Origin of the sequence: Sphingomonas ginkgonis (assembly GCF_003970925.1) — a bacterium.
GTDB lineage: Bacteria > Pseudomonadota > Alphaproteobacteria > Sphingomonadales > Sphingomonadaceae > Sphingomicrobium > Sphingomicrobium ginkgonis.
In genome coordinates, this window is the sequence record NZ_RWJF01000001.1 from 2,419,599 (window position 1) to 2,477,269 (window position 57,671).

41 protein-coding genes, 1 tRNA gene and 1 pseudogene (2 of these 43 cut by a window edge) are annotated in these 57,671 nt (G+C 68.6%); 22 read left to right on the top strand and 21 right to left on the bottom strand.

Annotation, left to right across the window (positions count from 1 at the left end; all coding sequences use genetic code 11):
- From hrpB to HMF7854_RS11680, 4 genes are all read left to right on the top strand, one after another.
- Positions 1-1,591: the 3' portion of an ATP-dependent helicase HrpB gene (gene hrpB / locus HMF7854_RS11665; RefSeq protein WP_126719251.1), read on the top strand. It extends 881 nt beyond the left edge of the window; only the last 1,591 of its 2,472 coding nucleotides appear in the window; its start codon lies off the left edge, out of view; its stop codon occupies positions 1,589-1,591.
- A gap of 47 nt (positions 1,592-1,638) precedes the next feature.
- The gene (locus HMF7854_RS11670) at positions 1,639-1,920 is read left to right on the top strand and encodes an NADH dehydrogenase ubiquinone Fe-S protein 4 (RefSeq protein ID WP_126719252.1); all 282 of its coding nucleotides are present in this window, start codon (positions 1,639-1,641) and stop codon (positions 1,918-1,920) included.
- A 68-nt stretch (positions 1,921-1,988) separates the two neighbouring features.
- Positions 1,989-3,089 carry a non-hydrolyzing UDP-N-acetylglucosamine 2-epimerase gene (gene wecB, locus HMF7854_RS11675; RefSeq protein ID WP_126719253.1) on the top strand — a complete coding sequence of 367 codons (1,101 nt, stop codon included), beginning with the start codon at positions 1,989-1,991 and terminating at the stop codon, positions 3,087-3,089.
- A gap of 48 nt (positions 3,090-3,137) precedes the next feature.
- A tRNA-Glu gene (locus tag HMF7854_RS11680) sits at positions 3,138-3,213 on the top strand.
- Positions 3,214-3,240: 27 nt separating this feature from the next.
- Here the strand turns inward: HMF7854_RS11680 and HMF7854_RS11685 are convergent.
- The 7 genes and pseudogenes from HMF7854_RS11685 to HMF7854_RS11715 form a co-directional block, all read right to left on the bottom strand.
- Positions 3,241-5,280 (bottom strand): MGH1-like glycoside hydrolase domain-containing protein, encoded by a 2,040-nt coding sequence (locus HMF7854_RS11685; RefSeq protein ID WP_221766444.1) that lies wholly within the window; start codon positions 5,278-5,280, stop codon positions 3,241-3,243.
- Positions 5,280-8,264, bottom strand: a complete 2,985-nt coding sequence (locus tag HMF7854_RS11690) for a TonB-dependent receptor (protein ID WP_126719254.1) — start codon at positions 8,262-8,264, stop codon at positions 5,280-5,282. The genes HMF7854_RS11685 and HMF7854_RS11690 overlap by 1 nt, the downstream gene beginning before the upstream one ends.
- Before the next feature lie 164 nt (positions 8,265-8,428).
- Positions 8,429-9,457 (bottom strand): annotated as a pseudogene (locus HMF7854_RS11695) (glycoside hydrolase family 43 protein); the annotation flags it as partial.
- Between the two features lie 2 nt (positions 9,458-9,459).
- Positions 9,460-10,491 (bottom strand): arabinan endo-1,5-alpha-L-arabinosidase, encoded by a 1,032-nt coding sequence (locus HMF7854_RS11700; protein ID WP_126719256.1) that lies wholly within the window; start codon positions 10,489-10,491, stop codon positions 9,460-9,462.
- Positions 10,488-12,086: an alpha-N-arabinofuranosidase gene (locus tag HMF7854_RS11705; protein ID WP_420822363.1), complete on the bottom strand. Its 1,599-nt coding sequence runs from the start codon at positions 12,084-12,086 to the stop codon at positions 10,488-10,490. Before HMF7854_RS11705 ends, HMF7854_RS11700 begins: the two co-directional genes overlap by 4 nt.
- 38 nt (positions 12,087-12,124) lie before the next feature.
- Positions 12,125-13,126 carry an AraD1 family protein gene (gene araD1 / locus HMF7854_RS11710; RefSeq protein WP_126719257.1) on the bottom strand — a complete coding sequence of 334 codons (1,002 nt, stop codon included), beginning with the start codon at positions 13,124-13,126 and terminating at the stop codon, positions 12,125-12,127.
- A gap of 57 nt (positions 13,127-13,183) precedes the next feature.
- Complete coding sequence (locus tag HMF7854_RS11715; protein WP_126719258.1) at positions 13,184-14,731, bottom strand: aldehyde dehydrogenase (NADP(+)); 1,548 nt, start codon at positions 14,729-14,731, stop codon at positions 13,184-13,186.
- A gap of 106 nt (positions 14,732-14,837) precedes the next feature.
- Between HMF7854_RS11715 and HMF7854_RS11720 the strand changes: the two genes are divergently transcribed.
- Positions 14,838-15,602: a FadR/GntR family transcriptional regulator gene (locus HMF7854_RS11720; RefSeq protein WP_126719259.1), complete on the top strand. Its 765-nt coding sequence runs from the start codon at positions 14,838-14,840 to the stop codon at positions 15,600-15,602.
- A gap of 4 nt (positions 15,603-15,606) precedes the next feature.
- Here the strand turns inward: HMF7854_RS11720 and HMF7854_RS11725 are convergent, their stop codons facing one another.
- Entirely contained in the window at positions 15,607-16,914 is a 1,308-nt protein-coding gene (locus HMF7854_RS11725; RefSeq protein ID WP_126719260.1) for a sugar MFS transporter, read from the bottom strand.
- 136 nt (positions 16,915-17,050) lie between these two features.
- Between HMF7854_RS11725 and HMF7854_RS11730 the strand changes: the two genes are divergently transcribed.
- The 5 genes from HMF7854_RS11730 (at position 17,051) to HMF7854_RS11750 (ending at position 23,780) form a co-directional block, all read left to right on the top strand.
- A complete protein-coding gene (locus tag HMF7854_RS11730) occupies positions 17,051-18,190 on the top strand; it encodes an aldose epimerase family protein (protein ID WP_126719261.1) in 1,140 nt (379 codons plus the stop codon).
- Positions 18,191-18,225: 35 nt separating this feature from the next.
- Entirely contained in the window at positions 18,226-20,022 is a 1,797-nt protein-coding gene (locus tag HMF7854_RS11735; protein WP_126719262.1) for an IlvD/Edd family dehydratase, read from the top strand.
- Positions 20,023-20,110: 88 nt separating this feature from the next.
- Positions 20,111-21,175 (top strand): hypothetical protein, encoded by a 1,065-nt coding sequence (locus HMF7854_RS11740; protein ID WP_126719263.1) that lies wholly within the window; start codon positions 20,111-20,113, stop codon positions 21,173-21,175.
- A 193-nt stretch (positions 21,176-21,368) separates the two neighbouring features.
- Positions 21,369-22,106 (top strand): LuxR C-terminal-related transcriptional regulator, encoded by a 738-nt coding sequence (locus HMF7854_RS11745; protein WP_126719264.1) that lies wholly within the window; start codon positions 21,369-21,371, stop codon positions 22,104-22,106.
- A 231-nt stretch (positions 22,107-22,337) separates the two neighbouring features.
- Positions 22,338-23,780, top strand: a complete 1,443-nt coding sequence (locus HMF7854_RS11750) for a calcium-binding protein (RefSeq protein WP_126719265.1) — start codon at positions 22,338-22,340, stop codon at positions 23,778-23,780.
- A gap of 37 nt (positions 23,781-23,817) precedes the next feature.
- On the opposite strand, the gene HMF7854_RS11755 is transcribed toward HMF7854_RS11750, so the two are convergent.
- Positions 23,818-25,362 (bottom strand): ATP-binding cassette domain-containing protein, encoded by a 1,545-nt coding sequence (locus HMF7854_RS11755; protein WP_126719266.1) that lies wholly within the window; start codon positions 25,360-25,362, stop codon positions 23,818-23,820.
- A gap of 208 nt (positions 25,363-25,570) precedes the next feature.
- Here HMF7854_RS11755 and HMF7854_RS11760 point away from each other — a divergent pair, with 208 nt between their 5' ends.
- Both HMF7854_RS11760 and HMF7854_RS11765 read left to right on the top strand, forming a co-directional pair.
- Complete coding sequence (locus HMF7854_RS11760) at positions 25,571-28,633, top strand: Ig-like domain-containing protein (RefSeq protein WP_126719267.1); 3,063 nt, start codon at positions 25,571-25,573, stop codon at positions 28,631-28,633.
- A gap of 100 nt (positions 28,634-28,733) precedes the next feature.
- Positions 28,734-29,405 (top strand): class I SAM-dependent methyltransferase, encoded by a 672-nt coding sequence (locus HMF7854_RS11765; RefSeq protein WP_126719268.1) that lies wholly within the window; start codon positions 28,734-28,736, stop codon positions 29,403-29,405.
- Between the two features lie 8 nt (positions 29,406-29,413).
- Here HMF7854_RS11765 and HMF7854_RS11770 read toward each other — a convergent pair whose 3' ends face one another.
- Positions 29,414-29,941, bottom strand: coding sequence for a response regulator transcription factor (locus tag HMF7854_RS11770; RefSeq protein ID WP_185829264.1), 528 nt, complete (start codon positions 29,939-29,941; stop codon positions 29,414-29,416).
- Between the two features lie 404 nt (positions 29,942-30,345).
- Here HMF7854_RS11770 and HMF7854_RS11775 point away from each other — a divergent pair, with 404 nt between their 5' ends.
- Complete coding sequence (locus tag HMF7854_RS11775; protein ID WP_126719270.1) at positions 30,346-31,011, top strand: LuxR C-terminal-related transcriptional regulator; 666 nt, start codon at positions 30,346-30,348, stop codon at positions 31,009-31,011.
- A gap of 27 nt (positions 31,012-31,038) precedes the next feature.
- Positions 31,039-33,018: a glycosyltransferase gene (locus HMF7854_RS11780; RefSeq protein WP_126719271.1), complete on the top strand. Its 1,980-nt coding sequence runs from the start codon at positions 31,039-31,041 to the stop codon at positions 33,016-33,018.
- A gap of 18 nt (positions 33,019-33,036) precedes the next feature.
- On the opposite strand, the gene HMF7854_RS11785 is transcribed toward HMF7854_RS11780, so the two are convergent.
- The 3 genes from HMF7854_RS11785 to HMF7854_RS11795 all read right to left on the bottom strand — a co-directional run bounded on the left by HMF7854_RS11785 (position 33,037) and on the right by HMF7854_RS11795 (position 37,372).
- On the bottom strand, positions 33,037-34,311 hold the full coding sequence (locus HMF7854_RS11785) for an O-antigen ligase family protein (RefSeq protein ID WP_126719272.1): 1,275 nt from the start codon (positions 34,309-34,311) through the stop codon (positions 33,037-33,039).
- A 97-nt stretch (positions 34,312-34,408) separates the two neighbouring features.
- Entirely contained in the window at positions 34,409-36,658 is a 2,250-nt protein-coding gene (locus tag HMF7854_RS11790) for a GumC family protein (RefSeq protein ID WP_126719273.1), read from the bottom strand.
- A 15-nt stretch (positions 36,659-36,673) separates the two neighbouring features.
- Positions 36,674-37,372, bottom strand: coding sequence for a polysaccharide biosynthesis/export family protein (locus HMF7854_RS11795; protein ID WP_126719274.1), 699 nt, complete (start codon positions 37,370-37,372; stop codon positions 36,674-36,676).
- A gap of 319 nt (positions 37,373-37,691) precedes the next feature.
- Here HMF7854_RS11795 and HMF7854_RS11800 point away from each other — a divergent pair, with 319 nt between their 5' ends.
- The 4 genes from HMF7854_RS11800 (at position 37,692) to HMF7854_RS11815 (ending at position 43,235) form a co-directional block, all read left to right on the top strand.
- Positions 37,692-38,471, top strand: coding sequence for a sugar transferase (locus HMF7854_RS11800; protein ID WP_239016954.1), 780 nt, complete (start codon positions 37,692-37,694; stop codon positions 38,469-38,471).
- Complete coding sequence (locus HMF7854_RS11805; protein ID WP_126719275.1) at positions 38,468-39,988, top strand: lipopolysaccharide biosynthesis protein; 1,521 nt, start codon at positions 38,468-38,470, stop codon at positions 39,986-39,988. Before HMF7854_RS11800 ends, HMF7854_RS11805 begins: the two co-directional genes overlap by 4 nt.
- 98 nt (positions 39,989-40,086) lie before the next feature.
- A complete protein-coding gene (locus HMF7854_RS11810; RefSeq protein WP_239016955.1) occupies positions 40,087-41,868 on the top strand; it encodes a type I secretion system permease/ATPase in 1,782 nt (593 codons plus the stop codon).
- Positions 41,865-43,235, top strand: coding sequence for an HlyD family type I secretion periplasmic adaptor subunit (locus HMF7854_RS11815; protein ID WP_239016956.1), 1,371 nt, complete (start codon positions 41,865-41,867; stop codon positions 43,233-43,235). The genes HMF7854_RS11810 and HMF7854_RS11815 overlap by 4 nt, the downstream gene beginning before the upstream one ends.
- A 2-nt stretch (positions 43,236-43,237) precedes the next feature.
- Here the strand turns inward: HMF7854_RS11815 and HMF7854_RS11820 are convergent, their stop codons facing one another.
- Positions 43,238-46,153: a TonB-dependent receptor plug domain-containing protein gene (locus HMF7854_RS11820; RefSeq protein ID WP_239016957.1), complete on the bottom strand. Its 2,916-nt coding sequence runs from the start codon at positions 46,151-46,153 to the stop codon at positions 43,238-43,240.
- 149 nt (positions 46,154-46,302) lie between these two features.
- Here HMF7854_RS11820 and HMF7854_RS11825 point away from each other — a divergent pair, with 149 nt between their 5' ends.
- Genes HMF7854_RS11825 through HMF7854_RS11835 form a run of 3 tightly spaced genes read left to right on the top strand, consistent with a single transcriptional unit; the run spans position 46,303 to position 49,294 of the window.
- The gene (locus HMF7854_RS11825) at positions 46,303-47,562 is read left to right on the top strand and encodes an extracellular solute-binding protein (protein WP_126719277.1); all 1,260 of its coding nucleotides are present in this window, start codon (positions 46,303-46,305) and stop codon (positions 47,560-47,562) included.
- Complete coding sequence (locus HMF7854_RS11830; protein WP_126719278.1) at positions 47,559-48,440, top strand: carbohydrate ABC transporter permease; 882 nt, start codon at positions 47,559-47,561, stop codon at positions 48,438-48,440. The genes HMF7854_RS11825 and HMF7854_RS11830 overlap by 4 nt, the downstream gene beginning before the upstream one ends.
- Positions 48,440-49,294: a carbohydrate ABC transporter permease gene (locus HMF7854_RS11835; protein ID WP_239016958.1), complete on the top strand. Its 855-nt coding sequence runs from the start codon at positions 48,440-48,442 to the stop codon at positions 49,292-49,294. The genes HMF7854_RS11830 and HMF7854_RS11835 overlap by 1 nt, the downstream gene beginning before the upstream one ends.
- Here HMF7854_RS11835 and HMF7854_RS11840 read toward each other — a convergent pair.
- The 5 genes from HMF7854_RS11840 to HMF7854_RS11860 form a co-directional block, all read right to left on the bottom strand.
- On the bottom strand, positions 49,291-50,397 hold the full coding sequence (locus HMF7854_RS11840; RefSeq protein WP_239016959.1) for an ABC transporter ATP-binding protein: 1,107 nt from the start codon (positions 50,395-50,397) through the stop codon (positions 49,291-49,293). The two genes, HMF7854_RS11835 and HMF7854_RS11840, sit on opposite strands and share 4 nt — an antisense overlap.
- A gap of 89 nt (positions 50,398-50,486) precedes the next feature.
- Positions 50,487-52,349 (bottom strand): ABC-F family ATP-binding cassette domain-containing protein, encoded by a 1,863-nt coding sequence (locus HMF7854_RS11845; protein ID WP_126719279.1) that lies wholly within the window; start codon positions 52,347-52,349, stop codon positions 50,487-50,489.
- Positions 52,350-52,407: 58 nt separating this feature from the next.
- Positions 52,408-54,318 carry a sulfate adenylyltransferase subunit CysN gene (gene cysN, locus HMF7854_RS11850; RefSeq protein ID WP_126720200.1) on the bottom strand — a complete coding sequence of 637 codons (1,911 nt, stop codon included), beginning with the start codon at positions 54,316-54,318 and terminating at the stop codon, positions 52,408-52,410.
- Between the two features lie 112 nt (positions 54,319-54,430).
- Complete coding sequence (cysD, locus tag HMF7854_RS11855) at positions 54,431-55,369, bottom strand: sulfate adenylyltransferase subunit CysD (RefSeq protein ID WP_126719280.1); 939 nt, start codon at positions 55,367-55,369, stop codon at positions 54,431-54,433.
- Between the two features lie 33 nt (positions 55,370-55,402).
- Entirely contained in the window at positions 55,403-56,170 is a 768-nt protein-coding gene (locus HMF7854_RS11860; RefSeq protein WP_126719281.1) for a hypothetical protein, read from the bottom strand.
- A gap of 101 nt (positions 56,171-56,271) precedes the next feature.
- Between HMF7854_RS11860 and HMF7854_RS11865 the strand changes: the two genes are divergently transcribed.
- Positions 56,272-56,526, top strand: a complete 255-nt coding sequence (locus tag HMF7854_RS11865; protein ID WP_126719282.1) for an XrtV sorting system accessory protein — start codon at positions 56,272-56,274, stop codon at positions 56,524-56,526.
- Here the strand turns inward: HMF7854_RS11865 and HMF7854_RS11870 are convergent.
- Together HMF7854_RS11870 and xrt are read right to left on the bottom strand one after the other, a co-directional pair.
- Entirely contained in the window at positions 56,523-57,221 is a 699-nt protein-coding gene (locus HMF7854_RS11870) for an exosortase C-terminal domain/associated protein EpsI (RefSeq protein ID WP_126719283.1), read from the bottom strand. The genes HMF7854_RS11865 and HMF7854_RS11870 overlap by 4 nt on opposite strands.
- On the bottom strand, positions 57,218-57,671 hold the 3' portion of the coding sequence (xrt, locus tag HMF7854_RS11875; RefSeq protein WP_185829265.1) for an exosortase. 434 nt of this gene lie beyond the right edge of the window; only the last 454 of its 888 coding nucleotides appear in the window; its start codon lies beyond the right edge, outside the window — the gene reads right to left on this strand; it ends in the stop codon at positions 57,218-57,220. The genes HMF7854_RS11870 and xrt overlap by 4 nt, the downstream gene beginning before the upstream one ends.

Genomic DNA, 57,671 nt, shown 5'->3' on the forward strand with positions numbered 1-57,671 from the left:
ACGACCGCGCTACGATCGCGGCGCGGGGCTGACCCGGCTGGTGACCGAGCGCGCGAGCCAGGCCTCGGTCACCCAGCGCGCCGGCCGGGCCGCGCGGCAGGCGCCGGGTGTCGCGATCCGTCTGTGGGAAGAAGCCGCAACCAGTGCACTTCCCGCGCACGAGCCCCCCGAGATCCTCGAAGCGGACCTGTCCGGGATGGTGCTCGTCACCCTGTTGTGGGGCGAGGCCGAGCCCCAGCGTCTCCCCTTCCTCGACCCGCCACCCGCACCCGCGCTGGCCGAGGCGCGCCAGCGTCTCACGTCGCTCGGCGCCATCGACGAGGACGGACGCCTGACCTCACATGGCAGGGCCATTGCCGCCCTCCCGCTCGAGCCGCGGCTCGCGCACATGCTGATCGAAGCGGGTCGACGCGGCTTCGCGAACGCGGCGGCCGATACCGCGGTTCTGCTGACCGAGCGCGGGCTCGGCGGCAACGAGCCCGACCTCGACCTTCGCCATCGACGCTGGCGGGGCGATCGCTCCCCTCGGGCCGACGCCGCGCGCGGGCTGGCACGACGCTGGGCACGGCTGGTCGCGCAATCGGAGCCGGAGCAAGGATCAGGAACAAGGCTGGAGGATGGTCTCGCCGCGTCGTTGGCCCTCGCCTTCCCCGATCGACTGTCGCGGCGCCGCGATGCCTCGGGTGAACATTGGCAGAGCGTCGGGGGCCGCGGCTTCCAGCTCGACCCGGCATCTCCGCTGGCGCGAAGCGAGTGGCTTGCCGTCGCCGCGGTCGCTGGCCGTGCCGCCGGCGCACGGATCCTGGCCGCGGCCCCGATCACGCAAGACGAGGTCCTCGCCCTGTTCGCCTCCACGGTTGAAATTCGCCACGAGGCCGACTTCGACCCGGCCAGCGGCGCCGTTGTCCCCACCCACAGTCGCCGGCTTGGCTCAATCCGCCTGTCGGCCGGTCCTGATCCGAAGCCAGATGCCGCCCTCGTTGAGCAGGCCCTGCTCGAAGGCGTGCGCCGTCATGGGGTCGGTCTGCTGCCCTGGAGCGAGGGAGCAATTGCGGTACGCGCGCGTGCCGAATTCGCGCGCAACATCGACGAGAGCATCCCTGCCCTCGACGACGAGTACCTCCTTGCGCGGCTCGACGACTGGTTGCCGCCTCTGCTCGATGGCCGTCGACGCCTCGGCGACGTGGCGCCCGGCGCGCTGCGCTCGGCACTGGACGATCTTCTCGGCTTCGAAGCAGGACGCAACCTCGCCCGACTGGCGCCCGCCGATTTCGCCTCCCCCGCCGGCACCCGCCACCCGATCGACTATGCCGCGCCCGGCGGTCCGACGGTCGAAGTTCGCGCCCAGGCACTGTTCGGCCTCGATCGCCACCCCATGGTGGGGGGTGGCCGGGTACCGCTAACGCTCGCGATTACTTCTCCCGCAGGTCGCCCGATCCAGACCAGCCGCGACCTACCCGGCTTTTGGGCAGGCAGCTGGCGCGAGGTCGCGAAGGAGATGCGCGGGCGCTATCCGCGCCACAACTGGCCGGACGACCCGGCGGCCGCGACCGCATCCCTCAAGACCAAGCGCGCTCAGGCCCGTTCCTGATCCGCGACAGACTTGATTCGCTGCGCCGCTTGCGCCACTCGCCATCCATGTCCGTCGCCCGCATCATCGAGCTCGATCGCAAGACCACCCAGTCCGGCAAGGCCAAGAACGGGCGCTGGATGCTGGAGTTCGAGCGGCAGGAAGCATTGAAGCCTGATCCGCTCACCGGCTGGAACGGCTCCGGCGACACCAATACTCAGGTGCGCCTTTACTTTGGCAGCAAGGAAGAGGCGGTTGCCTACGCGGACCGCAAGGGCCTCGCTTACCACCTCGTGGTCGCGCCGCCGGTGAGACTGAAGATCCAGGCCTACGCCGACAACTTCCGCTAGGGCTTGAACCGGCTCCGTAATGGAGTCAGACTGCGCCGGCCGGATCGCCTCACTCATGAGGTGCGGCCGTGCTTTCTCCCATCAGCGTCGTGGTCGGCACGCGTCCCGAAGCGATCAAGCTCGCGCCGGTTGTTGCAGCGTTGCGTAACCGTCGCCACCCGCTGCAGCTGGTCTTCACCGGCCAGCATCCGCTGCGCGACGGTGACTTCGGGCTCGGCGGTGCCGCTTGCCATCTCGGCATGCCGAGCTTCGGCCACCCGCGACGCTACGCGGATGCCCTTGCCCTCCGCCTGGCGCCCATTGTCCGGGCCGCCTCGCTGGTGATCGTCCAATTCGATACGTCGAGCGCGCTGGCCGGCGCACTGGCGGCGGAGGCGGCGGGCGTCCCGCTCGCCCATGTCGAAGCCGGTCTGCGAAGCTTCGACCGCACCATGCCCTGGCCGGAGGAGGAATTCCGGATCGAGATCGACGAGCGGGCGGACCTCCTGTTCGCGCCGACCCAGACCAGCGCGACCAACCTCCGGCGCGAGCGCGTCGCCGGCACCATCCACGTCACCGGCAACACCGCCATCGACGCGCTGCTGCAACGCGTTGCGGACCTCCCGCCGGCGTCCCCGCCGGCCCTGCCCTACATCCTCGTCACCTGCCACCGTCGCGAAAGCTGGGGCGGTGCCCAGGCCGCGATCGCGCTTGCGCTCGCCGCGCTGGCGCGTCGCGGCGACGTCGAGGTGCGGCTCGTCCTCCACCCCAACCCGCGTGTCCGCTCGACCATGATCGACCTGCTCGGGAAGGAAGCCAACCTCAGGCTGCTCGACCCACTCGACCACGCCGCCATGCTCCAGCAGATGCGCAACGCCCGCCTGCTGCTGAGCGATTCCGGCGGGATCCAGGAGGAAGCGCCGGCGCTCGGCATCCCGCTCCTGGTGCTGCGCGACCGCACCGAGCGCCCGGAGGCGATCGCGACCGGCAACATGCTGCTCGTCGGCACCGACGTCGCCCGGATCCTCGGTGCGGCGACCCGCGTGCTCAGCGACCCGGCGGTCCATGAGACGATGAGCCGACCGTCATTCCCCTATGGCGACGGCCGCTCGGGCGAGCGCATCGCCGACCTCCTCGTTACCTGGCTCGCAGCGCGTGACAGCAAGGCGCAAGAACGTCGCCGTGCCTGATTGACTAGCGGCTCGCCTTCCCCCATAGGCCCGGCCTCCCCGCTATTTGGCCCCTTCGTCTAGCGGTCTAGGACGTCGCCCTCTCACGGCGAAAACACGGGTTCGAGTCCCGTAGGGGTCACCAGCGTGCGCTGTTCCCGGCGCCCGCGGGTCAGTCGAACAGCTTCAGTTCCACCAGCCTGACGGGCTTTCCGATCGGCTTCGCCATAACCAGCCGGACCTTGTTCGTGCGGACGGGTGAGAAGCGGAGTTGGGTGATGCCGTTCGCCAGGACCGTGCGTGCGGTCGCGACGGCCACCCACTGCCCCGCGGCCCATCGTTCGAGCCGAACCTCGTCTGGCGCAACGATGCCGCCGTTGGCAAAGAACGCCAGCGCCGCACTGCCGATCCGCTGCTCGCGGCCGAGCTCCAGCGCGTACCATTGCTCTTGGCCGTTCGCCGCCGAGGTCCAGCCGTTCGCTAGCTCTGGGAAGAACCAGATCCGGCCGTCGACCGCATCGTGGAGCGCTTCCGGCGCCGCGTTGCTCGACGCGCTCGGGAGCGGATAGGCGTTGCGGACGAGCTGGACGGCAAGGTCGACTGGGCGGGCAATCGCGGGCAGCGGACGCGGCATGATCCCGACTTCCAGACGGCCCAACTCCCCGCGCCGCGCGACCGGCCGGCCGTCGAGCCAAACTCTCAGGCCCGCGCCGCGCTGGTAGTGCCTTCCGTCCTGATCCCAGACGATGCTGACCAGCCGCCCCTTGTAGGGGAGGTTCTGAAGCGCGAACCAACGCAGCCGACCGGATCCAGCCGAGGGCACCAGCGGATCGACCACCAGCTTGTTGCCGGATTGTGGGACCAGCCCCGCTACGGTGGTGATCAGCAGGTCGTCGAACCCGCTGTGGAAATAGTGATGGCTCCTCTCGAGCCCGACGATTGGCCGGCCGGTATCGGGATCATAATCCTCCTCGAGGTCGAGCCTGCCGTCCTGGTAGTGGAGCGCGGCATATTGCCGAAACAGCCGGAACCAGTCGTCCGCGCTTGCCACCCTTCCATGCCGATCCTGCCGGAGATAGTTGGCCAGTCCCTGCAGCACCTGGGTGGTCTGGAATGGCCAGGCCGGACCGTTCCACTGGCATTCGGGCCGCCCCGTCGCCTTGTCGTAGCGGAACTGGCGCATGTAGAAGGGATAGCTTGGCTCGACCGTCCGAAGCCCGGCTGCACCCGCCAGCTCGCGCCTGTCGAGCAGATGCGCCCAGGCATCTCGATAGTCGCTGCCGCTAACCAGCCCGAAGGTCCACGGCAGATAGCCGACCAGTTCGCGCCCGCGGATCGGCGCCCAGTAGTGCACGAACGCGTTGTCTACCTTGAAGCGATCGACGAAGTGGCCGAGCGACGGGCTCCACAGCGCCGCCAGCATGGGCCGCCGCAGCGCCTCGCTTCGTGCCTCATAGTCCGCGGCAACCGCGCCGTCTCCAGCCAGCGCGGCGATGGCTGCGATGGCACGGGCGTTCGCCGCCATGTAGCTGTTGATCGACGGTCGGAAGGACTGGCCTCCGGTGAAGCCATCCTTGCCGCCCGACGCATCGATCGAGCTGATCGTATACTCGGTCGCGTCGAGCAGCGGCTCGATCCAGTACAGGCCCTTGCTGAAGTCGAAATGGTCGTCCCACGCCCCATAGAGATGCCGCATCGCGGACAGGTGGCGGATGGCGGCGGCACGATCGCCGTCCACGAGGTAGCGGGCCCACACGGCGTCCGCGATGGCCTCGCTGAAGTGACGGTCGTTGCCGCCGTCCTCGTAGAGGTAGTTGATGTAGTCGTCGGCATAGCGCCGATCACGCAGCCAGCGCGCCTCGTAGAGGTGGAAGCCCGTCGCATCGTTGAGGCTGGCGTAGGGCTCCCGCTGCCAGCCCACGTCGTCGAGGAACTCGGTGGTGATGAAGCCCTTGGGTCCAAGGTCACGCTGGTGCGCCCGGACGATCTTCCAGCGGTAGTAATAAACCTCGTCGAGCCGCGGGTCGGAGGAGTCCCAGAAAGGAATATTGTCGACGTACCAGTTGCCGTCGTTGCCGAACCGCTCGGCCGCGATCCGGTGAGTATCGAGCGGCAGCGCCGATATACGGGCGGACGCCGGCTCTGCCGAGGCAAGGGACAGGCCGGCGGCGAGGCGAAAGGCCCAGCGGCCGGCCCTCGACCGCCCGACCATCAATCGAACGCGTAGCGAACGCCGAGCGCGAAGGTACGCGGGATCAGCACGGTGCCGAGATTGTACATCTCGAACCCGCCCTTGTCGCCGAACTTGTAATATTCCTGCTGCTTGGCCTTGGTGAGGTTGGTCGCGTCCAGGGTCAGGCCGAGCTGCTTGCTGAGGTTGTAGGTGAGCTGGAAGTCGAGGCTCTTGTCCGGTCGCCGCCAGACCCCGATCGGGTTGGCGAACAGCCGCGCCTCGTTGCGCTGGAGGAAGGCCTGGCGCCAGACGTAGGACAGGCGAGCGCCGATCGGCCCACGATCGTAGGCCGCGGTGACATTGTAGGAGAAGTTGGACACGCCGAAGAAGGAGGTCCGACTCTGCCCCGTGATGTTGCCGTTGATGTCCACTTCCGGGATGTTCTGCGACGAGCGCAGCAGCGTGAAGCTGCCCTGCGCGCCGAGCCCCTTGAACACGCCGGGAAGCCAGCGCGGGAAGAAGACGAAGCCGAACTCGCCGCCCTTGAGCACGCCGTTGGACGCGTTTTCGGGCTGGGTGATCACGAAATTGTTGGTGTTGAGCCCGGTGCCCGGGATCACCTGGAGCGAGGTGATCGGCACCACCAGCCCTTGGATGTTGCGCTTGAACAGCGTGCCGTAGATCGCGCTGTCACGATCGAAATACCATTCCGCCGACAGGTCGAGGTTCTTGGACCGCGTCGGTTGCAGGGTCGGGTTGCCACGCGAGCCCGAACCGCGCCCGACCTGGGTCAGGTCACCCGTCAACGTGTAGTTCGGGTTGAGATCCCCGAAGCCCGGACGGCGCAGCGTCTCGCCATAGTTGAAGCGCAGTCGCACGTTGCGGATCGGTTCGTACCGGACGGTGACCGACGGCAGCAGCCGATGCGCATTCGCCGACCCCGGTGTTGCGATGCCGGTGAACCGGTCGGTGAAGTTCACGTTGGTCTTCACGTCGACATAGCGGACGCCGGCCTGGGCCTGCAGCGGGCGCCCGAACAGCGGCACCTCCACGTCCGCTTGGACATAGGCGGCCTTGTTCACTTCCCGCACCCGGAACACGGGGATGAAGTTGAAGTCGCTGCTCAGCCGGATGTTGTTGGTCGTGCCGAGTGTCGACAGGTAGAGCTGGCGCACCGCGTCCGCGTTGGCGGCATTGTAGTAGCCGTTCGGCGCGATCCAGAAGGTCGGGACATCGGCCTCCCCGTCGAAGAAGTTGTGGTTCAGATAATAAGCGTCGGGACCGAGCGTCGAGAGATTGACTCCGAGCGCCCCGGCGTCGGCCGCGCGGGACAGGGCGCGCGCCGTGCGGTTGTCGTAGCGAACGCCGGCCTTGATCTGGCGGAGGAACCCGCTGTCCCACTTATACTCGCCGTCCAGGTGCAGCGTGTAGGCGCCGCCCTTGTTGATGTCGCCATTGTCGTACAGCTCGCCGACATTCCACGAGGTCGGCTGCGCCAGCAGGCGGTCGTCGGCAAAATGGTATGACGGGATGCCGTTGCCGGTGTTGAAGTTGACGTCAATCTCGCTGGCCACGCGGTTGAGCCGCTGCGCAAAGAAGGTGGTCTCGTTCTTGCTGTTCTGGCGCGACAGGTCCGCGGTGATCTTGCCGTTCTGACCGACGTCCCACTTGCCGTTCAGCGCATAGACGAAGTCGTCAGTCTTGTTCGTCGCATAGTCGCCGCTCTGGAAGCCGAACACGTTGAACGCGTTGCGCGCCTGGACGATGTTGGTGCCGTCGTAGAGCTGCACGTTGGTCGGCTGCGGCAGCCAGAAGTCAACGAAGCTGAACTGGAGGCTGTTGAAGGTGTTGCCCCGGAAGCCCGAGTAGAACATTTCGGCGGTGTAGACCGAGCGGCTGTTGGGCGACCATTGCAGCGCCGCGTTGACCGAGGGTCGCTCGCGCCGGCCGTAGAGGTCCGAGGAGAAGACCGCGTCGCGCGACAGAAGGTAGGGCGTGGCGACGCCGTTGACGAGCATGGTCGAGCCGGCCGCGTCCGGCAGGCCCGCGTCGGTGCCCGGCTGCCACTCGCCCGCGCCCGGGCCACGAATATAGGCGCCGGTGATCGGGTCGGTCGCAGCGGGGAAGATCCGCTGGTAGGGCGTGAGCCCCGTTCCGGGGGTCGGATTGCCGTCCGCGAACGGCACTTGAGCTCCGGCCGTCACCGCTTGGGTCCGATAGTTGTAGCGGGTGTAGCTGGCGTTCACGAGCACGCCGATGTCGCCGATGCCGGTTTCCCAGCGATCGCTGATCAGCCCCGAGACGATCGGATTTATCCGGCGCGATTGCTCGTCGTAGATGCCGCGGGCCACCGCCGAGATGGCGAAGCCCTTGAAGTCGAACGGGCGGCGGGTGAACACGTCGATCTGCCCGGCGATGCCGGTCTCGATCTGCTCGGCGGCGCGGGTCTTGTAGACGTCGACCCGCTTGACGAGAGTCGCGGGGATATCCTGAAGCGCGAACGCCTGGCCGGACGCGGTGAAGATGTTGCGCCCGTTGAGCGTGGTCAGCGCATCGGGCAGGCCGCGGATCGAAATGGCGCCGGCCTCGCCGGCACCGCGGTCGGTAACCTGCACGCCGGTCACCCGCTGCAGCGCCTCGATGACATTGTTGTCCGGCAGCTTGCCGACGTCCTCGGCGACGATCGAGTCCACCACCTGGGTGGCGTTGCGCTTGACGTTCAGCGCCCCGACGATCGACGCGCGGACACCGGTGACGACGATCTCGTCGCCGGACGCGGGCGCCTGGCCGGGAGCTGCGGCTGTCGTCGGCGCTGCCGCGTCGCTCGCGGCCGCATCGCTCGTGTTCGGCGCCGGCGGAGGAACGGCCGGCCCGACCGAGCGGGCGGGTGTGCCGTCGGAAGGCGTCTCCGGCGCGTCGGTCGGAACTCCACCGGTCTTCGGCGGAGTCTGCGCCAGAACAGGAGCGCTCGTCACCAGGGCCAACGCCGACACGGAACCCAGCACCACGGGCTTGAAAGCCATTGTCACTCTCCCAGAAACCGTCTGATGCGGCATTACTCCGACAAGAGATAACTATCGCCGGGTGAGTCTGGCAAGCAGATAAGTCTGGGTTTGCGCAGATATGCCTGTATTGCCGCGAGCGTGTGAAGCCGGCCACACCTAGCGATTAGTCCTACTACTCAGACGAGCGGGCCATTGGCCCGAGGTTCGCCGAAATTCGGGCTGCCGTCCGCATGGTAGCCGAATGGCTGCACCCGCGTATGGCGGTTGGGGTCGAACAGCGGATCGCCCTTGATCTTCTCATAGTCGCGACCGTGATAGACGAGCATGTCGCGGCCGCGTTCGTCTACGGTGAAGCTGTTGTGTCCCGGGCCGAACACCTTGTTGCGCGGCGACGACTGGAACACCGGCACCGGAGACTTGGTCCACGCCGCAGGGTCCATGATATCGTGGTCGGCGCGCGCGGTCAGCATCCCCATGCAGTAGCGCGCGTCGGTGGCACTGGCCGAGTAGGTGATGAACAGCTTGCCATGGCGCTGCAGGCAAGCCGGCGCCTCGGCAACCTTGAAGCCGCGCGTCTCCCACGGCAGCGTCGGCACGGTCAGCCGGGTGGCCTTAGCGGCGAGCGTCAGCGGCGTGGCCAGCGGCGCTAAATAGAGGTTGGAGTTGGTGTCGATCCCCGGCTCACGCTGCGCCCAGGCGAAGTAGCGCTGGCCCTTGTGGACGAAGCTCGTGCTGTCGAGGGTGAAGCTGTCCCAGCCGGTATCGACCTTGCCCAGCACCGACCAGCGTCCCGTCATCGGGTCCGGTCCGTCGCAGGCTACCGCATAGGTGCGGATCCGGAACACGTCCTCGCCGCCGCCGCTCGGACCGGCAGCGAAATACATGATCCAGCGCCCGCCAATCAGGTGCATTTCGGGCGCCCAGATAAAGCCCGACATCGGCCCGCTCGCCTGATGCCGCCACAACACCTTCTCGGTCGCGGTCGACAGCCCGGCGATGGTGCGCGAGCGTCGCAGCACCAACCGGTCATATTCCGGCACCGAGCCGGTCATGTAGTACCAGCCGTCGCTGTGCCGGAAGACCTGCGCATCGGCGCGATTGCGTACCAGCGGGTTGACGATCCGGGCCGCCGCGGGCCGGGCCAGCGCGGGGGCCGCGGCGAGCGCCGCACCGGCGGCAACGAAATGGCGGCGGGTGAGGTCAGATGTCATGGTCACTGCTCCGCTGTCGGCCAGCCGTCTGCGCCCCACCGCAAGGGTGCGATGCGCAGCGTCGGGGCGCCTTTGTTCTGCCGGTCGTAGGCGTGGTACACGACATAGTCGGTGCCATCCCGGTCGTGCAGGAAGCCAGCATGGCCCGGCCCGCGCCAGCGCTGCTGTTCCTGCAGGTCGGCGCGAAGGAGGACGGTGCCGCCGCCCTCCAGCATCGAGCTGCCGTCCTTGCCGAGATAGGGTCCGGTGACCGATTTCGATCGCCCGATCACCGTGTAATAGGTGCTGTTCACGCCCTTGCAGCAATAATCATAGGACGCGAGCAGCCAGTAGGCGCCGCCGTGAAGGATGATGAAGGGTGCCTCGACCGTGTCCGGCGCGCCGACCGGCACCGGCCGCCGGGCGATCGCGATCGGCCTCGTACCGCGCGCCGGCTTGCCGGTCGCCGGATCGAGCCGGAACAGCTTCAATCCACTCCAGAAGCTGCCGAGCGCAAGCCACTGACCGCCTGCAGCGTCGATCACCAGGTTGGGGTCGATCGCGTTGAAGTCGTCGCGCTCGGTCGACTGCACCACCAGCCCCTCGTCGCGCCACCCGTAGCCCGGCGCGGCGGGGTCGAGCGTCGGACTGGTGAACAGCCCAACCGCCGAGCGGTTCGAGCCGAAGGTCGAGACCGCATAGTAGAGCCGGTACCGACCGTTCACGAATGAAATGTCGGGAGCCCACATCCCCTTGGTCCCCGGCACCGCTGCTTCCGCCCAGGCAGGAATCCGATCGATCAGCGAGGCAGCCTTGGTCCAGTTCACCAGGTCGGGTGAGGACCGGCTGGTGATGAACCGCCCGCCCTCGTTCGGCATGCTGGTCCCGAAGACGTAGTAGCGATCCTTCTCGCGAATGATCACCGGGTCGTGGACCGGCGTAAGGTCGCCAGCGAGACGGAGGTTGAGCGTGCCCACCAATCCGGTCGGCGCCGGCGCCGCGCCGAGCAGCGCTCCGGCGGCGACCAGCGGAAGCAGGCCTCGCGCGATCCTCATCGCAGCTCCAGCACGACCACCGACTTCGGCGGTAGGGTGACGCTCAGCGTGCCGCCTGTGATCCGCGCGCCCTCGAATGCCGCGGGGTGGACCGTGTTCGGTGCGTCGAAGCTGTTGAGCGCGGTCATCGCCGGCGCGGTCAGGATCTGGCCGCTGGCCATGGTTGCACTGACCCCGGTGAGGCTGGTGGTCACCGGTGCCGGCCGGTTCGGATCGGCGTTCGCCAGCGCGATGTGCACCACTCCCGCCTTGTCCCGAACGGCGGAGGCGGAGACCTGCGGCATGACCCACTGATCCTTGCTGTACCAGCGTGAGTTGACCTCGATCGGCAGCACCGTCGCATCCATCCACGGCTTGTACATGGCGAACACATGATAGGTCGGCGTCAGCACCATTCGCGGTCCATCGGTGAGGATCTGCGCCTGGAGCACGTTCACCATCTGCGCGATCGCGGTCAGCTTCACCCGGTCGGCATGCCGCGCGAAGATGTTGAGGTTGATCGCGGCGACCAGCGCGTCGCGTAGCGTGTTCTGCTGGCGAAGGAAGCCGGGGTTGGTACCGGGATCGCCCGCGTACCAGGTCCCCCACTCGTCGACCGCCAGCCAGATCCGCTTCTGCGGATCATATTTGTCCATGATCGCGCTGTGGCGGGTAATGAGATCATCGATCTTCCACGCGCCCGCCAGCGTCTCGGCCCAGCCGGCCTCGTCGAACTGGGTGGCGGAGGCTCGCGGCGGCCAGCCGCCCGGGACGGTGTAGTAGTGGAGCGACAGCGCGTCGATCTGCCCGGCCGCGTTGCGGATGATCGTCTCGGTCCAGTTGTAGTCGTCGGTGTTGGCGCCCGAAGCGACCTTGGCGATCTGGGTGTTGGCCGGCGCCTTGATGAAGGTCGCGTAGCGACGGGTGACGTCGGCCGCATATTCGGCGCGCATGTTGCCGCCGCAGCCCCACAGCTCGTTGCCGACCCCGAACAAGGGCACCGCCCAGGGCTGCTTGTGACCGTTCTTCGCACGCTCGTTGGCGAGCGATCCGGCGGGCGAGGTCATATACTCGACCCACTCCGCCATCTCCTGCGGCGTGCCGTTGCCGACGTTGCCGGCGATATAGGGCTCGGCGCCGATCTGCTCGACCAGGTCCATGAACTCGTGCGTGCCGACCGCATTGGGCTCGGTCACCCCGCCCCAGTGGGTGTTGATCTTGACGGGCCGCTTGGCGCGCGGGCCGATCCCTTCGCGCCAGTGGTATTCGTCGGCGAAGCAGCCGCCCGGCCAGCGCACCACCGGCACGCCGAGGTTGCGGAGCGCCCCGACCACGTCGCGGCGGAAGCCCCGGGTGTTGGGGATCTTGGAGTTGGGCCCGACCCACAGGCCGCCGTAGATTCCGTTGCCCAGATGCTCGGCGAACTGGGTGAAGATGCGGCGGCTGTAGACCGGACCCGGCCGGTCGCCATGGAGTGTCAGCGAGGCCCCCTCGGCGGGCGGAACGATCCGCTCGAGCGGACGCGGGACGTCCTGCGCAACCGCGGCCCCGCCCAGCAGCAGCATGGCCGTCACGGCGCCCAACAGCTTCCCCTTCACGCGCACTCTCCTCGCCATTGTCGACGGGTCCGCCGCAGGGCAGCCCGCATTGTTGTTCAAAGCGCCTTCACCAGCACCGGCCGGTCGACCGCCTCTCTCGCCCGTGTCAGCGGGTTGCGCAGCGGCAGGGCGAAGGGCTCGGCCTCGATCTCGAACTGGTCGCCGACTTCGGTCCGCACGCCGTCCGAAAAGGACAGGGTCGCCGTTCCGAAGAAATGGACATGGACGTCGCCGGGACGGCGGAACTGGGCATATTTGAAGTGGTGGTGCTCGAGGTTTGCCAGCGTGTGCGACATGTTCGCCTCGCCCGACAGGAACGGCTTTTCCCACAGGATCTTGCCGTCACGGACGATCCGGCTGACTCCCTCGACATGGGCGGGCGGGTCGCCGACCAGGATCTCGGGTCCGAGCGCCGCCTGCCGCAGCTTGGAATGGGCGAGCCACAGATAGTTGTGCCGCTCGGTGACATGGTCGCTGAACTCGTTGGCGAGCGCGAGCCCGATCCGGTGCGGCGTACCGTCCGGCCCGATCAGGTAGATGCCGGCCAGCTCCGGCTCCTCGCCGCCATCCTGCGCATGCGCCGGCATCTCGAGCGGAGCGCCGGGGCCGACCAGCTGCGAGCCGTCGCCCTTGAAGAACCACTCGGGTTGCTGCCCGATCGCGCCGGCCGCAGGCTTGCCGCCCTCCAGCCCCTCGAGGAACATGCGCATCGAGTCGGTCTGGACCGCCGCGTCGGCTGCGGCGCGGTGCATCTTGTCGCGGCCCTCGGCCGAGCCGAGGTGCGTCAGCCCGGTCCCGGCCAGCAGCATGCGGGAGGGTTCCGGATGGTCGATGGGGGCGAGCAGCCGACCGGCCGCCAGCTCCTTGCCGAGATCGACGGTCGCGCCCTGCCCCGCACGCTCGACCCACTCGGCGATGCCCACGCCATCGTCGATCGCTCGTCCGGCAAGCTCGAACACGCTGGACACGCCCGGAACGGTCGACGCTCCGGAAGAAGTGGCGGCGATGACCCCCCGCGTGCCGTCTTCGGAACGATGCTGAAGCAGGCGCAGGCTCATCGACGTCACTCTCCTCCGCGGGACAAGACGACCGGCCCCGCGTGTCGTCTGTTCAGGTCAGGCCGGCTTGCCGTCGACAAGGCGGGGAGCGCCGTTGCCATCGCCACGCAGCTCCGGCGGCAGCAACGCCTCGGCAAGGTTCTGGTAGGCGACCGGCCGCAGGAAGCGGTCGATCGCCAGACTTCCGACGGACGTGGTCCGTGCGTCGGAGGTCGCCGGAAAGGGGCCGCCATGAACCATCGCATGGGTCACCTCGACCCCGGTCGGCCAGCCGTTGGCGAGGATCCGCCCGGCCTTGCGCTCGAGGATCGGGATCAGCCCGGCTGCGAACGCCTCGTCGCTCGGGTCCATCTGGATGGTCGCGGTGAGCTGGCCCTCGGCCACCCGCAGGACCTGGTGGAGCTCCTCCTCGTCGCGGCAGCGGACCAGCAGCGAGGATGGCCCGAACACCTCGTGGCCCAGCGCCGAGTCGGAGAGGAACGCGGCCGCGTCGGTCGCGAAGAAGGCAGCGTCCCCGCTCGCGACACCCTCGCCCACCTCGCCCTGCGCGATCGTCTCGACCGCCGAATGGCCCTGCAGCGCCTCGATGCCGGCGCGATAGGCGGAGTGGATCCCGCCGGTCAGCATCGTCTGGCCGGCGGCCTGGGTCAGCGCAGCGCGCGCGGCCCCGACGAACGCGTCCAGCCCTTCGCCCTCGATGGCCAGCACGAGCCCGGGATTGGTGCAGAACTGGCCCGCGCCCATCGTCAGCGACTGGACGAAGGCGCTGCCCAGCGCCGCGCCGCGCGCCCTGAGCGCCGCGGGTGCCAGCACGACCGGGTTGATGCTCGACATCTCGGCATAGACGGGGATCGGCACGGGCCGCTCCTGCGCGATGCGGACCAGCGCCAGCCCGCCGCCGCGCGAGCCGGTGAAGCCTACGGCCGCAATCCGGGGATCTCGCACCAGCGCCGAGCCAAGTTCGTTGCCGGGGCCGCTCAGATGTCCGAAGACCCCGGCGGGAAGTCCGCACGCGTCCACCGCGCGGTGGATCGCGTTGGCGACCAGCGCACCGGTCGCCGGATGTGCCGGGTGGCCCTTGACCACGACCGGGCAGCCCGCCGCCAAGGCCGACGCGGTGTCGCCCCCCGCGGTCGAGAAGGCGAGCGGGAAGTTGGAAGCACCGAACACCGCGACCGGCCCCAGCGGGATCATCCGCAGCCGGAGGTCGGGACGGGGCAGCGGTTGCCGGTCGGGCAGCGCGGGATCGATCCGCAGGCCCAGCCACGCCCCGCGCCGCACGACGTCGGCGAACAGCTTGAGTTGGCCAACCGTCCGGCCGCGCTCGCCCTCAAGCCGCGCCCGCGGCAGGCCGCTCTCGCGCATGGCGGTGACGATCAGATCGTCGCCGATGCCCATGATCTCGGCGCCGATCCGCTCGAGGAACGCCGCGCGGGTCTCGCGGTCGGTTGAACGGTAGGCGTCGAACGCCGCCTCGGCCGCGGCGCAGGCGCTGTCGACCTCATCCGCGCCGTGGACCGGGAACGTGTCGCCCCAAGTGGCGCCGGTCGACGGATCGACGGACTGGAAGCCCGCAGGCGGCTCGGAAAGGACAGAATCGGTCATAGTTACCCCCTTCATTACTCCGACTTATTCTGTCAACTGGAAGCTTGTGATTTGGGTTTCGCAGCCGAACTTCGCTTGTTAGGTCGGCAGGGGGAGAAGAAGGGAAATGACCGAGCTGGCCAGACCGGAACGGGACAGTGGCGGAGAGCCGTCCGACTCCGCCCGCGCGCCGCGCGGGACGGGCCGGCGTCTTCACGGAGCCATCGCGCACAAGCTGGGCATGGCGATCGTCTCGGGTGAATACGCGCCCGGCGACACGCTGTCCGGCGAGGTTGCCTTCTCCGAAGCGCTAGATGTTTCGCGCAGCGCGTACCGCGAAGCGATCCAGGTCCTCGCCGCGAAGGGCCTGGTCGAAAGCCGCCCCAAGGCCGGTACCCGGGTCCTTCCCCGCTCGCGCTGGAACCTGCTCGACCCGGACGTGCTTGGCTGGGCCTTCTCGGGTGAGCCCGATCACGCCTTCGTCCGCTCGCTGTTCGAACTGCGCTCGGTGGTCGAACCCGCCGCCGCCCGCTTCGCCGCCGAGCGCCGCGACCGGGCCGACCTGAAGGCGATGAAGGATGCGCTCGGCGGAATGCGCCGCCACACGCTCGCGACCGACGCCGGCCGCGCCGCTGACCGCGACTTCCACGACGCCATCCTCCGCGCGACCCGCAACGACGCGATGATGGTGCTCAGCGCCAGCATCGGCGCGGCGGTGAACTGGACGACCCGCTACAAGCAGCGCGCCCGCGAGCTGCCTCGCAACCCGATTCCCGACCATGCCAAGGTCTATGAGGCCATCCTTGCCGGCGACGGCGAGGCAGCGGCGCTGGCGATGCGGACCCTGGTCGAGCTGGCGCTCGAGGACACCAGCAGCTCGATGGAGGCGTGAGCCCCTACCCCGCGGTGACCGTCTCGTCCGGCAGCGCCTGGGTCGGCTTGGCCCCCCACAACGCGTAGAAGAGGATATAAAGCTCGCACGCAGCGGTCAGCAGGAAGCTCGACTGCAGGCCGTAGCGATCGGCGAGCCAGCCCTGCACCACCACCAGCGCGCCGCCGGCGATCGCCATGATCAGCAGCCCCGATCCTTCTTCGGTCAGCGGACCGAGACCCTTGATCCCGAGGGTGAAGATGGTCGGGAACATGATCGAATGGAACAGCCCGACCGAGATCAGCGCCCACATCGCAATCGGTCCCGTCGAGAAGACCGTGACCAGCATGACGAGGAAGGCTGCGACCGACACGGCGGCGAGCACCTTCTCCGCCTCGATCCGCTGCATGATCGCCGAGCCAGCGAACCGGCCCACCATCATCCCGCCCCACAGGAAGGTCAGGTAGCGGCCCGCCTGTTCGTGGGTCAGATTGGCGATGGTCGGCTGGCTGACGAAGTTCACGAACAGGTTGGCGACGCCGATCTCCGCGATGAGGTAGATGAAGATCGCGGGCACGCCGAAGACGAGGTTGCGGTGCTTCCACAGCGAGTGATTGCTCCGCTCCTCGCGTGCGACCCGGCTGGTCGCGCTGCCCATCGCCGGCAGTCGGAAGCGGCCGATCACCACGGCCAGGACTACGAGCACCACCGCCACCAGCACATAGGGCAGGATTACCGAATGGGCGTCCGCCAGGCGGTCGGCGGCGCTCAGCACCGTGCCCTCCTGCGCCGTGCCGCTCTTCGACCGGCCGAGGATCAGATAGGCACCGAACAGCGGCGCCAACATCGTCCCCGCCGAATTCATCGCCTGCACCAGGTTGAGCCGCGACGAGGAGGTCTCCGGCGAGCCGATCACCGCGACATAGGGGTTGGCCGCCACCTGCAGAAGGGTGATCCCGCTGGCGATGACGAACAGCATGGCGAGCGTCACGCCATAGGACGGGAGGCTGGCGGCCAGCACCATGCCGAGCGCGCCGGCCGCCATGATCAGCAGCCCCGTCACCAGCGACCGTTGGTAGCCGATCCGCTCGATCAGCTTGGCCGACGGGATCGAGGCAACAAAATAGGCGATGAACCAGACGCTCTCGATCAGCGTCGTCTGCGTGTAGTTGAGGTCGAACACGGCGCGCAGATGCGGCAACAGCGTGTTGTTGATGACCGTGATGAAGCCCCACATGAAGAAGAGGCTGGCGAGCAGGGTCAGCGCCGGGCGGTAGGAACTCCCGCTGGCGGCAGGTCCGGCGGGGGCCGTTGAGGCGACCGAAGCGGGCATGCGTATTTTCCTCTCGATTTCGGCCGGTAACATGCCGACAGGGTTGTTCTTTTCTGTATTGTCTGAGTATAAGCCCGCGCTCGGAGCGTCAACTCCACAACGGCTCCCGACAACGACAATCCAGAGAGGGGTTTCCATGCGTCATTCGATCACCGGCGCGCTGCTCGCGGCGGCAGTGTCGCTGCCCGGCGCGGCGTCCGCCGCGACCGTGTCGCGGGCGCCGTTCGGAACGTTGCCGGACGGCTCGCGTGTCGAAATCGTCACGCTCACCGGTGCCAATGGCGTGCGCGCGCGCATCATGACCTATGGCGCGACCCTCCAGGCGTTAGAAGTTCCCGACCGCGCGGGCCGGCGCGCCGACGTCGAGCTCGGCTACGACCGCCTCGACGATTACGTCACCCATCCCAATTTCTGGGGCCAGACGATCGGCCGCTACGCCAACCGCATCGCGGGCGGCCGCTTCTCGCTTGACGGCCGGAGCTACCAGCTGCCGCTCAACGACAAGACCAATTCGCTTCACGGCGGCACGCAGGGTTTCGACAAGCGGAACTGGCGCATCACCGATACCGGCAACCGCGACGGCGCCGCCAGCGTCACCATGACGCTGGTCAGCCCGGCAGGCGACCAGGGCTATCCCGGGACGCTGACGGCGACGGCGACCTATTCGCTCGACGATCGCGGCTCGCTGACGATCGACTATGGCGCGACGACCGATGCGCCGACGATCGTCAACATGACCAATCATGCAATCTTCAATCTCGGCGGCGAGGGCGCGCCGGGCGGCATCCTTCGCCATCGCATGACCATCCCGGCGCGCCGCTACACGCCCGTCAATGCCCAGCTGATCCCGACAGGCGAGCTCAAGCCGGTTGCCGGGACGGTCTTCGACTTCACCCGCGCCCGCACGATCGAGGACGGGATCAGGGATGGCCGGGACCCGCAGATCGTCGCCGGCCGCGGCTATGATCATAATTTCGCGATCGATGCCGGCCTCACCACCGCGCCCAAGCTGATGGTTCATCTCGAGGATCCCATGTCGGGCCGCACGCTCGACGTGCTCTCCGACCAGCCGGGCCTGCAGGTCTATACCGGCAACTTCCTCGACGGCACCCTCGTCGGCAAGGGCGGCCATGTCTATCGCATGGGCGACGGCATCGCCCTGGAACCGCAGCGCTTTCCCGACACGCCAAACCAGCCCGCCTTTGGCTCGGCCCGGCTCAATCCCGGGCAGACCTATCATCACCGGATGATTTTCCGCGTGTCGACCGTTCGCTAGTTTACCGTCCGCCAGCTTAGAGTAATCCTCCGATCATGAGCACCGAGACCCCGGCCAAGCTGCGTTCGCGCGCCTGGTTCGACAATCCCGCCAACATCGACATGACCGCGCTCTATCTCGAGCGCTACTTGAACTTCGGGATCAGTCTCGAGGAACTCCGCTCCGGTCGGCCGATCATCGGCATCGCCCAGACCGGCAGTGATCTCTCCCCCTGCAACCGGCACCACCTCGTGCTGGCCGAGCGGCTCCGCGAAGGCATTCGCGACGCGGGCGGGCTCGCGATCGAGTTCCCGGTTCATCCGATCCAGGAAACGGGCAAGCGGCCCACCGCCGGGCTCGACCGCAACCTTGCCTATCTCGGCCTGGTCGAGATCCTCTACGGCTACCCGCTCGACGGCGTCGTTCTCACCATCGGCTGCGACAAGACCACCCCGGCCTGCCTGATGGCCGCCGCGACCGTCAACATCCCGGCCATCGCTTTGTCGGTCGGCCCGATGCTCAACGGCTGGCACAAGGGCGAGCGGACCGGCTCGGGCACGATCGTCTGGAAAGCCCGGCAGATGCTCGCCGCGGGCGAAATCGACGACGCGCAGTTCATCCAGCTGGTCGCCAGCTCGGCACCGTCGACCGGCTACTGCAACACGATGGGCACGGCGACGACGATGAACTCGCTCGCCGAGGCACTCGGCATGTCGCTGCCCGGCTCGGCCGCGATTCCCGCACCCTACCGCGATCGGCAGGAAAGCGCCTACTGGACCGGCAAGCGGATCGTCGAGATGGTCGCCGAGGACCTCAAGCCCTCCGACATTCTGACGCTGGACGCCTTCCACAACGCGATCGCGGTCAACTCCGCGATCGGGGGCTCGACCAACGCCCCGATCCACCTTGCCGCGCTCGCCCGCCATGTCGGAGTCGAGCTTCCGCTCAAGGACTGGGAGCACAAGGGGCATCAGGTCCCGCTGCTGGTCAACCTCCAGCCCGCCGGCGAGTATCTGGGCGAGGATTACTACCGCGCCGGCGGCGTTCCGGCGGTGGTCGGGCAGCTGATGCGCCACGGCCTGATCGCCGAGGACGCGCTGACCGTGAACGGCCGCAGCATCGGCGACAACTGCCGCGACGCGACGATCGAGGACGAGAAGGTCATCCGGCCCTTCGACAATCCGCTTCGCGACGAGGCGGGCTTCATCGTGCTCAGCGGCAACCTCTTCGATGCCGCCATCATGAAGACCAGCGTGATCTCCCCCGAGTTCCGCGACCGCTATCTCTCCAACCCCGATGACCCGGAAGCCTTCGAAGGGCCCGCGGTCGTGTTCGACGGACCGGAGGACTATCACGACCGGATCGACGATCCCGCAGTCGGGATCACCACCGAGACCTTGCTGTTCATGCGCGGCGCCGGCCCGATCGGCTATCCTGGCGCGGCCGAGGTCGTGAACATGCGCCCGCCCGCCTACCTGATCACCGAAGGCGTTCACGCGCTGCCCTGCATCGGCGACGGGCGGCAGTCGGGCACCAGCGGTTCGCCCTCCATCCTCAACGCTAGCCCCGAAGCAGCCGCGTTGGGCGGCTTGGCCCTCCTCCGCACCGGCGACCGGGTCCGGATCGACCTGCGGCAACGCCGCGCCGACGTGCTGATACCGGACTCGGAACTGGCGGAGCGCCGCGCCGCGCTGCAGGCGGAGGGGGGCTACGGCTATCCGGCCTCGCAGACCCCGTGGCAGGAAATGCAGCGCGGCTGCGTCGGCCAGCTCAGTACCGGCGCCATCCTCGAGGGCGCCGAGAAGTATCAGCGGATCGCGCAAACCAAGGGCGTTCCGCGCGACAATCACTGACCGCGCTGAGGGTCGATCTGCCCCCGTGATCGGCCCACTCCTGAAACGTGGACCCGCTCGTCGGCACTAGTCCTTCGAGCGGGGCCACGTGCTCGCCGCGCTGCGCTACCATGGCGCCATGCAGCGGTTTGGCGCGCGGATCCTCGGGCTGGGCGGCCTTGCGCTGCTGACGGCGGTGGGCACGCCCTCCTCCTCCACTCCATCGGTCCAGCGCCTGCAGGGTTCGGTCGGCTGGAGGCCGCTGGTCATTCGCGCCGCGCCGCCCGGCACCCTGGTCGATGCGCGTGGCGCGCTGCTGCTGATCGCCAACAGCCGCAACGAAGCGCCCTCCGCCGCTAAGCCGTGCGATGAAGGCTCCGGTACCATCAACCGCTACCCGCTACGAATCGAGGATTCTCACGGGCTACGACTCACCGGCGGTCTGTTCCGCGGGCAGGTACCGCAGGCGTTCGACTGGCGCGCCACCTACTGCAACAGCGCGGCGCTGAGCTGGCGAGGCTCGCCGGGTGGGCAGGTCTCGGGGGTGCGGATCGATGGCGCCTGGGACGGAATCCGGGTGTCGCGTGCCTCCGCCGGCCTGCACGTCACCGGCAGCTGGTTCAGCCGGATCCGCGACGACGCGATCGAGAATGATTTCCTGCAGCCGGTCACGATCGAGGACACGCTGATCGACGGAGCTTTCCAGGGCATCAGCCTCCGGCCCGCCGCCGCCAACCAGCTTCCGGCAACGGACGAAAGCACCGTCACACTCGACGGCGTGCTGCTGCGCCTCTCGGCCTTCCGCTACGAGGGGGAGCAGCGGTTCGGCGCATTGGCCAAGAGCGACGAGCGTTCCCCGCGGCTCCGGGTGCGTCACTCGATCATCGCGATCGAGGCCGCGACGACCACGACCTTCCCGCACTCCTGGCGACTGGGATGGAGCAAGCTGGTGGACCCCGCCGACAACTGGCTCCTGTGGCTGGGAGACGGCCCGTTCCCTTCCGCCCTGCCCCAGCCGCCTGCCGGCTTCCGGCTCCTCTCGGGTGAGCAAGCGCGTTTGTTCTGGGCCAAGGCCAGACAAGGGTGGATCGACTGCCACCCGCAACTCGCCCGCCTGCCGAATGACCCGCCGTCACATCCCGATCGCTGCGTGCGTCACGTCTCCGCCGACTGAGGCCGGCGCTCCCCCCTCCTCGCCGAAAGGCCATCCCGCGCCGCCGACCGGCAGGATGGTGTAGACAGATCTATGTATTTTTTCTGCAATCAATGTTAAACTTTGGTTCGCCTGCGTACCGATTCTGGTCCTGTTTCGGGTGTGTTCGCGTCGAGCGTCACCATTGCGAAAGGGGGCAGCCGCAAGGCATCTCATGGTCGCGAATCAGTCAAGCGCCGTCGTCGCCGAAGGGCAGGACTTCTTCAATGCCGGGCTGGCCGCCCTGCTGCGACACGATATGGGGTTCGCCGCGGTGGCGCAGGCTCGTCACCACGCCGAGCTGACCAGGATCCTCGCGGCCGAACGGCAGGTCGATTTCCTCGCGCTCGACATCGATCTCCCCGGTGCAGCCGGCACCGGCACAATCCGCGACCTTCATGCCCGCCGCCCGGCGATGCGGATCGCGGTCCTGTCCGACCGCACCGATCCGCAGAACGTGCTCGACGTGCTGGCGGCGGGAGCCAACGGCTTCATCCCGAAGCAGGTCGGCAGCTGCGCCGAGCTGCTCCAGGCGCTCCGCAGTGTGCGCGATACCGGCATCTTCGTGCCCGCCAACCTTGTCGCCAGCACTGCGGGCAGTAATCTCACCGATGACACTGAGCCGCTATCGACGCTGACCGTCCGTCAGCGCGAAGTGCTTCGGCTGCTCTCCCAGGGCCACTCCAACAAGATGATCGCGCGCAAGCTGGGCATTTCGCCATCGACGGTGAAGGTCCATGTCCATGCCGCCTTCCAAGCGCTCGGCGTGCATACTCGGGTCGCTGCCATGGCTGCGCTGCGGCCGCTTGGCGGGGCTCCGTTGAACGCGGCTCCATTCCTTGCCCGCCGGGCTGATTCGAACATCCGGTCTGCGCTGCCCGAACATCAGGAATCGTTCCTCGAACGAATCTGAACAGGATTCACGCGGGCTTTATCCCACCGGATTACCAGTTCAATGGTTGTTTCGGCGCGTTGGTCTGCGCGCCGAAACGTTTCACTAAGTCCCTGCGCGCCCTAGCTATTTCGTGACTGAAAAGTCGAGTGGCGTCTTCCGTACAGAGATCCCCCAAATCTCTTCACAGCAACTTTGCGCCAGCCGGACCGGTCGGTGACCGAGGCGTGCGCGCGAAGATCAGGACAGCAGATGACAACTTACACGCTTACCCAGGATTATGGTTACAACAGCTATCGTGTTTCCGGTCTCGCCGCGGGTTCGGTCATCGACGCGACCAAGGCGAGCTGGATCGTCGACAACAGCCGCACCGACAATCCCGATGCGAACACCGCGCCGACCGACGGCACGGGCCCGCTCAACACCTATCCCTTCGGCGTGGACAGCGCCGGCGCCGGCCTGCTGATCAAGGGTGGCGCGATCTGGGGCCAGGTGCCGCAGACGTCGGACTGGCAGTACACCTACAACAACTCGGCCGCGCTGCGCATCGCAAATGCGCCGGGCGTGATCATCGACGACTGGCGGCTCGACAAGACCTGGGATGCGATCCGCGTCACCGGCACGTCGAACAACTTCCTCATCGATGACGCGCACCTCAGCAACGTGCGCGACGACGCGCTCGAGAATGACGACGTCCTGTCAGGCACCATCCGCGACAGCCTGTTCGACGGCGTCTTCTCCGGCATCAGCCTCGGCGACAGCGACCACAAGGACGGGTCGATGAACACCGTCTCGCTCGACCATGTGTTCATGCGCAGCGAGAGCTATCTCTACAAGGGTGACGTCACGCACGTCTCTCCGTTCAAGACCGACACCGGCGCCCCCGGCACCACCCCGGACATCCGGATCGTGGACTCGGTCATCGCCATCGAGGATCCGAACCATGCCGGGCAGGCGCGGCTCAAGCTGGCGTGGGACAATGTCGTGGAGTCGCACGGCAACGTCTATCTGAACCTGTCGGACACCCCGCTGCCGTCCAGCTATCCCAAGCCGCCCGCCGGCTTCACCATCCTTCAGGGCCAGCAGGCGCGCGACTTTTGGGAGGCGTGCAAGAAGGCGTGGCTCGACAACCATGACGGCGTGAACGACGTCGCGGTGACTCCGCTTCCGCCGCTGCCGGGCACGGCACCGGCCCCGACGCCAACGCCGTCACCCACACCGTCGCCCACCGGCACCAGCATCAACGGCACCAGCGGCGCCGACACGCTGACCGGCAGCGCCGCCGCCGACACGATCAACGGTCTGGCGGGCGACGACAAGATCTTTGGGAAGGGCGGCGCGGACCTGCTCAGCGGCGGCGCCGGCAAGGACAAGTTCGTGTTCGACACCGCCGCCGACGGCCATTTCGGCCACATCGGCGACTTTAACGTCGGCGAAGACCGCATCTACCTCGACGATGCCATCTTCAAGGGCATCGGCACCGGTTCGATGAGCAGCCCGGTCCGCCTGAGCGGCGGCTATTTCGAGCATGGCGACGGGATCAAGGCGGACGACTCCACCGACCACATCCTGTACGACAGCGCGAGCGGGATACTGTCCTACGATCCCGACGGCAACGGCTCGGCCGCGCCGATCCCGGTGGTGCAGCTGTCGGCTCACCTCGACCTGACCAAGTACGACATCTACGTCGTCTGACCCTCGCCGGCCCTGACGGCCGGACTCATGCGGCCGGTCACACGGCCGCCCACGCCAGCGCGGCGACCTTGCGGAACGTTTCCTCGAGGTCGCCGCCGGTGTCCACCCGGCACAGCTCGGAGCAGGCGAACTCGGCGTCGCTTTCGAGGCGCCAGCGCCGCTCGACCGCGAGCGGGTCCGGTCCGCCCGGCTTGTTCCGCAGCAGGTCGCGCGCAAGCGCCGTCTCAAGCGGCGCGTCGAGCTTGAGCACCAGCCGCGGTTGCGGCAGGCGCCGGTAGATCGACCGCTCCCATTCCATCAACCAGCGCTGAAACGGCGAACGGGCGCGGGTCACCGCGAGATCGTCGAACGCGCTTCCATCCGGACCGGCCGCGTTGGTCGCGGGACAGCGGTCGGAGATGATCAGCGTGCCCGACGCCATCTCGCGCGTGCAGCGGGTGAGCAGCCGCCGACGATCATGGGCGACCAGCAGCTTGCCCAGCACGAACAGCGTCGAGAAGCGCCGCTCGGAACGTCGTTCGGGTGCCTCGTAGGCGCTCAACCGCTCGTTCGGGAGCGCCCTGCGCGCGGCCGGGACCAGCAGCAACGGAAGCAGCGACAGCCAGCTTGGCGGCGGCTTGCCGAGATGCACCAGGCGCACGTCCAGCTTCGTCCCGAGCCGGTCGGCGAGCAGCCGCGCCAACGTCGACTTGCCGGTGCCCTTGGGTCCGGTCAGCGCGATCCAGGCGCCGCCCGACTGAAGCGACAGGTTGCGCCGCCCGCGCGCCCGCGCAGCGAAGTGCCGGACCACCCGGATCGTTCGCGAACCGAACGCCGCGAGGTGGCCCAAGCGTCGCTCCCGCCGCAGCGCCCAGGCGATCCGGACGCCCAGCACGGCGCGACGAAACGGGCCTCCGCGCGCAACCACGTCGGCCATGCTGCGAACCCTCAGCCGGCAGCCCGGAAGCATCTCGTCCGCCCAGGCCTGCGCGGCCTCAAAATCGCTCCGCGCGAGCAGCCAGGCGAGCTCGTCCCGCGACCCGCCGAACTGCTTCCCGACCTTGTGCAGCTCGATCGGACTGACATGCTTGAGCAACGTGCGCAGCAGGAACAGCACCAGCTCGGCCGGCGGTTCGGGAATGCGGACGCCGTGCAGCGTCGTGCCTCGCGCCAGCAGTGCCTCCTCCACCGGGAAGCGGTAGGATTTGACGAAGCTGTCGCCGCTGACCATCTGGTGATAGCCGTGCAGATCGAACAGCCGGCCCTGCTCCGCGTCCCAGGCGACCGCGTGGAAGACGCCGGGGTGTCCCGCTCCCCATCGCGATACCGCCAGCTTGAACCCCTGCGCGTTGATCACGCGCTGAAAGCGGTCCGCGTCCCGGGGATGCACGAGGATGTCGATGTCCTCCCGCCCTTCCAGCGTGTCGCCGAGCCGGACATTGCTCTTCCAATGGCAGTAGCGGATCGCCTCGCGATCGAGCGCCGCGAACAGGTCGCTGGCAATCCCGCCGCGCGGCCCGATGGCTGCTGCGCTTGTCGGCGTGCCGACCACATCGTCGACGGCCGCGCCGGCGCTTCCGTGCAGTTGACTCGATTGCTCCATCGCAAGGGCCCCCAAGCGCAACTCCCACCAGGCATCAGCTGTCCATGACTAGGTAAAAGCGGGAGGCTTCGCCATCGGCGGCGATGGTCTAGTCCGCCGCCGGGTTTGACTTGCCCCGGCCTGTCCCGGACTTCTGCCGGGTCCCGAACACCGCGTCCGCCGCCATCTGCGCGAAGATCGGAAGTCGGGGCCAGGAGGGTTGTTTCCCATGCCTATCAAAGCTCGGCGCGACGCCAACGCGCTTCTCGAGAACGGCAGCGTATCCGGCAATGCGTTGCTCAACGATTCCCAGCTCACCCAGGTCAACACCATCCAGTTCGGGACCGGTGCGAGCATGCCGGTGAGCGGAACCGGCACCACCATCCAGGGCACCTACGGCGCTCTCACCATCTTCGCCGACGGCAGCTACTCCTACACCGCCTCGAGCGACCGTGCGGAGCGGCTGGCGGCGGGGACCATCGTCAACGATTATTTCAACTACACCGCGTCGGGCAGCGGCGGGTCTGCCGGGTCCGACCTCAAGTTCACCGTCACCGGAGTCAACGACGCTCCGGTGCTTACCTCGCTTGCGGCGACGCTCAAGACGATCAATGAGGACGCGACCGGGAACGCCGGCCAAGCCGTCTCGAGCTTCCTCGGGTCCACCGACGTGGACAGCGGCGCGCTGCGCGGGATTGCCGTGACCGGTCTGGCGTCCGGAAATGGCGAGTGGCAATATTCGCTGAACGGCGGGACGAGCTGGTCGACGATCGGAAGCGTCTCGGGCAGCGGCGCGCTGCTCCTCCGCTCGACCGACTTCGTCCGCTTCGTCCCGAATGCCATCAGCGGCACCAACGCGAGCTTCACCTTCCGCGCCTGGGACCAGAGCAGCGGTACGGCCGGGACGAAGGTCTCGCTGCCGGCCACCGGGGGCCAGACCGCCTACTCGGACGCGCAGGGCTCCGCCTCGATCACCGTGACCTCGGTCAACGATGCGCCGGTCGGCGTGGCCGGTACCGCGTCGGGAACGCAGAACGGACCGCCGGTCACCGGGCAGGTCCATGCCACCGACGTCGACAGTCCCACGCTCACCTACGCGCTGGTCGCCAACTCCGCAGTGGGCGGATCGGTGACGATCGACCCCACCAGCGGCAACTACAGCTTCACCCCTGCGCAGAACTTCAGCGGTGCCGCATCCTTTAGCTTCACTGCCAGCGACGGCGCACTGACCTCCGCGCCCGCCCCGGTCAGCATCGCCATCGCCGGGGTCAACGCGCCGCCAACCGCCAATCCCGACAGCGCGAGCACCGCGGCCGACACGCCGGTGCTGATCGACGTGCTCGCGAACGACAGCGACCCCAATAACGACACCCTCACCATCGCCGCCGTCGGCAGCGCCGGGCACGGAACGGTGCAGATCCAGAACGGGAAGGTCCTGTACACCCCCGCCGCCGGCTACTCGGGGGGCGACGCCTTCACCTACACGGCCGCGGACGGCGCTGGCGGCACGGCCAACGGCAATGTGTCGGTCACGGTCGCGCCCGCCAGCACGGGCCCGAGCGCGGTGACAGTCACCTTCCGCCAGGGCAGCAACGGCTACACCGGCACGGTCGACACCACGCTGCGCGAGAGCCGCGCGACGACCTACTACGGCGACGCGATCATGTCGCACTCGGCGCTGGAGACCGGGAAGGAGTTCCAGCCGCTGCTCCGCTTCGACAATCTGTTCGGCACCGCCGTCGGCCAGATCCCGCTCGGCGCGACGATCGTTTCCGCGACGCTCCGCCTCGAGGTGACCGAGGCGTCGGCCACCGGCGGATCGATCGACCGCATGCTGGCGCCCTGGAGCGCCGCATCGACCTGGTCGAGCCTGGGCGGCGGAGTCCAGCTCGACGGGGTCGAGGCGACCACGGCCGGCGGGGTCACCACCGGGGCCGTCGCGCTTGGCAGCCGCGTCTTCGATGTGACCAGCAGCCTCCAAGCCTGGAACGCCGCCGCGAGCACTGCGAGCGGTCAGAACGCCGCCAATCTCGGCTGGCTGTTCAAGGCCGCGGGGATCGACGGCTGGGACTTCACCTCGGCACAGGGAGCGACCAAGCCGTTCCTGAGCGTCACCTACACGCAGGCAGGTACCGTTCCCGCTTCGCTTCCCGCGGTCTCGCTCAGCGCCGCGACGGCAGTGGAGAACGCCGGCAGCATCGTCTTCAACGTATCGCTCAGCCAGTCTTCGAGCCAAGCGGTCGACGTGACGCTTGGAACCGCCGGGCACACCGCACTGCCCGGCACCGACTTCACCTCGAAGCTCCAGACGCTGACCTTCGCACCCGGCGAGACGCTCAAGACCTTCACCTTGAGCCTGGTGAACGACGGCACTGCCGAGCGGCCCGAGACGATGGTCGCGCAGATCCTTTCGGCCACCAACGCGCGGGTCGACGTGGGCGTCGGCCTCGGCCGGATCCGCGACGACGACGTCAGCGTCGCCACCTTCACCCCGATCGCGGCAAGCGTGGCGGCCGTGCACAACCTGGCCGACGGCACCGTCTACCAGGACGGGTCCGGCGGCACCTACGGGATCAGCGACCCGTCGGCCATCGCCTACGTTCCGAGTCTGGGCGGACTGCTGATCGGCGATTCCGAGCATGACGAGTCGCCCTTCTTCTCGCCCACCAATCTCTTCTCGGTGAAGACCGACGGCACCTATGTCGGCAACTTCAGTCTGGCCAGCTACACGAAGGAGCCGACCGGCCTCGCCTACAATGCCGCCAATGACTTCCTCTACATCGCCGACGACGACAAGGCCGGGGTGTTCTGGACCGCCGTCTCCAACCCGTCGGTCAAGCTCGGCTTCTTCGATACGGGTCGTCTCGGATTCCTCGACACCGAGGATCTGAAGTTCGACCCGTTGACCGGGCACATTTACATCCTCGACGGGCTGATGAAGCAGATCATCGAGCTGACCGACCAGGGTCAGTTCGTCGACTCGATCAAGCTGCCGTCGGTGATGACCGACGCCGAGGCACTGGCCTACGACTCCAAGCACGACGTCTTCTTCGTCGGCTCGGGCGTCTCCGCCAACATCTGGGTACTTAACCACGACGGCGACATCCTGCAGACGCTGACCACCCTCACCGCCTACAGCCCGCGTCCCAAGCTCAAGGGCTTCGAACTGGCGCCGAGCAGCGACCCGAATGACGGGACCGCGCTCAGCCTCTACGTCGCCGATTACGGCAACGATCAGGTGAACGACGGACGGCTGTTCGAGATTCACCTCGGCGGCGACTGGTTCACCTGAGACGATCGCGCCGTTCCCACGGACGACGCGATCAGCCTGGAGTGGCGCTCAGGGCGGAAGGCACAAAGGTTCGCGTAATCTCCGACGGAAGGCCAAGCGAATGGATTTCGAACAACTCTCCACCGTCTATTTCGGGAATGTCGCGACGAGCTACGTCGAGCGGCGGACTGACGCCAAGTGGCGCTCGGAGAACCGAGCGCTGGCGCAGCTGCTCCAATATGTCCCGCGCGGCGCCTGCTCGCTCGACGCGCCGGTGGGGACCGGGCGTTCGCTCGCCTATACCACCGCGCGCGAGTTCGATGCGCACGGCATCGACATCTCGGCCGACATGCTGCAGCAAGCGCGCACGACCGCGGAACGCCTCGGCGCCGCCATCGACCTGCGCCAGGGCGACATCCGCGCCCTGCCGTTCCCCGACAACAGGTTCGATGTCGTCATCTGTCTCCGGTTCCTCAACTGGATCGACGGGCAGGGCTTCGGCCAGGTCATGCGCGAACTGACGCGCGTGACCCGCGACAAGCTCCTGGTAGGCGTGCGCTACCTTCCTCCGCTCGATCACCTAGGGGGCGGGGGTGCCGACCTGTTGCGGCGGCTGATGCTTCGCTCCGGACTCTCTCGCTATCGCGCCACCCGCCGCGGGCTCGTCAGCCATCCCAAGGCGCTGGTCCACGACATGTTCGCCGAGTGCGGCCTCAAGCTGTACGCCATGCGGATGGTCGAACGCCGCTGGGACGGCACCGAATACGCCTTCTTCCTGCTGCTCAAGACCTGAGCGCTTCATCAGGCCGGCGGCGCCTCTGGACTATCGAAATAGTCGCGCAGCGCCATTGCTGCGCTGACCCGGTTGTGCACGCCGAGCACCCGGAAGGCGGCGTTGACGTGAACCTTCACCGTGCCCTCGGCGATGCCGAGCTGGCGCGCGATCTGGCGGTTGGAGCGCCCCATCGACAGCAGCCGCAGCACCTCGCGCTGGCGGCTGGTTAGTTCGTGGTCGAGGAACGACAATTGGGTGGCTCGCGGCGCCGGCTCGGCGGCGGGCGGGGGCGCGAGCGACACGAAGGCGGCGCCGGTGATGAAGCGCTGGAGGCTCTCGAAGAGGACTGTCTCGTGCTCCTGCTTGGGGATCAAGGCGGCAACGCCGCTGCTCGCCAGCTGCTCGAGCTCGCCTCCCTCGATCGCGCTGAACAGGACCGCGATACGCAGGCCATGGAAATGCGCGGCGAGGTAGCGCAGCCCGACATCGCGGCTCATTCCCGGCAGGTCGAGATCGATCAGCGCGAGGCGGGTCCCGGGTCGTTCCCGCAGCATAGCCAGGAGCGCTTCGAACTCGTCCGCTTCCGACCGATCGGGCGGGGAAAGCGAACAAGCATGCAGACGCTCCACCAGCCCGCGAAGGAACCCCCTTGCGAGTGGGTCCTCGTGCGCGATGATGAGCTGCTCCGGAGCCAAGCCCGACCCTTTCGTGCCTGGGCAGCCAACGCCCGCCGCCCGTCGCCGAGACGCCATGAACGGGACGATGCGACAACAGGACTACCCGCATCGAAAGGCCTGTTCGGCAGTAGCCGAACCCCGGCCCGAGCGCACCTATGCCTTTGTGCCTACATCTTCATAAACCGCTCTTTTCCGCCAACGAGGCGTAGACATTTTTCTGTAACCTTGGCATAAGTTAACAATATTAACGATGGCGAAAGGGGGCAGCCGCTCGGCACTCTATGGTCGCAAGCCAGTCGGTCGCAGTCGTCGCGGAGGGGCAGGACTTCTTCAACGCTGGCCTCGCGGCAGTATTGCAGAAGGGACTTGGGTTCCAGCAGGTCCATCGCACCTTCGACTACAGCAATATGCTTCGCTTGTTATCGCTCGACTTGCGCTTTGACCTGTTGATCATGGATCTCGCGCTGCCGGGCGCGGCGGGACTTGCTTCCATCCGCGAGCTGCGCCGGCTGCGGCCGCGGCTGCGCATCGCGGTCCTGTCCGAGCGAACGGACTCGCACGAGGCGCTGGCGGTGCTCGCGGCGGGCGCGCACGGCTTCATCCCGAAGCAGATCGGTGACTGCAGCGAACTGCTGCAGGCCCTCCGCGTCGTCGCCGACGCCGGGGTCTTCGTGCCGGATTCCCTGGTCCATCGACAGTCCCACAGCAGCGAGGAAGACGGCGGACCGGAGCCGCATGCCCTCGCCGCGCTGACCGGGCGGCAGAAGCAGGTCATCCGCCTGTTGTCGGAAGGTCATGCCAACAAGGTGATCGCCCGCCAGCTCGGCATTTCCCCGAGCACGGTCAAGGTCCACATCCACGCGGCGTTTCGCGCACTCGGCGTACACAGCCGCCTCGGCGTGATGGCGGCGCTGCGCGCGCCCGTGTCCGCGCCCACCCCGGCCTAGGCCAACAGCTCTAGAAGGGAGAGCCCGATGGGCTTTCAGCGGAAACCGGAGCCTCTCCGGTGGAACGAAACGGCGCTGGGTGAAGCGCTGGTCCCATGGCCACGCGGCGAGAACCGTCCGCGCCGGATCGTCCACGTCATCACCCGGTTGCTGCTCGCCGGCGCCGAGGAAAACACGATGGCGACCTGCCTCCACCAGGCGAGGTGCGGAGATCGGGTGACGCTGATCCACGGCCCCGGAGCGGAGCCGAGCTGGGCCGAGCGCTACGGCGCCCAGATCGACTTTCTCGGCTGCGACGCGCTCGTCCATCCGATCGATCCCCTGGCCGATCTCCGTGCGACCCTGGCGCTCCACTCGATCTATCGCCGGCTCCGGCCGGACGTCGTGCACACCCATGGCAGCAAGGCCGGGATCGTCGGCCGCCTCGCTGCCGCCAGCGCCGGCGTGCCGCTGATCGTCCACACCATCCACATCGCACCCTTCCTTGCGGTCGGACCCGTCACGCGGTGCTTCTACGTCGCGGCGGAGCGATTGTGCGCGCGCCTCAGCCATCTGCTGATCGCCGTGAGCGGCGGGATGCAGCGCGCCTATCTGGACGCCCGCATCGGCGATGGTGTCGCGATCCCCGTCGTTCATAGCGGCATGCCGCTGGAGCGCTTTGTCGCCGCGGCGCCGCCCGGCGACTGGCATGCCCGGATCGGCGGCTGGGACGGAGCGGTCCGCCCCCGCTTCCTCCTCAAGCTCGCCTCCTTCGAGAAGCGGAAGCGGCAGGTGCCGCTGGTGCAGGCGCTCGCCGCCGGGCTGCGGGAGCGGCCCGACGTTTGCCTGCTGCTCGCCGGCGACGGACCGGAACGCGCTCGCTGCGAAGCGGAGATCCAGGCGCTTGGGCTCGCCCGTCAGGTGCGCTGCCTCGGGCATGATCCGGCGCCGTGGGAGCTGGTCGCCATGGCGGACCTGTGCGTCCACGCCGCCGAGCGCGAAGGCCTCCCGCGCTCGGCAGTGCAGGCGATCGCCGGCGGAAAGCCGCTGCTTGTTGCGCGGCTTCCCGGGATCGAGGAAATCATCGAGGACGGCGTCAACGGCCTCGTCGCCGACGCGGACGACCTCGCCGATCTCGCCACCAGGCTGTTCGCCCTGCTCGACTCTCCCGGACAGCTCGCGCGTCTCCAGGGCGGCGCGCGCCGTACCGACGTCTCCTCCTGGCGCGAGGAGATGATGGGCGAGCGGATCGACCGCGCCTACGCCGGCGCGAAGCGGTCGCAGGACGCACCAGCCGCAACCCCCGTCACGGCCATCGAGTTCTTCGGCCTGCCCGCCGCCGGCAAGACCGCGATCGCCCGCGAACTCCGTTCCCTGCTGCGCCACGACCGCGGCTCGATCCGGTTCAGTCGCGAGCTGATGGGCGACGAACAAGGCTTTGCCCGCCGATCGCTGCGCCGCCTCGCGCAGCTGCTAGCCACATTCGCTCGCCGACCCGGCCTGGCCGCGCTCGGCACGGCATCCCTGACGAGCGGTCATGGCTCATGGCGCGACCGGCTGAAGACGCGGTGGAACTACCTGTCCGTGCTCGCGATGCAGCTGCGTCGCCATCGGCATGGCCTGCTGATCGCGGACCAGGGGATCGTCCAGTCGCTATGGACGGCCAGGGTCCAGCACGGCGGCGATGTCGCGCCGCTCGACCCGATCGCCAGGCGAGCGGGCGACTGGATCGCGCGGACATTGTTCGTCCAGGTCGACGCTCCTTCCGCGATCGCGCAGGAGCGACTCCGGCGCCGGACCCGGCACTGGTCGCGGTTCCAGGACGCCGACCGGATCGACGATCCGCAGGTCTGGGCGAGCGGAGTGGACGCAGTCGCCCGGCTGCAGCGGGAGCTCACCACCGCGCTGGCTGAGCGAGGCTTGCACGATCATTGGGTCCGCATTGGCGGTCACGGCAACGACACGCCTCGAGATCGCGCTCGCCGCCTGCGCGATCACCTGCTTCGTCTCGAACACCCGCCGGCCTGAAGTTCGGTACTGTCAGGCTCAACGGCTCGCGCGAGGGCTCCAGTCCCGGGTCGACCGGCGCAGTCGCGCCCGCGCAGCCACCGCCCGCGGCTTCAGGGTCGAGAAATAGGCGCCGAGATACAGCATCCAGAACGGGAAGGCAGTCGTCGGCGAGAAGGAATCGCTCAGCTGGTTGCCGACCAGGTAGAAGGTCGCGCCCAGGTACATCGCAGCCGTGACGACGTCCGCCGAGCGGTCGACGACACCCTTGTGCCAGGTGCTTGCGACAAATGCAGCCGTGCGCGACGCGACCGCCACCAGCAGCGTCAGCGCCGCGACCAGCCCGAGGATTCCCATGCCGCGGAAATAGTCGAGGCTCATGTTATGCGAATGGGAATAGCCGAGCACCTTGCTTCCCGCACCCGTCCCGAGCAGCGGATGCTTGAGCCCGAGCCGGATCGACTCCTGCCAGATCACGTCGCGCGTCTGGATGCTGCGATATTCCCACACGCCGTTCGCAAGGATGGCGCTGACCTTGCGGAAGGCGGTCGGGCTGCTGATGCTGATCAGCCAGAGCGTGACCGGCACTGCGAGCACGATCAGGCACAGCGCGATCGTCAGCGTCACCAGCGTCTTGCCGAGGCTGCCGCTGCGGCTGGCGTGATATAGCCAGACCAGCGCCCCCGACACGAAGCCCAGTGCCATCGCCGTCTTGGTCCCGCTGAGCAGGATGGCGGCGCCCAGGATCGCCAGCGCGCCGGTGGCGAGCAAGCGCAGCCGCGCCGTCGGCGCGGTCAGCACCAGCGCGACCGCCAGCGGCCAGATCGCCAGGACCACCACCCCGAGCTGGTTCGCGTTCTCGAAGAAGGCGGTGAGACGATACTCCCGCATCACCAGCGCTTCCCCGCTGCCGCTCTGGCTCAGCAGCAGGGCCGGCGCGAGTACCAGCACACCGGCGAGCGCCATGGCGACGATGAGCCGGCGCCGAGTGGCCGGCGCGAGATGCGAGAGAAGGATCAGCGCGCAGGGAGCGTAGATCATCGGCAGGATGACCCGGAAGGCCCTGGCGGGGGCCGGCGAAACGCTCATCGACAGGAAGGCGAGGACGACTACGCTCACAACTGCGGCCGCCTCGATGATCAGTCCGCGGCGTCTGCCCAGCAACGGGTGGGCGAACCAGCCCCGCGGGGCCGGGCGGGTGAGCGCCCAGGCCGCGAGCAGGAGCGGCATGCAGAAGGCGAGCGAGAACTCGCCCGAGCCGAGCGGCCGAGACAGCCACAGCGGGACGAACAGCGCCGCGGTCAGCCAGCCCATGACCGGCACCTCGCCCCGGGCCGGCCGGATTCGCCGGGCGGGGGCGACTAGCGGACGCGAGAAGTCCCGCTGCAATGGCCAGACGGTCGCCACCGGATCAGTCCGCCAGCTGCAGCTGGTCGTCCCTGCTCCGCACCGGCGCCTCGTCGAAGCCCTCCAAATCGTCGTGGCCGTAATTGTAACCGTCGGCATAGCCGCCGTGACGGTCCTTGGCGGAATCATATTTGGTCAGGACCAGCCCGACCTGCTCGATCCCGGCGTCGGTCAGGCGCCGCAACGCAATGCGCGCATGATCGCTCGAGGTGCGATTGGCTTCCACCACGAAGATGGTGGCGTCGGCCGTGCCGCCGAGTCGCGGCGCATCCGCGAGCCCGAGGACCGGTGGACCGTCGATGATCACCGCATCGAAGCGCTTGGCGGCCTCCCCGAGCAGCGTCGACAGCCGTCCGTTGGCCAGCAGCGCCGCCGGGTTGGCGTTCGTCCGCCCGCGGGTCAGCACCGTGAACCCGTAGCGGTCGCAGAACTGCTCCGCCTGCTCGAGCCTCGTCTCGTTCTGCAGCGACAGGAGATTGGCGAACCCGCACGCGTTCGGCAGGCCGAGCAGCCGGTGCAGCGAACCGCGCCGCATGTCGCCATCGATGACCAGCACCCGGCGGTCCGCCGCCACGAGGTGGGTCGCGAGCTTCAGCGCGGTGGTCGACTTGCCCTCGTCCGGACAGGTGCTGGTGAGCAGCAGCACGCTATGGTTCTGGGTTCGCGCGACCGGGTCAAGCGCAAGGCAGATGGCGTGGTGCGCCTCGGTGACCGCGGAGCGCGGATCGAGCAGCGCCTCGTCCAGGGTCTCGCCGCGGCGAAGCAGGGGGACGACCCCGAGCAGCGGCGCGTTCAGTTCGCGCTCCGCATCCGCCGGCCCGTGCAGCTTGTCGTCCATCCGGGCGCGGGTCAGCGCGGCGCCCAGCGCCAGGGCGACGCCCGCAAGCCCCGCCAGCGCCATGTTGAGCGCCGGCCGCGGATAGGCCGGCTCGGTCGGCAGCTGGGCTTTGTCGATGATCGAGATCGGATTGACCGTGTTGGCTGCCTGCGCGCTCATCTCGTGGTAGCGCTGCAGCAGCGTGTTGTAGAGATTGCGGTTGGTATCCGCCTCGCGCCGCAGAATGTTGTAGCGGACGCCCAATCCTTGCTCGGCGAGGGTCGCCGACTTGAGCGCATCGACGTTGCCGCGCAAGGCAGACTCCTGCCCGGCGGCGACGCGATACTGGTTGCCGATGGACTCGCGGACCCCACCGGCGATCACCGCGATCTGCCGGTCGAGCTCGGCGATCTGCGCCTTCGCCTGCACGATCGCCGGATGATCGTCCTGGCGCCGCTGCCGCTCCTGCTGGAGCGTCGACTCCAGCTCGGCCCGCTGGCGGCTGAGGTTCTGGATAGCGGGGTTGGCGAGCACGTCGGGCAGGCTCATCAGCGGCGTCGATACGGCCTGCTGCCAGCGCTGCTGCGCCTGCATCCGCGCCGCCTGAGCCTGCGACAGGGCCGTGTTGAGCTCGACCAAGCTCGCGGCGGTGATGGATCGGCGCTCGCCATTGCTGTTCCCGGCGATCCCCGCCGCGGTGCCGGCGTCGACGAGCCCGACGGACCGCGCATAGTCGACGAGGTTGCGCTCGGATCGCTCGAGCCGCGCCTTGGTCACCGCCAGCTGGCCCTGCAGGAAGTTGCGCGAATAGGCATAGGTGTCGAGCCGCCGCTGCAGGCTGTCGGTGATGAAGGTCTCGGCAAAGCTGTTGGCGGCCCGCGCGGCGAGGGCCGGGTCGCGGCTGTCGACCGCGATGGCGATCACCCGCGTGTCCTGCGGGGAGGAGACCGACAGGCTCTTCTGCAACGCCGCGGCCACTCGCGCCTCGCGCTCCGCGCCCGGCATCTGCTCGGCGAGACCAGCCTCGCGCAGGAACGCCTCGTCATTGTCCAGCCCGAGCCGAGCCGCGACGTTCTGCGCGGTCGAGCGGCTGGCGATGAGGTCGACTTGGGTCTTCAACATGCGGTCGTTCTCGGCCCGGCCGCCGTCTGGAACCACGTCCTCCGCCCCGGTCACGCGTGGCGACTGCGGGTCGATCTGGATGGTCGCCTGTGCCCGGTAGACCGGCTCGGCGAACCAGATGGAGGCGGCGCCGGCGGCCAGCGCGACCAGAACGATCGCCAGCATCATCCAGCGGTAGCGAACGATCGCCAGCCATGCCCCGTGGAGGTCGATCCCGCCCGCGGACGCTCCGGCCTCCTGGTCGGTCAAGAAGCGAAGGTCATCCTGCCGGAGAAGCCGGTCGCCCGGCGTGAGCGCAAGCGTCTGTCCGTGCATCGAACGCTCCTGTGACTAGAGAGGGAGAGGCCGGAAGATGTTGAGGATCGGCATCGAATTGACGATGTCGCGCCAGGCGCGCCGCCCGCCGGAGTAGCCGACGATGATCATGTCGTCGGTGCGGATCTGCGGGTCGGGCGCCTGCCCGCTGCGGATCTGCCGGATGTCGAACACCGCGCCGGCGCGGCGGCCCTCGACCGTGCGGAACACCACCACGTCGTTGAGCGCGGCCAGCTGGGTCTCCCCCTTGGCCAGCGACAGGGCGCCGAGCAGGGTCGTCGGGCCTTCGATGGGATAAACGCCCGGCTGCACGACCTCGCCCTGAACCGCGACCTTCTGCGCAACCGGCCGCGCGACGACAACGGAAACCTGCGGGTTGCGCAGGTAACGCTGGCCGTAGCGCGCGGCGATTTCGCGGGCGAGCTCGTTGGCCGTCCGGCCGCTCGCGCGGACGTCGCCGATGAGCGCCAGGTTGACGTTCCCGGCGGCGTCGACCGGCGCGACCTTGGTCGACAGGTCCGGCTCCTGGAGAATGGTGATGTCGAGCGCGTCGAGCGGGCCGATCCGATAGTCGGCAGCCGCCACCGCGCTGCTCGCGGCGGGAATGACTCCGTAGGCCATCGCGCCGCTGGGAAGCCCGCTCCCTACATTGTTGCTGGCGCAGCCCGCCAGCGCAGCAACGACGGTGAATAGCGGAAGCAGACGCCGGTCCATGGCACACACCCCTCAGCTCAAGACGGAGTTTCTGCGCGCCGGTTGCCGGACGGACAATCGTCCAGACGGTCTACACCCAGGGACTTAGCACCTGCGACCGAATTCCCATGCCGGGATGCGACGCTCATTTTTTGCGGCGCGGTTCGACCATCCGGCTTCTGGCGGTCGCAAGCATGGCGGTCACGCCCTGTGCTCCATCCGGGTGGCACCAGTCGGGTTCGAAACAGCTTCGGCGCCTCCAAGCGGAGCGATGCCGACCGGCTCTCCCTGCCGGTCGACCGCCCGTCGGCGACCCGTGGCAACGAGAGAAGGATCGGCCATGGCTACTCGCGTCGATTATCCCGTAGAGACCACTGTCCCGGCTCCAGCCCGCGACCCGGTGCGGGCGGCCGCCGATGGCGGAGCGGACGCCCTCGCCTTCTTCCGGCTCGTCGCGGAGGAGCCGCTGGTCGAAGCGCTCGACGCTCAGCCGGTCGCTGCCGTCGATCACGGCGCCAGGCTGCGGCAGCGCATGCTCGACCTGGTCATCGCCTCGGCGTGCCTGCTGCTGCTCTGGCCGGTGATGCTCGGCGTCGCCGTCCTGGTCTGGCTGACCGATCCCGGACCGATCGTCTTCCGGCACAAGCGGCTAGGCCGCAACGGCGAGGTGTTCCATTGCCTCAAATTCCGCACCATGCGACAGGACGCGGACCGGCTGCTGAACGAGCTCCTGATCGCCTCGCCCGCCCTGATGGCGGAGTGGATTCGCGAGCGGAAACTGCGCAACGACCCCCGCATCACGCCGGTCGGCGGCTTTCTCCGCCGCTACAGCCTCGACGAACTGCCGCAGCTCATCAACGTGCTGCGCGGCGAGATGAGCATCGTCGGCCCGCGCCCGCTCTCCACTGACGAGGCCCACTACTACGGCAACGCCTACCCGCTGTTCAGCTCGATCAACCCCGGGATCACCGGCCTCTGGCAGGTCAGCGGTCGCAACGACGTCAGCTATCCTCGCCGGGTCCAGCTCGACTGCCAATATGTCCGCACGCGCTGCGTCCGCGGCGATCTCATGATCCTGCTGCGGACCGTGCCGGTAATCTTCGGCGGCACCGGATATTGAGCGCATTGACCCGCCCGACACCGCCCTCGACTGACCGGTCGCTAGCGACCGAGACCCGGCTGATCCGCCGCGGTGTAGGATGGAACGCGGTCGGCACGAGCGTCAGCAAGGGCGCTGGCATCCTCGCCAAGCTGGTCCTCGCCCGCCTGCTGCTGCCCGAACATTTCGGTTTCGTCAGCATGGTGGTGGTGTTCACCTCCGTCACCCGCATCGTCGCCGACCTGGGCTTCAGACTGTCGTTGATCCAGCGAAAGTCGGACGGGCACAGCAAGCGATTGTACGACAGCGCCTTCTGGCTGCTGCTCGCCGCCGCGCTGGTGATGATCGGGGTAATGGCGCTGCTCGGCGTGCCGCTGCTGACCTGGTTCTACGGCGAACCGCGGCTGGGCGGCGTCGCGCTGGCGATGAGCAGCATCGTCATCTTCCAGAACCTGCAGGTGGTGCCGGAAGCCCGGCTGGCACGGACGATGCGCTTCAAGCAGATCGCGATCGCCGACATCGTCGGGATGCTCGTCGGCGGTCTCGGCGCGGTCCTGCTCGCGCTGGCCGGCGCGGGCGTGTGGAGCCTCGTTGCGCAGACCCTGCTCGCGGCAGCCGTCACGTCGTTCGTCAACTTCGCCTGCGCCGGATGGCGGCCGCGCCTGCGCATCGACTTCGGACTGCTCGCGCAGATCGGCGCCTTCAGCCGTTTCATCGTCGGCTCGCGGGTGCTCATCTCGCTGCAGCAGAACCTCGACTATCTGCTGATCGGCAAGCTCATCGGCGCGCATGCGCTCGGCATCTACTCGATCGCCTTTTTGCTCACCGAAACCCTCCGGTCGCAGGCCTATTGGCTGGTCAGCAAGGCCGTCTTTCCATTCTACAGCCGGGCTGCCGGTCGCAGCGCCGACATCCGCGCCGTCTATTTGGGGACCGTCCGTTATCTCGCGCTTGCCATCGTCCCCGTGTCGTTGGTGCTGATCCTCTTCGCGCCCGACTTCGTCCCGCTGCTGTTCACCGCCAAGTGGCTCGCCGCCGTCGTCCCGATCCAGCTGCTCGCCCTCGTCAGCATGGTGGTCGCCTCCGCCGGCACCCCGGGCGAGGTGCTGCGCGGGATCGGACGTCCCGACGTCGACTTCCGCATCAATCTCGGTGTCGCCCTTCTCGTCGCGGTTCCCGGCCTGTGGCTCGGGATCCGCTGGCTGGGTCTTCCCGGCGCGGCGCTCGCGGTGCTCGCCCACTCGCTCGTCTCGCGGATTGCCTATCTGCTGGCGCTCCGCCGCCTGATCGGTCTCGGCACCGCCGATGTCGGTCGAGCGCTCGTGCCGGCCATCGCCGGCGGCTTGCTGATGGTGCTGGTGCGACTACTGCTCCAGCCCGTGCCCTGGCTGGTGGCGGCCGTGGCAGCCACCGCGGCCTATGTCGCAGCCACCCTCCCCCTCCTGTTGCCGCAGCTCCGTACGATGCTGCGCAAGCCTTCCACCGTCCACCGGTCGGAAGGCCAGCAGCCCGTTCAGCCACTGCGTCGCGCCGCCTGAAGACAGCGCCGGCACCGTCGCCGGCCTAGGCCCAACGATCGGTTGACATGCCGGACCCCGGCGCTCACCCCGGTACCGAGCAGCTTGCCCCGCCCTGCGTGACGTTCGCCGCCGGCAAGCACAGGCAATCAGGGGAGCGCCCATTGTTCCTGCCGGCCGCGTTCCGCAACAGCTTGACGGTACAGGCCGCGCTCCAGGCCTGTCGGCGCCACTTCCTCTACGCCGCCCTGTTCAGCGCTGCGGCGAACCTCCTTTTCATCGCGCCGATGCTCTACATGCTCCAGGTCTATGACCGCGTCGTGCCGGCGCAGGGCCAGACCACCTTGCTGTTCCTCACCCTGATCCTGATCGGCGCGCTGCTCGCGCTGGCCGGACTGGATGCGCTGCGATTCCGCCTGCTGGTCCGCGCGGGAGCCTGTCTCGACGGAGCACTCGCGCCCCAAGTGATGCGCTCCACCTTCCTTCAGGGTGACGCCCATCCGCGACTCGCCCGGCAGGCGATGCGCGAGTTCGACACGCTGCGTCAGGCGCTGACCGGTCCGGCGATGCTCGGCGCGCTCGATGCGCCATGGATCCCGGTCTATGTCGCGGTCGCCTTTCTCATCCATTTCTGGATGGGCATGCTGGCCGTCGCCGGCGCCGCGCTGATCGCGCTGCTCGCGTGGCGGAACGAGCAGGAGACTCGCGAGCCGTTGCAGCAGGCCAACACCGCCGCCGCCCGCGCCTACGCCAGCTACGACACGGCGATCGCGTCGGCCGACGTGGTCCGCGCGCTCGGCCTTCGCGAAGCACTTGTCCGCGGCCATGGCGAGGAACGGCGCGACTCGCTGGCGCTGCAGACCGGCGCCGGGATCGCCTCCGCGCGGCTCGCCGCCGAATCCAAGTTCGTCCGCCTCTTCCTTCAGTCCTCGGCGCTGGGTCTCGGCGCGCTGCTGGCCATCGACGGGCTGATCAGCCCCGGCGCCATCTTCGCCTCGAGCTTCATCGTCGGCCGGGCGATGGCGCCGATCGACCAGCTGGTGGGCGGGTGGCGCAGCATCGTGCAGGCCCGCGGGGCGATCGCCGTCCTTGACCGCCTGCTCGGCGGCAATCCGCTCGACGTGTCGCGCACGCTCCTGCCCGCGCCGACCGGTCGTCTCGACGTTCGCGGCCTCGGCATCGCCACCCCGGACCGCCAGCTGATCATCGCCAACATCAGCTTCCAGCTGAAGCCCGGCGAATTCGCGGCGATCGTCGGGCCGAGCGGCGCCGGCAAGTCGACGCTGGTGCGCGCCCTCGCGGGAGCGCTGACGCCGTCGACCGGCGAGGTCCGCTTCGACGGCGCCGAGCAGCGGGACTGGGACCCCGAGCAGCTGGCTCGCCACATCGGCTACATGCCGCAGGAGACGGTGCTGCTCGCCGGCTCGGTCAAGGCCAACATCTCTCGCTTCCAGGGCTGGATGGGAGAGCCCGGCGACGCGATCGACGAACAGACGGTCGCTGCGGCGCGGCTCGCCGGAGCCCACGACATGATCCTGGCGCTGCCGGGCGGCTACGACCACCGGATCGAGCTCGGCGGGCGCGGGCTGTCCGCCGGTCAGGCGCAGCGCATCGCGCTGGCGCGCGCCCTGTTCCGCGACCCCGCCTACATCATCCTCGACGAACCCAATGCGAGCCTCGACAGCGAAGGCGACGCGCAGCTCATCCGCACGCTCGAGCAGCTCAAGGCGCAAGGGCGGACCATTCTCGTCGTCGCACACCGGCTCAGCATGCTGCCGGTGGTCGACCGACTGCTGGTGATCCGCGACGGACAGCTGGCCCTGTCGGGTCCGCGCGACGAGGTGATGCGCAAGCTTGCCCCGCCGCAGCAGCAGGTGACCAGCCGGGAGCCCGCCCAGTGACCGGCAGCCTGCCCACCCTCTCCCGTCGCAGCCCCGCGCTGCTCGCCGCGCCCGACCCGGTCCGTGCCGCCGAACCCGGCGGCGACATCCGCGCCGGGCTGATCATCCTGCTGCTCTTCTTCGTCCTGTTCCTCGGCTGGGCAGCGCTGGCCCCCCTCGACGCCGTCGCGATCGCACCCGGCCGCCTCGCAGTCTCGGGGGAGCGCCAGACCGTCCAGCACCCGACCGGCGGCGTGGTCGCCAGCATCCATGTGGTCGAGGGCTCGCGGGTCCGCCAGGGACAGGTGCTCGTCCAGCTGGCCGCGGCGGAAACGAGGGGAGAGGAACGCGCCCGCGCCGGCCAGGCGATAGCGCTGCTGGCCCAGCGTGCCCGCCTGCAGGCCGAGCAATCGGGGCAGAACATGATCGTCCCGCCCCCGCAATTCTACGGGCTGAGCGGTGACGACCGGGTCGACGCGGAGCAGGCGCTCGCGCTGCAGCGGACCCAGCTCGCCACCCGCCGCTCGGTGCTGATCGCGCAGCAGCGGGTGCTCGGACAGCAGGTCGCGCAGGCCGCCAGCCAAGGCTCAGGCTACGACCAGCGTGCCGGCTCCATCCGGCGCCAGATCAAGCTGCTCGACGACGAGCTCAACAGCCTGCGCAAGGTCGCGGCGGAAGGGTTCGTGTCGCTCAACCGGGTGCGCGCGCTGGAACGCGCCAAGGCCGATCTGGAGGGGCAGCTGGCGCAAAGTCGCGCGACCGTCGCCAGCAGTTCCAGCCTCGCCGGGCAGAGCCGCCTCGAGATCCTCGCCGCCGGCACCACCTACCAGGACCGGGTCGGCGCCGAGCTTCGCGACGTCAACAACGCGCTGGCCGATGCGCTGCCCAAGTGGGAAGCGGCGCGCGACCAGCTCAACCGAGCTGCCATCCGGGCCCCCGCCACGGGCACCGTGGTCGGCCTGACCGTGTTCACCCCGGGCGGCGTGATCGGCGCCGGCCAGAAGTTGATGGACATCGTTCCTGACCGCGCGCCGCTCACCGTCGAGGCGCGGGTCGCGCCAGGCGACGCCGACGACATCTCCGCCGGCCAGCGGACCTTCGTTCGTTTCTTCACCTTGCACGAGCGCGCGCTGCCGGCGCTCGAGGGCCGGGTCACGCGCGTCTCCGCCGACGCCTTCACCGACGAGCGTAACGGCGAGTCCTACTACACCGCCAACATCGAGGTGCCCCTCAGCGAGCTGCGCCAGATCGAGCAGCTGCGCGGCCGCAGCGCGCTGCGCGCCGGGATGCCCGTCAGCGTCGAGATCCCGCTCCGCAAGCGGACGGCGCTACGCTACGCCTTCGAGCCGCTGACCGACTCCCTCCGCCGCTCGTTCACCGAGCACTGACGTCAGCGGGCCAGACGGATCCGCGCGCCTGCATAGACGTAGCGGCCAACCGGCGAGATCGGCACGTTGGTCTCGAACCCGATGTCCGGCTTCTGGTCGGCGAGATTGTTCACCCCGACGTAGAAGGCATAGCCGCCCGGCGTGGCGATCTCCGCCTGCACGTCGTGCTGCCACAGCGCCTTGTAGCGGAAGTAGCGCGGATCGACGAAGCTGGGATTGCCGTCCGTGTCGAACCGGCTGAACCGCCGCACCCCGTCCTGCCACCGTAGATTGTAGCTCAGCGTCAGCGCGCCATAGGTCCAGGTCGGCGAAAAATTGGCGTTCCACTTGGGCCGGAACAGCGTGTCGACATTGTTCTCGACCGCCGCCCCCGGGGTCGCCACCTGCTCTAGCCGATGGAGGTAGCCGCCAGTCAGCCGCAGGTCGAACCGGCCGAGCCGCGCCGTCGTCACCACATAGCTGGCGTTGAGCTCCAGGCCCGCGGTGCGGAACGCGGCGACATTCTGCGGCTGCACGGTGAAGCCGTTGATGAAGCCGGTCCCCTGCTCGCGGCTGATCGCCCGGCAGAAGACATTGTCGAGGTTCGGCTGGTCGACGCACAGGTTGGCGATGACGTTGGCGTCGGGCTGGCTGATCGCGTCGCGCAGGCGGATGTCGTACCAGTCGAGCGCGACGTTGAGCCCGCGCACGAAGCGCGGCCGGAGCACGACGCCGGCGGTCCAGGTGCGGGCCACCTCGGCGCGCAGGTTCGGATTGCCGGAGACGGTCCCGGGAATGAAGATGTTGGCGTTGGGATTGTTGGCGGCGGTGAAGCTCGCCGCGTTGCCGCCCAAGCCGCCGATCAACGCCAGGCAGTTGGCGGTGCGGTACTGGGTGCCGTTGTCGCGGTTGCCGAGATAGCATGGATCGGAGAAGAAGTTGCTCGTGCCGGTCGTAGGGCGGAAAATCTCGCCGATGTTTGGAGCCCGGACCGACCGCCCGTAGGAGCCGCGGAAGCTGAGGTCCCGAACCGGCGCCCAGATGCCGTTGAACTGGTAGGCGCGGGTGTTACCGACGGTCGAGTAGTGCGAGAAGCGCGCCGCTGCGCCGACCGACAGCGTGTCGGCGAAGCGGACGTTGCGGAGGATCGGCGCATTCACCTCGCCGAACAGCTCGCCGACGTCGAACTTTCCGCTGCTCGGGGTCGGGATGATATATTCGTCATACTGGTAGAAGAGGTTGTCGACCAGCGATTGGGCGGGGCGGAACCGGCTCGTCTCGCGCCGGTATTCGGCACCGGCGGCGAACTGCAGCGGGCCACCGGGCAGCGAGAAGAACTGTCCGAAGTCGCCGGTCAGCGATCCGGTCACCACCGTCTGGGTGATCCGCGCGTTGCTCGCCGGATCGCTGAGGTAGTAGTCGAACGAGGCCGGGCTGACGGTCGCCCCGCCGAACAGGTTGACCGGAACGCAACCGTCCGCCCGGGCCGCCGCCGAGCGGCAGACGATCTGCCCGGTCGCGGGATCGCGGATTGCGTCGAGCGCGAAGGTGAAGCGGTCGGCGAGCCGGTCGTTGAGCTTGGTCGCGCGGACGTCGGTGCGACCGTAGACCGCGGACACGTCGTAGCTCGCATGGTCGCTGATCCGCCCGGTCACGTCGAGCACGCCGCGCCAGGTCCGGCGACGATCGGCCTCGCCCTTGCGGGGGATGTCGAAATTGTTGCGGCTGATGTCGATCGAGCTCAACCCCGCGTCACGCGCGGCGGCAAGGATGGTCGCAGGAATGAACGGATTGTCGAGCGCGATCGTCGCCGGATAGTCGCCGCCGAATCCTTCGAAGGTTCGCACCTTGGTCTGGACGAACTTGCCCTCAATGCTGATCTTGAACGCGTCGGACAGGTCATAGTGCGAGAGGAGATTGACTGCGTGGCGGCGGGTGCGCGGGAAGATGTCGCCGATGTAGCCGGCAACCGGCGTGTCGTCGCCGCCGACCGAATAGCCGTCGTTCTGGAGGAAGCGGCCGGGCGTGTAGATCGCGCCATCGCCGCGATAGACCTGGTCGCCGATGACGACATAGCCCTGGTTCGATCCGTAGGGATAGCGCAGGTCGCCGACCGGCCCGACCTTGTAGCTGCCCGGCACGGTCGGATCGTAGTTGTCGAGATTGACGAAATATTGCCGCCGGTCGAGCCGCAGGTAACTGCGGTCGTCGTTGGCGAGCGGGTCCTCGGCGCTATACTCGTAGGCCAGGGTGATGTTGCCGCGCTTGTCCGCGAAGTTGTGCCCGGCGATCAGCGAGCCGAAGCGGTTGCCGGCATCGCCGCGCTGCGAGATCCCGGCCTGGCCGCGCGCCGCGATCCCGCTGAAGTCGCGGCGGAGAATGAAGTTCACCACGCCGGAGACGCCGTCCGCGCCGTAGATCGCCGAGGCGGCGCCGGTCAGCACGTCGACGCGCTCGACGAGGTCGGTCGGGATGGCGTTGATGTCGACCGCCGCGGTGTCCGGCTGGCCCGCGACGTGGCGCCGCCCGTTGACCAGCACCAGCGTCCGGTTGGGGCCGAGGCCGCGCAGATCGAGCAGGTTGAGCCCGACCTGGCCGAACGAGCCGTCGGCCTGCGATCGACCGGCGGTGCGGGTGCTGTCGAGCGAGTTGGTGAGCGCGGGCACGCGCTGCAGGAAGGTGGTGACGTTGGTCTCGCCCGAGCGCTGCAGCTCGGCGCTGCCGAGCGACACGATCGGGTTCGGGGAAGCGTAGTCGGGGCGGCGGATGCGCGAGCCGGTGACGACGATCGCGCTCGCATCGGGAGCGTCCGTGGCAGGCACCCGCGCGCTCTCCGGCGGTGCCGGCGGGGGCGTCCCCTGCGCGGCAAGGCCAGTGGCCGGCAAGGCTGCTGCGGTGCTCGCAAGCAGCAGATGGCGCATGGTCGAAAACGGCGACATGTCCTGAACCCCCTAATGGTCGTATCCCGTTATTTTTCCGGTGACATCGACACCGGACCGAACAGTTCGTATTTGAAATCGTTCCCTTTGAAATTTGTTGGAAAGCTGCGGATAACCTGCCTGACCCCGCCCTGCTCCCACCGGTTCCGGTGACCGCCTGCGACCCTAGTCTCAGCCGACGGACCTTGCTGTCCGGCGCGGCGGCCACGCTGGCGGCGGGCTGCTCCGCCGTCGGCTCGCCCAACCGGCTGAGCCTGTGGGCGATGAGCTACCAGGGCGACTATTCGCCGATGCTGATGCCGGCTTTCACCCGCGCCACCGGGATCGACGTCGACGTCCAGTCGGTGCCCTGGACCGAAGCGCACCAGAAGCTGCTCACCGCGCACGCCGGCAACGCGCTGCCGGACGTGCTGATGCTGTCCAACGGCTGGATCGGGGAGTTCGCGATGATCGGCGCTATCGCGCCGGTCCCCTCCCCGGCCCTGCTCGCCGACCTGGTGCCCGGTCTGCTCGACGGGACCCGGGTCGGCGGGACCGCCTTCGCCGTGCCCTGGTCGGCGGCTCCGCCCGTCCAGTTCTACCGCCGCGACCTCCTGGCGGACGCTGGCTACCCGGCAGCGCCCGAAAGCTGGGGGGAGTGGCGGCGGATGGGGGCCGCGCTCAAGCGCCGGCGCCCCGACGACTTCGCCTTCCTGATGCTGCTCAACTGGCCGCAGACGCTGATCACGATGATGATCCAGACCGGCGCGCCCATGCTCCGCGATCGCAACACGCGCGGTCACTTTCAGACGCCCGAGGCGCGCGAGGCGCTCGCCTACTATGTCTCGCTGTTCACCGACGGCTACGCGCCGAAGGTCCTCTCCACCGAAGTCCAGGATCCGCTCGCGGCGCTGGCGCAGGGGCAATTCGCGGTCTGGCCGACCGGCCCGACGCTGCTGCTCGACCTTCACCGCCGCCGGGCCGAGCTGCCGGCGGAGCGCTGGGGTACGGCGCGGCTCGCCGGTCCGGACGGCCCGACCCGTGCCACTGCCGAGGACGTCAGCCTGTGCGTGTCGGCCGCCTCGCCGCGACAAGCCGACGCGTGGCGGCTGGTTGCCCACCTCACGTCCCCGGCCAGCGAGCTTCGCTTCGCGTCGCTGATCGGCAACCTGCCCGCCCGGCGCAGTGCCTGGGCGTCGCTCGAGACCTCGGCGCCGATCCTCGCTCCCTTCGCGGCCCAGGTCCGCGAGATCGCGACCACGCCGCGGGTGGTCGAGTGGGAGCAGATCCAGACCGAGGTGCAGCTGATCGCCGAACGGGTCGTGCGCGGCCAGCTCAGCGTCGATCAGGGGCTCGCCGAGGCCGACCGCCATGTCGACCGGATCCTCGCCAAGCGCCGCGCGCTGGTCGAGGCGGGACGGCTCGCATGACCCGGCAGGAACGCACCGCCTGGCTGTTCACCGCGCCGGTCCTGACCATCATCGTCCTGGTCTTCATCCTCCCGACCCTGCTGGCGCTCGCGCTCAGCGTCACCGACTACAGCGTCTATGCGCTGGCGAGCTGGTCCAACCTGTCGTTCATCGGGCTCGGCAACTTCACCGCCCTGCTCACCACACCTTTGTTCTGGCGCGCGCTCGGCAACACGCTGCTGTTCGCGCTGTTCGGCGTACCGATGGCGGTCGGCACCTCGCTGCTCGCCGCGCTGCTGCTCAACGAGGCAACGGTCCGTTGGAAGCCGTTATGGCGGGTCGCGCTGTTCGCCCCCTATGTCACCAGCGTCGTCGCCACCGCCGTCGTATGGCGCTACGTCCTCAACACCCGCTACGGGCTGCTCAACTATGCGCTCGGGGCGGTCGGGATCGGGCCGGTTGACTGGCTCGGCAACCCCCACACCGCCATCCCCGCCATCCTCCTCTTCGTGACGTGGAAGATTTTCGGCTACAATATGATCGTGTTCACCGCCGCGCTCGCGGCCGTGCCGGCCGACCTGATGGAAGCGGCCCGCCTCGACGGTGCTTCCGCGTGGGAGCGGTTCCGCCACGTCACCCTTCCGGCGATCGGGCCGACCCTGCTGCTCGCCGCAGTCCTCAGCATCGCCGGCTTCTTCCAACTGTTCGCCGAACCGTACGTCATGACGATGGGCGGCCCGTCGCAGAGCACGGTGACGGTGCTCTACTTCATGTTCAACGAAGGCTTCCAGTGGTGGAACCTCGGGCTGGCCTCGGCGGTCGCGCTGATCCTCTTCGTGCTGACGCTCGCGGTCACGCTCGTCCAGACGCGGCTCGGGCGCCGCTACGAGTGGCTGTAGTGGACCGCCGCAAGCTGCTCCGCACGATCCTCGCCAATGGCGCAGTCGCGCTGCTCACCGCCGTCACGCTGCTGCCGCTCGCATGGATGGTCACCGTGTCCTTCATGCCGCGTGGTGAATCGAGCCATTTTCCGCCGCCGTTCTGGCCGAGCCGCTGGTCGTGGGAGAATTATTACGAGCTGCTCGTGCGCCGCTACATCGACGGCGCCTGGTTCGACTATCGGGTCCTGCCCGCGCTGTGGAACAGCCTGTTCGTCGCCGCGGCCTCGACCCTGCTCGGGCTGCTCCTGACGGTGCCCGCAGGCTACGCCTTCGCCAAGCTGGAGTTCAGGGGCCGCGCCGCGCTGCTGAGGGCGCTGATCGGATCGCTGGTCATCCCGGGCCAAGTCGCCATGCTGCCGCTGTTCCTGATGCTCAAGCAGGTCGGGCTGGTCAACAGCTACGCCGGCGTGATCCTGCCCAGCCTTGCCGGCATCTTCGCCGTCCTCTTCGTCCGCCAAGCGACCCTGGCGATCCCTGACGAGATGGTCGACGCTGCGCGGCTCGACGGCGCGAGCGAGATCCGCATCTTCGTCTCGATCATCCTGCCGCTGCTGGCGCCGGTCACCGCGACCCTGTCGCTCTTCATGTTCCTGGGCAGCTGGAACGACTTCCTGTGGCCGCTGATCGTGCTCGCCGACCAGCACCGCTTCACCCTCCCGGTCGCGATTGCCGGCATCGGTCGCGAGCATGCGGCGGACGGCGAGCTGATGATGGCAGCCGCCGTGGTCACCACCCTGCCCGTGCTGACCGTCTTCCTCGCGCTCCAGCGCTACTACATCACCGGGCTGCTCGGCGGCAGCGTCAAGGGCTAGCGGGGTGGCAGCCGGTTGCCGTCCGGCCCGAACAGGTGGACGCGCGTCGGATCGATGCCGAAGCGAAGCGTCTCGCCAAGGGTGACCCGCCGGTCCCCCGGCAGCTGCGCGACCAGCGCATGTTCGGTGTCGGTCCCCCCGAGATGCGCGAACGACAGTGGACCAAGGCGCTCGAACAGCTCGACCGGACCACCGAACAGCCCTTCTTCTGCCGGCACGAGGTGCTCGGGCCGGATCCCCACCGTCACCGCCGAGCCGGGCGGCAGCGTCGTCGCCGTTCCCAGCCGCGTTCCGTCCACCAGCCGTACGGCGCCATCGTCGGTCGTCTGGCCCGGGAGGAGGTTCATTCCCGGCGACCCGATCGCGCGGGCCACGGCAAGGCTCGCTGGCGCGTCATAGAGTTCGAGCGGCGCGCCGACCTGCTCGATCCGACCGGCGTTCATCACCACGATGCGATTGGCCAGCGTCATCGCCTCGAGCTGGTCGTGCGTGACGTAGATCATCGTCGAGCCGAGCCGCGCGTGGAGCCGGGCGAACTCGTGCCGCATCCGCACCCGCAGCTCGGCGTCGAGGTTGGACAGCGGCTCGTCGAGCAGCAGCACCGAGGGTTCGCGGACGATCGCGCGGGCGATCGAGACCCGCTGCCGCTGTCCGCCCGACAACGCCGCCGGACGGCGGCCGAGCAGGTCGCCGAGCTCGAGCAGGTCGGCCACCTCGCGAACGCGCGCCGCGATCTCCGCCTTCCCGCGACGAGCGACGCGCAGCGGGAAGCCGATGTTCTCCGCCACCGTGAGATGCGGGTAGAGCGCATAGGACTGGAACACCATCGCCAGGCCGCGATCCGCCGGCGCCGCGTGGGTCATGTCGCGCTCGCCAATGAGGATCCGGCCCGCGCTCGGCTCCTCAAGCCCGGCGACTAGCCGCAGCAGGGTCGACTTGCCGCATCCTGACGGCCCGACGATGACCAGGAACTCGCCCGCGTCGACGGTGAGGTCGGCCGGCGTTAGCGCCACCGTGCCGCCGAAGGACTTGCTTAGCCCGATAACCTCGACCCGCGCGCCATGGCTGGTCTCGGCAGGCGGGTCGTCGATCAGCGTGGCCAAGGCTCAGGCCGGACGGGGAACGAAGCAGGGCACGTCCGGGGTCTGGACGGTCCCGCGGGACGGCGCAACCAGAGATTGACCGACCCTGCTCAGGCGGCGTGTTCGATCAGCTCGCTCGCTTCAAGCCACCGCGCTTCCGCGATCGCGAGCGCGGCCGCCGCGGCCGCCCGCCGGCGCGACAGCTCGCTCATCGGCAGCGTCGCCAGCGCCGGATCGGCCTTCGCCGGGTTGGCCATCACGGCATCGAGAGCGGAGCATTCCGCGGCAAGCCTCTGGCTCTCCCGCTCGGCGTCGGCCGCCGCCTTGCGCAAGGCCTTGACCTCGTCGCGCGCCTTGGCGGCCGCCTTGCGATCGACCTTGGCCTTGGGCCCTGCCGGCGTGCTCGGCTGGTTCCGCCCGAGCACCAGGTCGATATAATCGTCGATGCTTCCCGGGTAATCGACCGCCGCGCCCTGCTCGACCAGCACCAGCCGGTCGGCGGTCAGCTCGACCATGTGCCGGTCGTGGCTGATTAGGATGACCGCACCCTCGTAATCGTTGAGCGCCTGCACCAGCGCCTCGCGCGCATCGACGTCGAGGTGGTTGGTCGGCTCGTCGAGGATCAGCAGGTGCGGCGCTTCGCGGGTGATCAGGGCCAGCGCCAAGCGGGCCCGCTCGCCGCCCGACAGCTTGCTAGCCGCGGTGATCGCCTTGTCGCCGGAGAAGCCGAAGCGTCCGAGCTGCGCGCGGACCGCGCCCGGCGTCGCTCCTTCCATCGCCCGGCTCATGTGCTGCAGCGGCGTGTCGTCGCCGTGCAGCTCCTCCACCTGGTACTGGGTGAAGTAGCCGACCTTCATTTTCCCCGACGCATTCATTTCGCCCTCCATCGGGGCCAGCTGGGCGGCCAGCAGCCGGGCGAGCGTGGTCTTGCCGTTGCCGTTGCGGCCCAGCAGCGCGACCCGGTCGTCGGGATCGATCCGGAGGTTGAGCGAGCGCAGCACGGGCGTTGCTTCCGCATAGCCGACCGCCGCCATCTCGAGCGTGATCAGCGGCGGTCGAAGTTCGCTCGGGCTGGGAAATGCGAAGCTCAGGCTCGGATCCTCGGCCATGGCCGCGATCGGCTGCATCTTGGCCAGCATCTTGGCGCGAGACTGCGCCTGCTTGGCGGTCGACGCGCGGGCGCTGTTGCGGGCGATATAGTCCTGCAGCCGCGCTCGCTGGGCGTCCTGCGAGGCCTTGGCGGCGGCCAGCTGCGCCGCCCGCTCGGCCCGCTGGCGCTCGAAGTCGTCATAGCCACCGGCATAGAGCGTGATCTTGCCCCGCTCGAGGTGGAGGATCGTGTCGACGACGTTGTTCAGAAGATCGCGCTCATGGCTGATCACCACCAGCGTGCCGGCATAGCTCTTCAGGAAATTCTCCAGCCACAGCGTCGCCTCGAGGTCGAGGTGGTTGGACGGCTCGTCGAGCAGCAGCACGTCGGGTTCGGAGAACAGCAGCGCGGCCAGTGCGACCCGCATCTTCCAGCCGCCCGAGTAACTGTCGAGCGGTCTCGCCTGCATCTCCTCGTCGAACCCGAGCCCAAGCAGGATCCGCGATGCGCGCGCCGGCGCGCCATAGGCGTCGATCGCCAGCAGCCGGTCGTGAACGTCCCCGAGCCGGTCCATGTCGGTGCAGGTCTCGGACTCCTCCATCAGCGCCGCTCGCTCCTTGTCGGCCGCGAGCACCGTGTCGAAGGGTGAAGCCGAGCCGCTCGGCGCCTCCTGCGCGATGTAGCCGAGGCGGGTCCGGCGCGGCATGTCGATCTGGCCGCCGTCGGGCTCGATCTGGCCGATGATCGCCTTCATCAGCGTCGACTTGCCCGCGCCGTTGCGCCCGATCAGCCCGACCCGGCTGCGTGGCCGAATGGTGGCGCTGGCGCGATCGAGGATCGTGCGCCCGCCGAGGCGCACCGTGACGTCGTTGATGGTCAGCATGGGCGCCGCTTAACAGCGAAACGCCGGCGACCCAAGCCGCGGCGTTCAGGCCCGCCAATCAGCCGATCAGGCGCCGAACGATCTGCTCCGCGGCCTCCTCCGCGCTCATCGCGGTGGTGTCGATACGCAGATCGGGATCTTCAGGCGGCTCGTAGGGGCTGTCGATCCCGGTGAAGTTGGCGAGCTGGCCGCTCCTCGCCTTGGCGTAGAGGCCCTTGACGTCGCGCGCTTCGGCCTCCGCCAGCGGGGTGTCGATGTGCACCTCGATGAACTCGCCCGGAGCCATCATCCGCCGGACCATGTCCCGCTCCGCCCGGAACGGGGAGATGAAGGCGGTAATCACGATCAGACCGGCATCGGTCATCAGCCGCGCGACCTCGCCCACCCGGCGGATGTTCTCGATGCGATCCGCGTCGGTGAAGCCGAGGTCGCGGCTCAGCCCATGCCGGACATTGTCGCCGTCGAGCAGGAAGGTATGCCGGTTCATCCGCGCGAGCTTCTTCTCGACCAGATTGGCGATGGTCGACTTGCCGGCGCCGGATAGTCCGGTGAACCACAGCACCGCAGGCTTCTGGTTCTTCAGCGCGGCGTGGGTCTCGCGGCTGACATCGAGCGGCTGCCAGTGGATATTCTGGGCGCGGCGCAGCGCGAAGCGGATCAGCCCGGCGGCGACCGTCGCATGGCTTAGCTTGTCGACCAGGATGAAGCCGCCGAGGCTGCGGCTCTCGGCATAGGGCTCGAAGACGATCGGCCGATCGGTCGCGATGTTCGCCACCCCGATCGCATTCAGCTCCAGCGTCTTGGCCGCGAGCTGCTCCAGCGTGTTGACGTTGACCTCATATTTGGGCGCCTGGACGGTCGCGCCGACGGTCTGCGTCGCCAGCTTCAGCCAGTAGGCACGGCCGGGCAGCAGCGCCTCCTCGGCCATCCAGACGAGCGTCGCCTCGAACTGGTCGGCGACCGCTGGCGGCTCGGCCGCAGCGACCACCACGTCGCCGCGCGAACAGTCGATCGGGTCGGCGAGGGTGAGCGTCACCGATTGCCCCGCCACTGCCTCGGGTAGGTCACCGTCGAAGGTCACGATGCGCTCGATCGTCGTGGTCCGGCCCGACGGGAGGACCCGGATCGGGTCCCCGGGCAAGACCGTCCCGGAGACGATCCGCCCGGCGAACCCGCGGAAGTCGAGATCGGGCCTGCTCACCCATTGCACCGGCATGCGGAAGGCGGCCGCCTGTTCACGCCCTTCCTCGAGCTCGACGCCTTCCAGCTGCTCGAGCAGCGCGGGGCCTTCGTACCAGGGCATGCGTTGGGATCGGGTGGTGACGTTGTCGCCGGTCAGGCCCGAGAGCGGGATGGCGGTGAAGCGCTGGATGCCGGCCTGCTCGGCGAAGGCGCAGTAGTCGGCGACGATGGCGTCGAAGCGGGCCTGGTCGAAGCCGACCAGGTCCATCTTGTTCACGGCGAGCACGAGGTGGCGGATGCCCAGCAGGTGGACGAGATAGCTGTGGCGGCGGGTCTGGGTCAGCACGCCCTTGCGCGCATCGACCAGGATGACGGCAAGGTCGGCGCTCGAGGCGCCGGTCACCATGTTGCGGGTGTACTGCTCGTGGCCCGGCGTGTCGGCGACGATGAACTTGCGCTGGTCGGTCGCGAAGTAGCGATAGGCGACGTCGATGGTGATGCTCTGCTCGCGCTCGGCCGCGAGCCCGTCGACCAGCAGCGCGAAGTCGATGTTCTCGCCCTGCGTGCCGTGGCGGCGGCTGTCGCGTTCCAGCGCGGCGAGCTGGTCTTCGAACAATTGCTTGCTGTCGTAGAGCAGCCGCCCGATCAGCGTCGACTTGCCATCGTCGACGCTGCCACAGGTGATGAACCGCAGCAGCGAGCGGCTGGCGGTCCGGGCGAGATAGGCGTCGAGCTCGGCGCGGGCCGGGTCGGCGGCGGCCAGTTCAGGCATCGTCGCCATCACCATCCCCTCGTCACCCCCGCGCAGGCGGGGGTCCAGCTGCATGGGTCGGCCCTCACGACCGGCCCCCGCTTGCGCGAGGGCTGACGCTTCGGAACGCTGCGCGGCCCGTGGCGCATCAGAAATACCCCTCCTGCTTCTTGCGCTCCATCGAGCCCGAGCTGTCATGGTCGATCGCCCGCCCCTGCCGCTCCGACGTGGTAGCGACCAGCATCTCCTGGATGACCTCGGGCAGCGTCGCCGCCGTGCTCTCGACCGCCCCGGTCAGCGGATAGCAGCCCAGCGTGCGGAAGCGGATCGAGCGGGTCACCGGCACTTCGCCCTCGCGCAGGCGGAACCGCTCGTCGTCGACCATCAGCAGCAGCCCGTCGCGCTCCACCGTCGGGCGCGGCGCGGCGAGGTAGAGGGGGACGATCGGGATGGCTTGCGCGTCGATGTACTGCCAGACGTCGAGCTCGGTCCAGTTGCTGAGCGGGAACACCCGGATGCTCTCGCCGCGGCCCTTGCGGGCATTGTAGAGATCCCACAGTTCGGGGCGCTGGTTCCTCGGGTCCCAGCGGTGGCTGGCCGAGCGGAAGGAGAAGATCCGCTCCTTGGCGCGGCTCTTCTCCTCGTCGCGCCGGGCGCCCCCGAACGCCGCGTCGAAGCCATGCCGGTCGAGCGCCTGCTTGAGCCCTTCCGTCTTCCACAAATCGGTGTGGAGCGCGCCATGGTCGAACGGGTTGATCCCACGCGCGCGCGCCTCGGGATTATGGTGGACGATGAGCTCCATCCCGCTCTCCTGCGCCACCCGGTCGCGATGCTCGTACATCGCCCGGAACTTCCACGTCGTGTCGACATGGAGCAGCGGGAATGGCGGCGGCGCGGGGTAGAAGGCCTTGCGCGCCAGATGCAGCATCACCGCCGAGTCCTTGCCCACCGAATAGAGCAGCACCGGCCGCTCGCACTCCGCCACTACCTCGCGGAGGATGTGGATACTTTCGGCTTCGAGACGCTGCAGATGACCAAGGCTCACGGTGCCAGGCAAGTCCGACCTCCTCCCCGCCCTATCGCTCACCCGGGCAGCCGCCGACAAGCCGGCCCGCGCCGATCAGCTGCCCGGCTCGAACCCGGGCTGGTAGCTGACCTCGGCACCGTCCCGGGCCTGGTCGGTCAGCCGCGCCAGCAGTTTCCGGTCGGCTTCGGCCTGCAGCCGCGCCCGCGCGGACGCCAGCTGGTCGGCGGCAGGCACCGGCTGCGGCTGGACGGCAAGTAGCTGTCCCACGAACACCCGCCCGCCATCCTCCAGCGCGAACGGCTGGCCGGCCGTCAGACTGGCCAGCAGCTTGCCCGCCGCAGCCGACAGTTCGGCCGTGTCCCACCGCTGCTGCGAGCGCTGCAACGGGACATGGGCCGCCCGTAACGCTCGCTCGAGCCCGTCCAGCTCTGCCTTGGTCCGGGGAGGCGGCGGCAGCGGCCTGGGTCCCACCGCGTAGCTGAGCTGATCCACGGTGACGATCGCGCGTCGGTCGAACATCTGCGGATTGTCGCGCACCAGTTGCCGCGCCACGTCGTCGGGAACTGTCCGGTTCGGAGACCGCGCCGCGAGCAGCTGCTGGGCCAGCAGCACCTCGTCCGACCGCCGGCTGTTCAGGATATAGTCGGGCACCCGGTCGAGCCGCTCGCGGCGTGCCTCGCGGACCAGCAGCTTGCGATCGACCAGCTCGCCCAGGAGCGCGTTGCGGGTCGCGGCATCCCGGATCGACAGGCCACGCGCCTGCGCCTCGACCCGCAGTTCGCCGCCGGTGATCTCCTCCCCGTCCACCCTCGCCAGCACCTGGCCGCTCGGCGGAGCCTGCTCGCAGCCGGTCGTGAGCAACAGAATTGCGACCGAAACGCTGTATAGGGCTGGTGCGCGCCACTGCTGGCGTGCCCGGCGCGCCGGCGTCAACCGTTCCGTTGCAAGAGGACCGATCATCCGTGGAGACTGCCTACGACTGGGTGAGCGTGCTGATCTTTGCGGGTCTGGTGACCCAGTTCCTGATCCGCTCGGCCGAGCCGGAGGAGAGTGGCGACCGGCTGTGGCACTATCTGGTTCCCTCGTTCGGTTGCGCGGCGGTCAACTGGGCAGGTAACCACGGCATTCACTGGCTGGCCGTGCTGCTCCTGCTGGCCATCGCTGCGTGGGTCTATCATTTTTTCTACCAGCGCCAGCGCTCCTCGCCCGGGAGCTAGGCGCGTCCGACCAGCAGCGAGCGGAGCTTCGGGGCGGCGGCGGCCACCAGTTCGCGGGCGAAGTGCTCCAGCACCGGCAGCGCCGCCGCGAGGCTCGGGCCCAGCAGCGACATTCGCACCAGCGCGCCATCGGGGATGTTCCCGCTCAGCGAATCCCGGAAGACCGACCATTGCTGGTCCAGGTTCGACGTGGCGAAGCGGTCACCGACCCGGGTCCAGTAGAGGATTTGCTCGTCGCGCCCCGGCGCACGGGCGCTGAGCGCCCGGCCCGCGATCCCCGCTGGCGGAATCGACAAGGCCTCACCGCCGGACACCTCGAACCCTGCCGAGGGATAGCAGACCTCGGGTCGATGCAGCTGGGTGGTGCCGGTCTGAGCGCTTCCATAAGCCAGCAGGAACATGATCGCGGGCAGCCGCGGGCTGACGTAATAGGCGGTCGCGACATCGTCGTAGGTGTCGCTTCCGGTGTCCTCGGCGCGCGGGATGAGCACGCCCGAGGAAGGCGCCCGGCTCCAGCTCGCCAGCCGGTCGGGCAGCTGGCGGTCCAGCGGGACGCTCAGCCGAGCCGCCGCCGCCCGAGTGCTCCGCCCCAACAGCGCCGCGCCCACCGCAGCAGCGGCGAGCGCCCCGCCGACCAGCAGCTCGCGCCGGCCGAGCGGCGCCTCCGCCCTGAGCGGCCGGTCCGCCGCGTTCATGCGCTCGCCCCGCCGCGGCCCGTCCGCAGCAGGCTGTCGACCGCGAACATGCCGAGCATCGCCAGGCTGAAGCTGACGAGCCCGGCAAGGTCGTGAGCGAAGCTCTGGGCCACCCCGTCGCCGACATAGTAGGTGAGGAGGATCAGCCCGAGCACGCGCAGAAAATTGGCTAGCAGGGCAATGGGGATGATGGCCAGCAGCAGGAACAGGGCAGGGTTGCGCCCGGCCGGGCGGCTGAGATGGACGAACAGCAGCCCCATGGCGAGGAGCGTCAGCAGCGAGCCGAGGCCCGAGCAGGCCTGGCGCACCAGCAACTCATATTGCGCGATCTGGATCGCCACGCCCGAGGCGCCGATCGGCAGTCCAAATGCGTGGAGCAGCGACACGCTAAGCTGCGAAATGGCAATCTTGAGCGGCTGGGTGGCTTCCGCGACGAGCCCGAACGGCGGC

Excerpts from the sequence above, each read along its gene's own strand:
- HMF7854_RS11705 (WP_420822363.1), bottom strand. The coding sequence starts at position 12,086 with ATGGCGAGGAGAGTGCGCGTGAAGGGGAAGCTGTTGGGCGCCGTGACG.
- HMF7854_RS11755 (WP_126719266.1), bottom strand. The coding sequence starts at position 25,362 with ATGGAGCAATCGAGTCAACTGCACGGAAGCGCCGGCGCGGCCGTCGAC.
- HMF7854_RS11770 (WP_185829264.1), bottom strand. The coding sequence starts at position 29,941 with ATGCTGCGGGAACGACCCGGGACCCGCCTCGCGCTGATCGATCTCGAC.
- HMF7854_RS11870 (WP_126719283.1), bottom strand. The coding sequence starts at position 57,221 with ATGAACGCGGCGGACCGGCCGCTCAGGGCGGAGGCGCCGCTCGGCCGG.
- araD1 (WP_126719257.1), bottom strand. The coding sequence starts at position 13,126 with ATGAGCCTGCGCCTGCTTCAGCATCGTTCCGAAGACGGCACGCGGGGG.
- HMF7854_RS11820 (WP_239016957.1), bottom strand. The coding sequence starts at position 46,153 with ATGTCGCCGTTTTCGACCATGCGCCATCTGCTGCTTGCGAGCACCGCA.
- HMF7854_RS11685 (WP_221766444.1), bottom strand. The coding sequence starts at position 5,280 with ATGGTCGGGCGGTCGAGGGCCGGCCGCTGGGCCTTTCGCCTCGCCGCC.
- HMF7854_RS11715 (WP_126719258.1), bottom strand. The coding sequence starts at position 14,731 with ATGACCGATTCTGTCCTTTCCGAGCCGCCTGCGGGCTTCCAGTCCGTC.
- HMF7854_RS11730 (WP_126719261.1), top strand. The coding sequence starts at position 17,051 with ATGCGTCATTCGATCACCGGCGCGCTGCTCGCGGCGGCAGTGTCGCTG.
- HMF7854_RS11785 (WP_126719272.1), bottom strand. The coding sequence starts at position 34,311 with ATGGGCTGGCTGACCGCGGCGCTGTTCGTCCCGCTGTGGCTGTCTCGG.
- cysN (WP_126720200.1), bottom strand. The coding sequence starts at position 54,318 with ATGGTGATGGCGACGATGCCTGAACTGGCCGCCGCCGACCCGGCCCGC.
- HMF7854_RS11775 (WP_126719270.1), top strand. The coding sequence starts at position 30,346 with ATGGTCGCAAGCCAGTCGGTCGCAGTCGTCGCGGAGGGGCAGGACTTC.
- HMF7854_RS11745 (WP_126719264.1), top strand. The coding sequence starts at position 21,369 with ATGGTCGCGAATCAGTCAAGCGCCGTCGTCGCCGAAGGGCAGGACTTC.
- HMF7854_RS11760 (WP_126719267.1), top strand. The coding sequence starts at position 25,571 with ATGCCTATCAAAGCTCGGCGCGACGCCAACGCGCTTCTCGAGAACGGC.
- HMF7854_RS11795 (WP_126719274.1), bottom strand. The coding sequence starts at position 37,372 with ATGGACCGGCGTCTGCTTCCGCTATTCACCGTCGTTGCTGCGCTGGCG.
- HMF7854_RS11790 (WP_126719273.1), bottom strand. The coding sequence starts at position 36,658 with ATGCACGGACAGACGCTTGCGCTCACGCCGGGCGACCGGCTTCTCCGG.
- HMF7854_RS11845 (WP_126719279.1), bottom strand. The coding sequence starts at position 52,349 with ATGCTGACCATCAACGACGTCACGGTGCGCCTCGGCGGGCGCACGATC.
- HMF7854_RS11725 (WP_126719260.1), bottom strand. The coding sequence starts at position 16,914 with ATGCCCGCTTCGGTCGCCTCAACGGCCCCCGCCGGACCTGCCGCCAGC.
- HMF7854_RS11830 (WP_126719278.1), top strand. The coding sequence starts at position 47,559 with ATGACCCGGCAGGAACGCACCGCCTGGCTGTTCACCGCGCCGGTCCTG.
- HMF7854_RS11735 (WP_126719262.1), top strand. The coding sequence starts at position 18,226 with ATGAGCACCGAGACCCCGGCCAAGCTGCGTTCGCGCGCCTGGTTCGAC.
- HMF7854_RS11700 (WP_126719256.1), bottom strand. The coding sequence starts at position 10,491 with ATGAGGATCGCGCGAGGCCTGCTTCCGCTGGTCGCCGCCGGAGCGCTG.
- HMF7854_RS11750 (WP_126719265.1), top strand. The coding sequence starts at position 22,338 with ATGACAACTTACACGCTTACCCAGGATTATGGTTACAACAGCTATCGT.
- HMF7854_RS11800 (WP_239016954.1), top strand. The coding sequence starts at position 37,692 with ATGGCTACTCGCGTCGATTATCCCGTAGAGACCACTGTCCCGGCTCCA.
- HMF7854_RS11670 (WP_126719252.1), top strand. The coding sequence starts at position 1,639 with ATGTCCGTCGCCCGCATCATCGAGCTCGATCGCAAGACCACCCAGTCC.
- HMF7854_RS11765 (WP_126719268.1), top strand. The coding sequence starts at position 28,734 with ATGGATTTCGAACAACTCTCCACCGTCTATTTCGGGAATGTCGCGACG.
- HMF7854_RS11780 (WP_126719271.1), top strand. The coding sequence starts at position 31,039 with ATGGGCTTTCAGCGGAAACCGGAGCCTCTCCGGTGGAACGAAACGGCG.
- HMF7854_RS11720 (WP_126719259.1), top strand. The coding sequence starts at position 14,838 with ATGACCGAGCTGGCCAGACCGGAACGGGACAGTGGCGGAGAGCCGTCC.
- HMF7854_RS11690 (WP_126719254.1), bottom strand. The coding sequence starts at position 8,264 with ATGGCTTTCAAGCCCGTGGTGCTGGGTTCCGTGTCGGCGTTGGCCCTG.